This is a genomic window from Methylosinus sp. LW4 (genome assembly GCF_000379125.1).
In the GTDB taxonomy this organism is placed as follows: domain Bacteria; phylum Pseudomonadota; class Alphaproteobacteria; order Rhizobiales; family Beijerinckiaceae; genus Methylosinus.
The window spans coordinates 2312-59982 of record NZ_KB900627.1; the positions used below are offsets into that span (position 1 = coordinate 2312).

35 protein-coding genes (1 of these 35 cut by a window edge) are annotated in these 57671 nt (G+C 64.2%); 11 read left to right on the top strand and 24 right to left on the bottom strand.

Annotated features, from left to right (window positions below):
* From METLW4_RS25475 to METLW4_RS0119930, 9 genes are all read right to left on the bottom strand, one after another.
* On the bottom strand, window positions 1–4934 hold a 4934-nt coding region (locus METLW4_RS25475), incomplete at its 3' end, for a non-ribosomal peptide synthetase (protein ID WP_018267988.1).
* Window positions 4935–4966: 32 nt separating this feature from the next.
* Window positions 4967–6565: an MBL fold metallo-hydrolase gene (locus METLW4_RS0119895; protein ID WP_026191663.1), complete on the bottom strand. Its 1599-nt coding sequence runs from the start codon at window positions 6563–6565 to the stop codon at window positions 4967–4969.
* Window positions 6558–9935, bottom strand: coding sequence for a non-ribosomal peptide synthetase (locus METLW4_RS25480; protein WP_018267990.1), 3378 nt, complete (start codon window positions 9933–9935; stop codon window positions 6558–6560). Before METLW4_RS25480 ends, METLW4_RS0119895 begins: the two co-directional genes overlap by 8 nt.
* Window positions 9936–9982: 47 nt before the next feature.
* On the bottom strand, window positions 9983–18670 hold the full coding sequence (locus METLW4_RS25485) for a non-ribosomal peptide synthetase (protein ID WP_018267991.1): 8688 nt from the start codon (window positions 18668–18670) through the stop codon (window positions 9983–9985).
* A gap of 52 nt (window positions 18671–18722) precedes the next feature.
* Complete coding sequence (locus METLW4_RS0119910) at window positions 18723–19616, bottom strand: cupin-like domain-containing protein (RefSeq protein ID WP_018267992.1); 894 nt, start codon at window positions 19614–19616, stop codon at window positions 18723–18725.
* Window positions 19617–19704: 88 nt separating this feature from the next.
* The gene (locus METLW4_RS0119915; RefSeq protein ID WP_018267993.1) at window positions 19705–19929 is read right to left on the bottom strand and encodes an MbtH family protein; all 225 of its coding nucleotides are present in this window, start codon (window positions 19927–19929) and stop codon (window positions 19705–19707) included.
* A gap of 329 nt (window positions 19930–20258) precedes the next feature.
* Window positions 20259–21500, bottom strand: a complete 1242-nt coding sequence (locus METLW4_RS0119920) for a PepSY-associated TM helix domain-containing protein (RefSeq protein WP_018267994.1) — start codon at window positions 21498–21500, stop codon at window positions 20259–20261.
* Between the two features lie 73 nt (window positions 21501–21573).
* The gene (locus METLW4_RS0119925) at window positions 21574–23790 is read right to left on the bottom strand and encodes a TonB-dependent siderophore receptor (protein ID WP_018267995.1); all 2217 of its coding nucleotides are present in this window, start codon (window positions 23788–23790) and stop codon (window positions 21574–21576) included.
* Between the two features lie 81 nt (window positions 23791–23871).
* On the bottom strand, window positions 23872–24240 hold the full coding sequence (locus METLW4_RS0119930; RefSeq protein WP_018267996.1) for a hypothetical protein: 369 nt from the start codon (window positions 24238–24240) through the stop codon (window positions 23872–23874).
* A 427-nt stretch (window positions 24241–24667) separates the two neighbouring features.
* On the opposite strand from METLW4_RS0119930, the gene METLW4_RS0119935 reads away from it, so the two are divergent.
* Window positions 24668–25345 carry a response regulator transcription factor gene (locus METLW4_RS0119935; protein ID WP_018267997.1) on the top strand — a complete coding sequence of 226 codons (678 nt, stop codon included), beginning with the start codon at window positions 24668–24670 and terminating at the stop codon, window positions 25343–25345.
* On the top strand, window positions 25342–26805 hold the full coding sequence (locus METLW4_RS0119940; protein WP_018267998.1) for a HAMP domain-containing sensor histidine kinase: 1464 nt from the start codon (window positions 25342–25344) through the stop codon (window positions 26803–26805). The genes METLW4_RS0119935 and METLW4_RS0119940 overlap by 4 nt, the downstream gene beginning before the upstream one ends.
* A 9-nt stretch (window positions 26806–26814) precedes the next feature.
* Here METLW4_RS0119940 and METLW4_RS0119945 read toward each other — a convergent pair whose 3' ends face one another.
* A complete protein-coding gene (locus METLW4_RS0119945; protein WP_018267999.1) occupies window positions 26815–27888 on the bottom strand; it encodes an aminotransferase class III-fold pyridoxal phosphate-dependent enzyme in 1074 nt (357 codons plus the stop codon).
* A gap of 190 nt (window positions 27889–28078) precedes the next feature.
* On the opposite strand from METLW4_RS0119945, the gene METLW4_RS25490 reads away from it, so the two are divergent.
* Complete coding sequence (locus METLW4_RS25490; RefSeq protein WP_018268000.1) at window positions 28079–28708, top strand: FecR family protein; 630 nt, start codon at window positions 28079–28081, stop codon at window positions 28706–28708.
* 9 nt (window positions 28709–28717) lie between these two features.
* Here the strand turns inward: METLW4_RS25490 and METLW4_RS25495 are convergent, their stop codons facing one another.
* Both METLW4_RS25495 and METLW4_RS0119965 read right to left on the bottom strand, forming a co-directional pair.
* Window positions 28718–30655 carry a CHASE2 domain-containing protein gene (locus METLW4_RS25495; protein WP_018268001.1) on the bottom strand — a complete coding sequence of 646 codons (1938 nt, stop codon included), beginning with the start codon at window positions 30653–30655 and terminating at the stop codon, window positions 28718–28720.
* A 117-nt stretch (window positions 30656–30772) separates the two neighbouring features.
* Complete coding sequence (locus tag METLW4_RS0119965) at window positions 30773–31288, bottom strand: YchJ family protein (protein ID WP_018268002.1); 516 nt, start codon at window positions 31286–31288, stop codon at window positions 30773–30775.
* A 332-nt stretch (window positions 31289–31620) separates the two neighbouring features.
* On the opposite strand from METLW4_RS0119965, the gene METLW4_RS0119975 reads away from it, so the two are divergent.
* The 3 genes from METLW4_RS0119975 to METLW4_RS0119985 all read left to right on the top strand — a co-directional run bounded on the left by METLW4_RS0119975 (window position 31621) and on the right by METLW4_RS0119985 (window position 35783).
* Entirely contained in the window at window positions 31621–32007 is a 387-nt protein-coding gene (locus tag METLW4_RS0119975) for a TIGR02300 family protein (RefSeq protein ID WP_245258540.1), read from the top strand.
* A gap of 272 nt (window positions 32008–32279) precedes the next feature.
* Window positions 32280–34046 (top strand): DEAD/DEAH box helicase, encoded by a 1767-nt coding sequence (locus tag METLW4_RS0119980; protein ID WP_018268005.1) that lies wholly within the window; start codon window positions 32280–32282, stop codon window positions 34044–34046.
* A 216-nt stretch (window positions 34047–34262) separates the two neighbouring features.
* Window positions 34263–35783, top strand: coding sequence for a diaminobutyrate--2-oxoglutarate transaminase (locus METLW4_RS0119985; RefSeq protein ID WP_018268006.1), 1521 nt, complete (start codon window positions 34263–34265; stop codon window positions 35781–35783).
* Between the two features lie 41 nt (window positions 35784–35824).
* On the opposite strand, the gene METLW4_RS0119990 is transcribed toward METLW4_RS0119985, so the two are convergent.
* From METLW4_RS0119990 to METLW4_RS0120015, 6 genes are all read right to left on the bottom strand, one after another.
* Window positions 35825–36484 (bottom strand): response regulator transcription factor, encoded by a 660-nt coding sequence (locus tag METLW4_RS0119990; protein ID WP_018268007.1) that lies wholly within the window; start codon window positions 36482–36484, stop codon window positions 35825–35827.
* Window positions 36481–37551 carry a sensor histidine kinase gene (locus METLW4_RS0119995; protein ID WP_198290226.1) on the bottom strand — a complete coding sequence of 357 codons (1071 nt, stop codon included), beginning with the start codon at window positions 37549–37551 and terminating at the stop codon, window positions 36481–36483. Before METLW4_RS0119995 ends, METLW4_RS0119990 begins: the two co-directional genes overlap by 4 nt.
* A 110-nt stretch (window positions 37552–37661) precedes the next feature.
* Complete coding sequence (locus METLW4_RS0120000) at window positions 37662–37979, bottom strand: hypothetical protein (RefSeq protein ID WP_018268009.1); 318 nt, start codon at window positions 37977–37979, stop codon at window positions 37662–37664.
* Between the two features lie 32 nt (window positions 37980–38011).
* On the bottom strand, window positions 38012–39547 hold the full coding sequence (locus METLW4_RS0120005) for an efflux transporter outer membrane subunit (RefSeq protein WP_018268010.1): 1536 nt from the start codon (window positions 39545–39547) through the stop codon (window positions 38012–38014).
* A complete protein-coding gene (locus METLW4_RS0120010; RefSeq protein WP_018268011.1) occupies window positions 39544–42651 on the bottom strand; it encodes an efflux RND transporter permease subunit in 3108 nt (1035 codons plus the stop codon). The genes METLW4_RS0120005 and METLW4_RS0120010 overlap by 4 nt, the downstream gene beginning before the upstream one ends.
* The gene (locus METLW4_RS0120015; RefSeq protein WP_026191665.1) at window positions 42644–43789 is read right to left on the bottom strand and encodes an efflux RND transporter periplasmic adaptor subunit; all 1146 of its coding nucleotides are present in this window, start codon (window positions 43787–43789) and stop codon (window positions 42644–42646) included. Before METLW4_RS0120015 ends, METLW4_RS0120010 begins: the two co-directional genes overlap by 8 nt.
* A gap of 660 nt (window positions 43790–44449) precedes the next feature.
* Here METLW4_RS0120015 and METLW4_RS0120020 point away from each other — a divergent pair.
* On the top strand, window positions 44450–44905 hold the full coding sequence (locus tag METLW4_RS0120020) for a (2Fe-2S)-binding protein (protein WP_018268013.1): 456 nt from the start codon (window positions 44450–44452) through the stop codon (window positions 44903–44905).
* Window positions 44906–44916: 11 nt separating this feature from the next.
* Window positions 44917–47094: a xanthine dehydrogenase family protein molybdopterin-binding subunit gene (locus METLW4_RS0120025; protein ID WP_018268014.1), complete on the top strand. Its 2178-nt coding sequence runs from the start codon at window positions 44917–44919 to the stop codon at window positions 47092–47094.
* A 54-nt stretch (window positions 47095–47148) separates the two neighbouring features.
* Here the strand turns inward: METLW4_RS0120025 and METLW4_RS0120030 are convergent, their stop codons facing one another.
* Together METLW4_RS0120030 and METLW4_RS0120035 are read right to left on the bottom strand one after the other, a co-directional pair.
* Window positions 47149–47772, bottom strand: coding sequence for a nucleotidyltransferase family protein (locus tag METLW4_RS0120030; protein ID WP_018268015.1), 624 nt, complete (start codon window positions 47770–47772; stop codon window positions 47149–47151).
* Complete coding sequence (locus METLW4_RS0120035; protein ID WP_018268016.1) at window positions 47769–48761, bottom strand: XdhC family protein; 993 nt, start codon at window positions 48759–48761, stop codon at window positions 47769–47771. Before METLW4_RS0120035 ends, METLW4_RS0120030 begins: the two co-directional genes overlap by 4 nt.
* Window positions 48762–49102: 341 nt before the next feature.
* On the opposite strand from METLW4_RS0120035, the gene METLW4_RS0120040 reads away from it, so the two are divergent.
* On the top strand, window positions 49103–50140 hold the full coding sequence (locus METLW4_RS0120040; RefSeq protein WP_018268017.1) for an aldo/keto reductase: 1038 nt from the start codon (window positions 49103–49105) through the stop codon (window positions 50138–50140).
* A 110-nt stretch (window positions 50141–50250) separates the two neighbouring features.
* Here the strand turns inward: METLW4_RS0120040 and METLW4_RS0120045 are convergent, their stop codons facing one another.
* Both METLW4_RS0120045 and METLW4_RS0120050 read right to left on the bottom strand, forming a co-directional pair.
* The gene (locus METLW4_RS0120045; protein WP_157235506.1) at window positions 50251–51237 is read right to left on the bottom strand and encodes a phosphoribosylaminoimidazolesuccinocarboxamide synthase; all 987 of its coding nucleotides are present in this window, start codon (window positions 51235–51237) and stop codon (window positions 50251–50253) included.
* Window positions 51238–51532: 295 nt separating this feature from the next.
* Window positions 51533–53050, bottom strand: a complete 1518-nt coding sequence (locus tag METLW4_RS0120050) for an MFS transporter (RefSeq protein ID WP_043333286.1) — start codon at window positions 53048–53050, stop codon at window positions 51533–51535.
* 188 nt (window positions 53051–53238) lie between these two features.
* Between METLW4_RS0120050 and METLW4_RS0120060 the strand changes: the two genes are divergently transcribed.
* On the top strand, window positions 53239–54099 hold the full coding sequence (locus METLW4_RS0120060; RefSeq protein WP_026191667.1) for a LysR family transcriptional regulator: 861 nt from the start codon (window positions 53239–53241) through the stop codon (window positions 54097–54099).
* A 113-nt stretch (window positions 54100–54212) separates the two neighbouring features.
* Here METLW4_RS0120060 and pdxR read toward each other — a convergent pair whose 3' ends face one another.
* Window positions 54213–55733: a MocR-like pyridoxine biosynthesis transcription factor PdxR gene (gene pdxR, locus METLW4_RS0120065; protein ID WP_020493761.1), complete on the bottom strand. Its 1521-nt coding sequence runs from the start codon at window positions 55731–55733 to the stop codon at window positions 54213–54215.
* A gap of 233 nt (window positions 55734–55966) precedes the next feature.
* Between pdxR and METLW4_RS25500 the strand changes: the two genes are divergently transcribed.
* Complete coding sequence (locus METLW4_RS25500; RefSeq protein WP_157235509.1) at window positions 55967–56989, top strand: hypothetical protein; 1023 nt, start codon at window positions 55967–55969, stop codon at window positions 56987–56989.
* A gap of 154 nt (window positions 56990–57143) precedes the next feature.
* Here the strand turns inward: METLW4_RS25500 and METLW4_RS0120075 are convergent, their stop codons facing one another.
* Window positions 57144–57671: the 3' portion of a hypothetical protein gene (locus tag METLW4_RS0120075; RefSeq protein WP_157235511.1), read on the bottom strand. Its footprint extends 168 nt past the window's final position; the window shows 528 of its 696 coding nt (coding positions 169–696); the start codon falls outside the window, past its right edge — the gene reads right to left on this strand; the stop codon is at window positions 57144–57146.

The following is a 57671-nucleotide window of genomic DNA, read 5'->3' on the forward strand; positions in this document are numbered from 1 at the left end:
TCTGGATCGAGCGGCAGATAGGCGCCGCCCGCCTTCAACACGCCGAGCAAAGCGACCACCATCTCCAGCGAGCGCTCGACGCAAAGGCCGACGATCGTCTCCGGCCCGACGCCGAGACCGACGAGACGACGCGCCAGCCGGCTCGCTCGCGCGTTCAATTCGCCATAGGTGAGAGCGTCTTCGCCGAAGATCGCGGCCACGGCGTCGGGCGTGCGCTGCGCCTGCGCCTCGAACAGCTCGTGGATGCAAAAGTCATGCGGAAACTCCGCCGATGTGTCGTTCCAATCTAGCAGAAGCTCACGGCGTTCCGCCTCGCTCAGAATATCGAGCGCCCGAATTGGCGTGGCCGGCGCATTTTCGAGAGCGCTCGAGAGACCGTCGAGAACAACGCGCATGTAATCGCAAATTTTTACCGGATCGATGGATTCCAGCGTTTGGACTGTGAGCAGAAAGCCCTCGCCGAAATCGTCGACAGACAGCGTGAGCGGGTAATTCGTGCGCTCGTCCGCAAAGATCAGCTCGGCGTCCTCGAAAGCGGATGAGCGGGCCTCGTCCGACTCGCTGTGACGGTAGTTCAGCAATGCAGAGAACAATGGCGTCGGCGCCGCCACCTTGCTGCATCGCTGCGCCAAAGTGAGCGACGCATGTTCATGCTCCAGCAAGCTTGCCAGCAACATGTGCGCGCTGCGCACACGGTCGACGACGCTTCCGTCCCCGAGCTCGATCCGCATCGGCAGAGTATTGATGAAAAGCCCGAGCCCCAGGCTGTCGCCGCCGCTCATCCGCCCGAGCAGCACCGAGCCGAAGACCACATTCTGACGTCCCGTCAGCTTCCCGAGCATTTGTGCGTAGGCGAGATGGAACAGGCTCGCGGCGCTGACGCCGAGATTTGTGGCGCTGTCCCTCAGTCGCTGCGCGAGGCGAGCGTCGAGCGCGAGCTTCGCCTCGATAATAACGCCATCGCCTTGCATATCGATGAGCCCGAAGGGGGCCGTCGGCTCGCTGACATCGCCCAGCAGTGATGTAAAAAATGCTTCATGCGCCGAAGCGCTCACACCCAAGCGCGCGCGCGCCACGAAATTTCGATAAGGCGTCGGCTTCGACGCCAGATTTGTCCTCCCCGACAGATGAGCCTGCGCCTCCTCCATGAGCAATTGGAGAGTGGCGTGGTCCAAAGCAAGATGATGCGTCAAAAGGAGAAGGAGCCAACGGCTCTTCTCTTCCTCATGCGCGACCACGGCCTGCATCAGCGGCGCAGTACGGACGTCGAGACGGATACGGCGCGGATCGAAGCGCGCGCGCATTTCCACGGCGGACTCGACCTTCACATAGTCGACGCCCAGCGTCGCATGGCGCCATACGACCTGCATCGGCTCTGATAGCCCTTCCCACACGATGGCTGTGCGCAGCACATCGTTTCGTTCGATCATCGCTCGCAGCGCCTCGATGAATCGCATCATCGTCTCATGCGACTGGAAGGCGAGCTGGACCGGCATGAGATAAGGGTCGCCGTCGACGTTCATCAGATGGTGAAACAATATGCCCTCTTGCAGAGGCGCCAATGGATAGATGTCCTGAATATTTGCGGCGCCGCCGGGAACCGATCGAACGATGCGATCGATCTCCGCTCGAGAAAGGCTCGCGAGCGTCACCATTTCCGGCGTAATTTCGTGGCCGTCGCTCGGGATGAGATTTGGCGGAACCGCCACATCGGGCCGAACGCCCGAGGCGCGCGCCAGAGCAGCCGGAGTCGGCGCGATAAAAAGCATTCGAGCGTCGGCGCGCACGCCGTGCCGGCGCAGCTGATCGATGACGCGAATCGCTTTCAGCGAGTGACCGCCGAGCTCGAAGAAATTGTCGTCGACGCCGACGCGCTCGACGCCGAGAACAGTTGCGAAGACGCGGCACAGCGTCTCTTCCGTCGGCGTGCGCGGCGCGACATAATCATGGCGCTCTCGCGCATCTGGATCAGGATCCGGCAGCGCCTTGCGGTCGAGCTTGCCACTGGCCGTCAGCGGCATCGCTTTCAGCTGGATAAGCAGCCGAGGGATCATATAGTCAGGCAGATCTCGTCGTAGCGCAGTTTTCACCGCGCCGATATCCAGCTCTCCGTCACCCGTCACATAAGCCGCCAAACGCCGGTCGCCCGTAGCGTCCGCGCGCGCGAGCGCTACGGCCTCACGCACGAGAGGAAGACGTCGCAGCGCCATCTCGATCTCGCCGAGCTCGATGCGAAAGCCACGGATCTTCACCTGATGATCGATCCGCCCGAGGAATTCGATATTGCTGTCTGCTCGCCAGCGCGCGAGATCGCCTGTACGATACATTCGCTCTCCGGGCGTGCCGAAGGGGTTCGGGACAAAGCGCTCGGCGGTGACGTCCGGTCGGCCGAGATATCCGCGCGCCACCCCGGCGCCGCCGATATAGAGCTCCCCGGAGACGCCCACGGGAACAGGCCCCCGCTCGTCATCCAAAAGGAAGATTTGCGTGTTCGAGATCGGCCGGCCGATCGGCGGATTTCGCCAGTCCTGCTCTTGCAAGCGAATGTAGGTGGAATAAGTCGTGCATTCCGACGGTCCGTAGAGATTGAACACGCCATCGAGATCGCGGCGTCCTAAAGCCTCGGCCAAAGCGGGCGGAAAAGGCTCGCCAGCGAGATTGACGATTCGCACGGACGGCGGCAGCGCGTCGCTCCTCGAGAGTTCCGCCATAGCCGACGGCACCGTATTGATCACATGCGCCGCTTCGCGTCCGTTCAAGCCGGCGATCTCGAGCACGTTTTTCGCGATCACAATGACGCCGCCGAAGCTCAATGGCAAAAACAGCTCGAAGACCGACAGGTCGAAGCACAAGGACGTCGACGCCAGCACCGTGGATGCGCCGGGCCGAATGAAAATGTCCTTCGCCCAATGCAGCATGGCGGCCGTGCTGACATGCGCTATGGCGACGCCCTTGGGTCTTCCCGTGGAGCCCGAAGTGTAGATGACATAGGCGAGATTCTGCGGCGCGGCGCGGCGGCCGAGCGCTTCGGCGCTCTCGCTTTCGAATTGCTCCCGATCCGCATCGAGCTGCAGGATTTGCGTTCCCGCGGGAAGCCGCTCCGCGAGACGCTCCTGCGTCAGCACGAGACGCGGCGACGCATCCGCGATCATGTAGGCGAGACGCTCTGCCGGATAGTCTGGATCGAGCGGCAGATAGGCGCCGCCCGCCTTCAACACGCCGAGCAATGCGACCACCATCTCCAGCGAGCGTTCGACGCAAAGGCCGACGATCGTCTCTGGCCCGACGCCGAGACCGACGAGACGACGCGCCAGCCGGCTCGCCCGCGCGTTCAATTCGCCATAGGTGAGAGCGTCTTCGCCGAAGATCGCGGCCACGGCGTCGGGCGTGCGCTGCGCCTGCGCCTCGAACAGCTCGTGGATGCACAAGTCATGCGGAAACTCCGCCGATGTGTCGTTCCAATCGATCAGCAGCCGCCGACGTTCGGGCCCGCTCAGCATCGGCAGCGTTCCGATGCGAGCGCGCGGATCGGCGACAATCGCTTCCAGCAGATTGCGATAATGATCCGCCATGCGCGCGATCGTCGACCGCTCGAACAGAGCGGCCGCATATTCGATCGATGCGCTCAATGCGCCCTCGCCCTCGGCGACTTCCAATGTGAGATCGAATTTCGACGTTCCGCTGTCCGCCGTAAGACTCTCGATCCGCAGGCCGGCCAAGGAAAACGCCCGCGCCGGCGCATTCTGAGAGACGAACATCGCCTGAAACAAAGGACTGCGGCTCATGTCGCGCGCCGGGCGCAGCTCCTCCACCAGACGTTCGAACGGAAGATCCTGATGCTCTTGCGCGCCCAGCGCCGCCTCGCGCACCCGCTCCAAAAGCGTGACGAAGCTCGGATCGCCAGAGAGGTCCGCGCGCAGAACCAGCGTGTTGACGAAAAAGCCGATCAGCCCCTCGAGCTCCACCCGTCGCCGATTGGCCGTCGGCGCGCCGACGCAAATGTCGCTCTGCCCGCTGTAGCGCGACAACAGAAGCTGAAACGCCGCGAGCAATACCATGAACAGCGTCGCGCCCTGCTCCCGAGCGAGGCTCTTCAGCCGATCCGCGAGCGCCGCCGGGATCACGAAGCGATGCACGCCGCCGGCGGAATCCTGAACCGCCGGACGCGGATGATCTGTCGGTAGCTCCAGAACCATGGACGCATCCGCCAACCTCCGCCGCCAATAGGAGAGCTGCCGCTCCAACCGCTCGCCGCGCAGCCAATCGCGCTGCCAGGCGGCGTAATCGGCATATTGGATGGGAAGCGGCGGGAGCGGCGACGGACGGCCTGCGACGCGCGCCTCATAGAGCGCTGCGAGCTCGCGCATCAGAACGTCGGTCGACCATCCGTCGGACACGATATGATGCAGCGTGAAGGCGACGAGATGCTCGCGCGCCTCTTCGCCGACGCCGAGATCGATGATGAGGACGCGCAGAAGCGGCCCCTGCGTCAGATCGAAGGGCCGACGCGTCTCCCGCTCGATGAGACGAAGCGCCTCGGCGGCGCGCGCATCCGTTTCGAGATCGCGCAGATCGACGAGGGGACAGTCGATCTCCAGCGATGGCGCGACGATCTGAGTCGCTTCGCCATCGACCACGGAAAAGCGCGTCCGCAGCGTCTCGTGCCGCGCCACGATCGCGTTCACCGCCCAGGAAAGGGCCGCAATGTTCAACGAGCCGATAAAGCGAAACGCGCCCGCGTTATTATAGGCGGAGCTATCGGGTTGAATAATATCGAGCAGCCATAGGCGCTGTTGCGCATAGGACAGCGGCTTCCTCGCGCCGCGATATGCCGCGATCGGCCGCTCCTTGTCCGACTCCTCGTTCATTCGAGTCCGCAACAGCTGCAATTTTTCGGGAGACAGGCGCGACAGGCGCTCGATCAGCTCAGCCATTATCGTTCTTCCAGACTCGCGTGTTCAATCGGTCAGATCAGGATTTCGGTTCGGCCGAAGAGAAGCTTCGCGTCGACGCCCATTTCATCGTTCAACGACCGAATATACTTGGCGATCTCCGCCATGTAGACGTCGTCCTCGGCGGGAGTGAGGGCGAGGAGATATCGTACCCATGGCTCGCGCCCGACCGCATAGATGAACGCCTGCCGACAACGCACAGCGCGCGCGAGCTCCAGAGCGGTGTTGGAATTGCACCCATTTGAGCGGCGTCCCTGGCTATGTCGATGATCGGGCTTGTTCGGCAAAATCGGCCCATAGACCCAATTCAACGGCGCGCCGACGCATTCCATTCCGACGAAGAGAGTGTCGATGGGACCCGTCTCGCGAAGCAGATGCGCGTAGATCTCCGAAACCAGGCAATTGGAGTCGGCGGCGAAGAGCAGGCTTCGCGTTCCGAGGCGCAGAAAATAGGCCGTTTTCGCGGAGGGCAGATCATTGTGCTCCCCCAGGAACGGAACCGCGACAATTCGGCCATTGGGAATGGCGAATTCATCGAGGCAATCGACCTCCCGCACATTCGAGAACCCGAGCTGACGCGCCAGCAGCGTCAGCGACAGATCGCCATAAAAAACGCCCGAGCTCCTCGGCGCTACGAGGGTCCCGATCTTGCGTCTCAACCGCAGTAACGTCTCGATGACGAAATGATCGTGGTGCCCATGCGTGATGAGAACATAATCGATCCACTCCGGCAGATCGCCAAAGCTGAAACGTTCCACGTCATGACGCTCTGGACGCGGCGCGATCAGCGGATCGACGAGGATCGAAACCCCTCCGCTCTCCACGAGCACGCAGGCGTGCCCGAAGTATCGAATGCGAATTCGATCGCCGCGCCATGGCGCTCGAATGGCGCCGTCGCTCTCGCGCAAAATGGCTCGCAGCTTCGCGTCCTGCGACGTCGGAGAGTCCAGCAAGGATCTGATCTCGGCGAAGGATTTCGGCTCCTGTTCCAGACGGAACAGCTCGTCGATTTTGGGATCGTCGAAAGCGACGTTCCAATCGAGAGAATCGTCTCCTGGCAATCTCGGCGTGCTCATATAATAGGGACGCTCGAGGTCGGTCTCCTGACGAAACAGGCGTAGCGACTGGGCCTCCTTCTTATAATATCCGCTCTTGTAGAGAAGCCCTTCGAGCGGCCGCACGATCGGTCGATTGTAGTAATCGTAGAGAAGCTCGACATAGCCACGCAGCGGTTCGGGAATCCGTCGATAATAGCCCTCGAGGCTTTCGCCATTCGCTTCGTTGACGAGCCGATTGTGAAACGCGATCAGCGCGCGCGCGAAAGCGAGATTATCCGAAAAATCATCCTTCATCTTAGCCGAGAAGTCGCGAACCTCGGCTAGGCGCGACGTCGGGACGTCGACGAAAGCGCCGCCCAAAAGCTTGGGATTGCGGCAAGAGGTCTCGTGAATTCCAGGATTCGCGAGATAGGAGTCGAGCGTCGTGATCTGGTAGTTCAGAAGATGCAGACTCTGCGTGACCGGAGACATCACATGGGGCCACGCCACCCATCGTCCGACCAAAGGCTCTACACATACGCTCTCCGCGAGAGCGTAGCGGATCTCGTCAGACATGCTGCGATCCTTCCTTTTCGAGCCCATGAGCGACGGCCTGCGCATCAGCGGTGGAGTCGATCTCCGCGAGAAGAAAGCTCAGCGTCTCGTCGATGGCCGCGCCGGCGGTCGCCTCGATCTCCGCGGCGAGCTCGCCGAGAGTCCCTCCCTCGAAAAGCGTCGTGATCGGAATGTCCTTGCCGAACCGCTGCTGCGCGCGCGCGACCACTTGAATCGCAGACAGCGAGTTGCCGCCGAGATCGAAAAAGTTGTCGTTGCGCCCGATCTCCTCGACGCCGAGCACGGCGCGCCAGATATCGGCGAGGAGAAATTCGACAGCGCTGATGGGATCCTTGCTTTCCAGCGTGTGTTCCGTGGCGGCCGTCGCCGGCTCGAACAGCGCCGAACGATCGACTTTTCCATTCGGAAGCCGCGGCAAGGCGGGGAGAGCGACGATGACATCGGGGACCATGAAGGCCGGCAGATTCTGCTCGACATGCCGGCGCAACGCGGCTTCGATCTCTCGCGAATCGTCATTTGCGACGACATAGCCGATCAGCCTGGCGCCGTCCCCCTTCTCCCCGCGCACGACCACGACTGCCTCGGACACATTGGGATGGGACGACAGCACATCCTCGATTTCTCGAGGATCGACGCGATAGCCGCGCAGCTTGATCTGCTCATCGAAGCGTCCGAGAAACTCGAGTCCTCCGTCCCGGCGGCGCTTTACGCGGTCGCCGGTACGGTAGAGTCGTTCGCCGCCGTGGCCGAAGGGGTCTGGGACGAATTTCTCAGCGGTCAATTCCGGCTGGCCATGGTACCCTCGCGTCACGCCCGGACCGCCGATATAGAGCTCGCCGGCAAGGCCCACGGCCGATAGGTCGCCATCCGGCCCGACGACATAAGCTCGGGCGCCGGGAATTGGCTCCCCTATGCTCACGGGGCTCGCCCTGTTCTCATGCTCGGCGATTTCATGAATCGTGCTCCACACGGAGCATTCCGTCGGTCCATATTCATTGAACAGAGCGGCGTGTGGCAGCGTCGCAAAGTGAGCGTCGACGACAGCGCGCTTGCAAGTCTCGCCGGCGACGACGCAGCATCGCAGCGATGCGCAGGCCTGCGGGGTCGCCACTTCCAGCAATGCGGAATAGAATGACGGCAGACATAGGAGATGCGTGACCGACTCTCTCTCGACGAGACGTATGAGCGCGCCCGGATCGCGCCGCACCCTCTCGGACGGGATATGCAGCCGGCCGCCCTGGGACAAGGTCCAGAACAGCCCCGCCAAAGAGCTGTCGAAGGAAATGGACGACAAGAGCAGGAAGCCGGCGACAGGCTCCGCGTAACGCTCCAAGCGCGCGCGCGTCGAGGCGACGGCGTTGCGATGCGTCGCCATCACGCCTTTCGCGCGGCCCGTCGAGCCAGACGTGTAGATGATATAGGCGACGTTTTCAGGCGCGACGTTCGAAATGACAGGATGGTCCGGCATTGAGCCGAGGACATTCTGATCCAGAATTGCGATTGGAACCGCAATCTGGTCGAGATTCGAAGCCAGCTCCCGCGTCGTGAGCAGAGCGCCCGCCCGCGCATCGGATAGAACATAGTCGATCCGGCCGGGCGGATAGGCGGGATCAAGCGGCACGAAGGCGCCGCCCGCCTTAGACACGCCGATGATCGCGGCGACCAGCTCTACCGAGGGTTCGAGAAGCACGCCCACCGGCACGTCGGGGCCGACGCCCAGCCGCTGCAGCCAATGCGCGATCTGATTTGCGCGTACGGCTAATTCGCCATAGGTCATCGTCGCATCGCCCGTCGCCACCGCGACATGATCGGCACGCGCATTTCGGCCGATCCAATGATGAATAAGCTCCGGCGCGACTGTACGAAGCGAAGCGCCTTCGGACATTGCGACGATTTGCGAATATTCTGCCGCGTCCGAGAGACGTAGCGCCGCGATGCGCGTCGTCGGAGACGCCAGCAGATTGTCGACGAGAGTTGTGAAATGCGCCGCCATCCTGGCGATGGTCTCTTCGTCGAAGAGGTCCAAATCATGCTCGAAACGCAGCCGCAGTCCCGGCGCCTCGTTGAAGACATGCAGAACGAGATCGAAGATCGCCGAGTCCGTGCTCACTTCCTCGACGTCGATCGCGAGACCGGATAGCGACAGTCGCTCGATCGGGATATTGTGGTGAACGAACGCCACTTGGAACAGAGGATTGTGACCGAGGCACCGCTTCGTCGCCAATTTTTCGACGAGCATTTCGAATGGCGCATCCTGATTCGATTGGGCGTCGACAGCGGTCTCATGCACACGCGCGAGCAATGTCTCGAAGCTCGGATTGTCGTCGAGCGTCGTGCGCAGAACGAGAGCGTTCGCGAAAAATCCTACGAGCCGCTCGAGTTCGGGATGCGTGCGATATGCGATGGTGGTGCCGACCGCGATGTCCGTCTGGCCGCTGTAATGATAGAGCAGAGTTTTGAAGGCCGACAGCAAGACGACGAACAGCGTCGTGTTCATCCTTCTGGCGAGATTTGTAAGTCCCTCGAGAGCCTCTTGCGACAGCGTCCAGGAATAGCGCGAGCCGCGATTGCCTTGCGTCGACGCGCGCGGCCTGTCGGTCGGCAGCGCCAGCAAATCGGGAAGTCCGGCGAGCCTTTGCGCCCAATGGTCGATTTGCCTTCGGCCCGCCTCGCTCGTCATTAGGCGACGATGCCAGGCGGCAAAGTCGCCATATTGCACGGACAGCGGCGCGAGCGGGTTTGGCGCGCCCCTTATCGCAGCCTCATAGAGCCGCCCGATTTCCTGGATCAGCAGCCCGCTGGACCATCCGTCCCAAATGATGTGATGGATCGTCAGCAGCAAGACATGCCTTTCGATGCCCAAGGTCAGCAAGGTCGCTCGCATCAGCGGCGGCGCATCGAGATCGAAAGGCTTCCGCGCCTCGACGTGTGACAATGCCTGAACTTCTCTATTTTGCGCCTCCTCATCGAGGCGACACAGATCGGTTCGTTCGAAGGGGAATTCTGCATCGCTTGCGTAAAAGAGCCGAGGAACGCCGCAGTCGCTCACGAAACCAGAGCGCAGCACTTCGTGACGACGAATAATTTCTCTCAGGCTCGACTGCAGCGCTGCCGGATCGAGGGCTCCTTCGATGCGCGCCAGTAGCGCTATGTTGAACAATGCCGGATTGGGCGACACTTGGCATTGAAACCAGATGCGCTCTTGGCCGTATGACAGCGGATCGTCGCCGGGCGCCCGAGGAGCGATGCGGTCTCGAGATATCTTCAGTGAAGAACGGCCCCGCAAGCGGAGCTCGAGAAGCTCGCGCTGACCCGGAGAAAGGCGCGCCTTTTTGTTCTGCTGCTCGTTTTCGATCTCGATCGTGTCCATGAGGCGGTCGCTCCGAATGGCTCGTTTCTCGAGGGAGGACTCGCGTCTCAGACGCGAGCTTCCGCCATCTCCTGCGCGCGACGAGACGCTTCGGCGTCGCTCAGCTCTTCGATGTCGGCGAGAATAAGATCTTCCACGCGCTCGGCGAGCTTGGCCACTGTCGAAGCCTCGAACACCACAGGCAAAGGCATTTCGATTCCGAAGGCGGATCGAATGCGCGAACGCAATCGAATCGCGAGAAGAGAATGTCCGCCGAGCTCGAAGAAATTGTCCTCGACGCCGACGCGCGGCGTCTCCAGCGCCTCGGCCCAAATCTCGCACAAGATTTCTTCGGTCGCATTGCGTGGCGCGACATAGGCGCGCGAGACATGGGCGAAGGCGTCGACCTCCGGCAATTTGTCGCGGTCGACCTTGCCATTGGAGATGAGCGGCAGCGCGTCCATGCAGACGAAGGCGCTCGGAACCATGAAGTCCGGCAGCGTCTGCAACACATGCTCACGAAGAGCGCTCGCGTCGAGCTGCGGCGCGACCACATAGGCGATCAGCCCATGCGCGCCCTTGGACAGCCGACGAGCGACGACACACGCTGCTTCAACGAGCGGATGGGTGACGAGACAGGCTTCGATCTCTCCCGGCTCGATCCGATGTCCGCGAATCTTGACCTGATGATCGGCGCGGCCCAGAAATTCAATGACTCCGTTCGGCCGGTAGCGTCCCAGATCGCCGGTTCGATAAAGGATCGAGCCAGATGGTCCGAACGGATCGGGGACGAAGGATTGCGCGGTCAATTCCGGGCGACGGAGATAGCCTCGGCCGACCTGAACGCCGCCGACGCAGATTTCGCCGGCGACGCCCGGCGGCGCCAAATCGAGGCGCCGATTCAAAATATAGATCTGCGTGTTGTCGACAGGCCTGCCGATCGGAACGCTGAGGTCGTCGCCTTCGGGCGCCGCGTCGATCGGATAATAGGATACGTCGTCCGAGCACTCCGCCGGTCCATAGGCGTTCAGAAGATGGATATTCGGAAAGCGCGCCATGAAGCGCCGGCACAGTTCCGGCGTGAAGGCCTCCCCGCAAGGCAGAAGCCAGCGGAGCCGAGCCAGTCGCTCGCCATCCTCCACGACATCGAGCAGCGCCTTGATCATCGACGGCACGGCTTCGAGAATAGTGACGCCGCGACGATCGATCTCTTCGAGCAGCCGTTGAGGATCGCGCGAGATTTCGTCGGGGAATATCTCGACCCGCGCGCCGATTGCGATCGCCGTGAGGAACTGCCAGACGGAAATATCGAAGCATTGCGACGCTGTCTGCGCGATGACGTCATCCGCGGTCAGATTCAGCGCGCGTTCTTTCGTGATCAGATTATTGAACATGCCTCTATGCTCGACCATCACGCCTTTCGGCTTGCCGGTGGAGCCGGAAGTAAAGATGACGAAAGCGAGATTTCGCGGCTCATTGCGGCGCGGCGATCTCGTCGTCGTGGCTTCGCCGCTCGTCATCGGCGCGATCAGAAGCGGCCGTTCGGCCTCATCCAGTGCCTCGCAGAGCGCGCTCGCTCGCTCGAGATGATCGGTCCCGGCCAAGATCCATTCGACCTCGGCTTCCTTCAGCACTTGCAAGATCCGTCCGTCTGGATAGGCGGGATCGAGCGGCAGATAGGCCGCGCCGGCCTTGAAGACGCCGAGCATAGCCGCCAAAAAGCTCAGCCCGCGCGTGTCCCACAAGGCGACGAGGCTGTCTCGTCCGACTCCTGCCTCGACCAATGCGCTCGCGATATGATTCGTGCGTTCATCGAGCGCTCGATAGGTCAGCGTCTCGCCCTCGCAGGCGGCGGCGACGGTGTCTGGATGCCGCGCTGCTTGCGCCTCGAAGCGCTGCACGAGATCGAGCGGCTCGCCATAGTCATGATCCGTGTCATTCCATTCGACGACGGCTCGGCGAAGTTCCGCGGGGGCCAGGAGCTGTACGTCGCCGACCCGCCCGTCGCTCTTTGCGATCAATTCTTCGAGAGCGCGCTGAAAATGCGTCGCCATGCGCCCGATCGTCGAGGCCTCGAACCGCTCGCGATCGTAAGTCAGGCGGAGCGTGAGCGTGTCGCCTGGAATGGCGACGAAGGTGAGCGGATAGTTGGTGTGAACGCGAAGCTGCAGGAGATCGATATCGAGAATGTCCTTTTCCCCGCGCAGGCTGGGGTCGATCGGCGCGTTCTCGAAAGTGAGCAGATGTTGGAACAGGAGCGCGTTGGCGCGTGGGATGGAACTCCAGCTCTGGATCATCGATTGAGAGACGAACTCGTGCTGGCGCATCTCCAAATTGCTGGTCATTATCTTTTTCAGCCAATCGATGATCGGCTGATCCGGCCGGATGCGCACACGCAATGGCAAGCCGTTGATGAACAGGCCCAATGCCGTCTCTGAGCTCGGAAGATCGATCGGACGGCCGGCGACCGTCACGCCGAACGCGACCTCGTCCACATCGGCATATCGGCCGAGCAGCAGCGCGAGCGCGCCCTGGACAAAGGTGTTGACGGTCAAGAGATGCCGGCGCGCGAGCTCTTCGAGCTTTCGTCGATCTTCCGCCGAAAGGGTCACGACGACGTCGTCGACGGAAGCGGCCGCCTCGGCTGTGACCTCTGTCGCCCTGGCGCCCACCAGCGGCGTCGGCTCCGAAAAGCCCTCGAGATAGCGGCGCCAGAAGCTCTCCGCGGACGCCAGGTCCTTGGTTCGCAGCCAGGCGATATAATCGCGGAACTGTCCTGGCGGCTCGACGTCGACGGGCTCTCCCTTCAGCTCGGCGGCATAATGCCGGCGAACGTCGAGCAGCAGCGGAGATGTGCACCAGTCGTCCATGATGATGTGATGGAAGCTGCGCACGCAAATGTGCCGATCGTCTCCTACGCGAATGATCTTTATGCGCATCAGCGGCGCGATCGAGAGATCGAATCCGTCTTCGCGTTCGCGGCTCAGCAATCGATCGATGTAGGACAATTGATCGGCATCGGATAAATGTCGAAGGTCGATGATGTCGACCGGCAAATCGACGCGGCTGTGAACCACCTGATGGGCGCGCGCCTTCACATCCCATTCGAACGACGTGCGTAAGGCGGCGTGCCTTCCGATCACTCGGCGCCAAGCGCTAGCGAAAGCCTCGACGTCGAGCGGCCCTCTTATCTCATAGCGTTCTTGCATATGATAGAGGCCCGTCCCCGTCTGAGACAGGGCGTGAAAGAGCATCCCTTCCTGCATCGGCGTCAACGGATAGAGATCTTCGACATCGCCGTGTCGATGCAGGATGCCGTCGATTTCGTCCGGCTCCAGCTCCGCGAGAGCGAATGGGGCTGCGAATTGCGCGAGCGCGCGTTCGGCCTCGGATTTCGGAGCGGCTTCTGCGCCGAGCGTCAACCCCGGCGCCAGCAGGCGCACGGTCGGATGTTGGAACAATTGACGCGGCGTCAGCTCATATCCGGCTTGCCTCAGCCTGCTCGCAGCCTGAATAGCTCGGATCGAGTCGCCGCCGAGGGCGAAGAAGCCATCGTCGACGCCGACGCGCTCGACGCCGAGCACTTCGGCGAAGACGCGGCACAGCGTCTCTTCCGTCGGCGTGCGCGGCGCGGCATAGTCCCGGCGCGATTGCGCGTCGGGATCGGGCGCCGGCAGCGCCTTGCGGTCCAGCTTGCCGCTCGCCGTCAGCGGCAGCGCATCGAGGCGAACGAATAGCTGCGGAACCATATAATCCGGCAGCTCCCGCCGTAGCGCCGTCTTCACCGCTTCGAAGTCCAGCTCTCCCTCGCCTGTCACATAGGCCGCCAGCCGCTTGTCGCCCGAGCCGTCCGCCCAGGCGACCGCAACCGCATCGCGCACATCCGGCCGTCGCTGCAGCGCAGCCTCTATCTCTCCGAGCTCGATGCGAAAGCCCCGGATCTTCACCTGATGATCGATCCGCCCGAGGAACTCTATGTTCCCGTCCCGACGCCAGCGCACGAGATCGCCGGTGCGATACATGCGCTCCCCTGCGACGAAAGGATTGGCGACGAAACGCTCGGCCGTCAGATCCGCGCGGCCGAGATAGCCGCGCGCCAGCCCGACGCCGCCGATGCACAATTCGCCGGCGACGCCGACCGCGACGGGCTCGAAGCCCGCATCGAGAATATAGAGCCGAATGTTCGAGATCGGGCGGCCGATCGGCACTCTCTCGCCAGAGCCTTTCCGCTTCGGATCGAGCCGCAGAGATTCCAGCTTCGCTCGCTCTGTCGTGTTTTCTTCGCTCGAAAGCGCTGTCGCGTCGTCCGGCGCGCATCGATAAGCGCTGACGTCGATCGAGGCTTCTGTCGGGCCGTAGAGATTGTGAAGCTCCGCCGCCGTCGCGGCGCGAAAGCTCTGCGCCGCCGCAGCGGGAAGCTCCTCGCCGCTGCATATCACGCGGCGCAGCGATCCGAGCGGGGCCATGTCGACGACGCTCATGAATGCGCGCAGCATCGACGGCACGAAATGCAGTGTCGTGACGCTATGGCGCTGGATGAGCTCCGCCAGGCGCGCCGGCTCGCGATGATCGTTTGGCGCGGCGAGCGCGAGACGCGCGCCGGCCTGCAGCGGCCAGAACAGCTCCCATGCCGAAACATCGAAGCCCAATGGCGTCTTCTGCAGGACCGTATCCTCGGCGGTCAGGCCATAGCGCTTCTGCATCCAATCGACGCGGTTGACCACGCCGTGATGCGGCGCGGCGACGCCCTTGGGCTTTCCCGTGGAGCCCGAAGTGTAGATGACATAGGCGAGATTCTGCGGCGCGGCGCGACGGCCGAGCGCCTCGGCGCTCGCGCTTTCGAACTGCTCCCGATCCGCATCGAGCCGCAGGATCGGCGTTCCCGCAGGAAGGCGCTCCGCCAGACGTTCCTGCGTCAGCACGAGACGCGGCGACGCATCCGCGATCATGTAGGCGAGACGCTCCGCCGGATAGTCTGGATCGAGCGGCAGATAGGCGCCGCCCGCCTTCAACACGCCGAGCAAAGCGACCACCATCTCCAGCGAGCGCTCGACACAAAGGCCGACGATCGTCTCCGGCCCGACGCCGAGACCGATGAGATAACGCGCCAGCCGGCTCGCTCGCGCGTTCAATTCGCCATAGGTGAGAGCGTCTTCGCCGAAGATCGCGGCCACGGCGTCTGGCGTGCGCTGCGCCTGCGCCTCGAACAGCTCGTGGATGCACAAATCATGCGGAAACTCCGCCGATGTGTCGTTCCAATCTAGCAGAAGCTCACGGCGTTCCGCCTCTTCCAAGAAGGGAAGATCGCCGATGCGCGCCTGCGGATCGTCCAGAACGCCGGCGAGCAGCGCATGATACCGGCGCGTCAAGCGCTCGATCGTGGTTGCGGTGAACAGCTGCGTCTCGAACTGAAACGACAGCAGCAATTCCTCGCCGACCTCGGCCGCCATCACCGCGAGGTCGAACATTTGCACACGTTCACGCAGGCGCGACGATCGCGCTCTACGCCCGCAAAATGAGAAGGGAGCCCCATCCTCGCCGAGCGCGAGAGCGGCGAAATCCGCCGGCGCTTCCGCTTGCGCCTGTTGGAGAACGAACCAGCTCTGGTAGATCGGCCATTGGCTTTCATTGCGTTCGGGCTGAAGACGTTCGACGATCAGCGGAAATGGGAATTGCTGATGCCGGAGCGCGCCTCGCACCGTCGCATGCGTCCTATGCAGAAGATCGTCGAAGCTGTCTTGTGATTGCGCCCGCACCCGCAGCGCGACTGGATTGACGCAATTTCCGACGAGTCCGACCGTCTCCGAGCCCAAGCGGCCGCTCGTGGGAGCGCCGACGACGAGGTCGGACTGTCCGGTGACGCGATGAAGAAGCGCGAAATAAGCGGCGAGCAGCAGCGAAAACAGACTTACGCCCTCGCGTTTGGCCCGCTCCTTCAGCCTATGTGTCGTCTCTCTGTCGAGCCGCAGCGGCGCCGATCCTCCGACGTAATCGGGAATGGAGGGGCGCGGAAAATCCGTCGGCAATTCGAGCGAAGGCAAGGGGCCGCTAAGCTGGTCGCGCCAATAGCTCCAATCCCTTTCGGCGGCGGACGATGCGAGATAATTCGCTTCACGACGAACGAATGCGCCATATTCCCCGCTCGTGGGCGGAGCAAAGCGGCCTCCCGCCTCCAAGGTGCAATAGGCGGCGTCGAGCTGCGAGATCAGGAGCAGCAACGACCACAAATCGACAGCGATGTGATGTGCGACGAATAGGAGAGTCGAGCCGCCGTCGCCCCGACGATAGAGGATGATCCGAAACGGAGCCTGCGCGTCGAGATCGAACGGACGTTGGGCTTCTCGCGACAGCGCGCCATTCAGCTCGGTCGCCGTCCAGGCCGTCGCATCCTCCAGGCGCAGCCGATCGGCCAGAGCTTCGAGGGGAAGCGCTTCCTGACCGACGCCGTCCGAGCCGGAGCGATAGACGGTGCGAAGCTGCGCATGGCGCTCGACGAGCAATGACAGCGCCCGGCGGAAGCAGTCGAAGTCCAACGTCTCGTCGATATCGAGCGCGAGATGCAGATTATAGGCGCTGCTCGCCGCATCGAGCCGATGGACGGTCCAGATAGCGCGCTGGCTGTAGGATAGAGCCCGTGGGTCTGGCGTGCGCGCCGCCTCGCGCGCCGTCGATGCGTCATCGTCAGCGAGCCCGGCGAGCGCTTCGGCTGCTTCCGCAAAGCTCGCATCCGAGAGCAAAATCCCGATCGGCGTTTCGATTCCGAGCACGGAATCCAGTGAATGCTTCACCTCGATCGCCCGCAGCGACGAAAGTCCGCTTCGAGAAAGCGAGCTGGCGGCGTCGAAATCGCTTTCCGGCGCCCCCAGTGATCGCGCCACTCTGGAAATGAGAAAGCGCGTGAGAAGCGCGGCCTTTTGCGCCGGCGCCAGATAGGAGAGCGCCTCGCGCAGGAACGCCTCGGCCGGCGCCGCTCGCTCCGCCGCGGCCGGCGGCGCAGAGAGATGCGTGCGGGCCAATGTCCGCAGATCTCCTGATAAATAGCGTTGTCGACACTCCGCCCGCCGAAGCTTGCCGCTCGACGTCTTGGGAACCGAGCCGGGCTGCACGAGCAAGATATCGGTCGGCTCGATATCGACCTCATTGGCGACGCAAGCGCTGATCTTGCGAAGCAGCGCGTCGCCGCCGCCATTTTCCAGAGCCGCCAAGAATGATCGATCCGGCTCCGCCACGACAATGAGAGCTTCTCGATCGTCGATGGTCGCAGAGAAGGCCGCCGTGCAGCCGCGTCGCAATCCGTCGATCTGCTCATCGATGACGCATTCTATGTCTTGCGGATGAAAATTTCGGCCGGCGACGATGATCAGATCCTTGAGGCGGCCGGCGACGAAAATCTCGCTCTGCTCCATGAAGCCGAGATCGCCCGTCCGCAGATAGGCGCGCCCATTCCCTCCGGCGATCGTCGCGCCGAAGACGCGCGCCGTATCGTCCGGCCTGTTCCAATAGCCCTGCGCAACGCCTGGTCCCGCGATCCAAATTTCGCCGACTTCACCCGGGGCGCAGAGCTTCGTCGACTCGGGGTCGACGATTTTGACTTCATATCCCGGCCAGCCGTGGCCGCAGCCGACGACGGCCGTGGATTTGGCGCCTTGCGACGGGACGATGCGGCGCGCCTCCAACGCCTGCCGATCCACTTCGATAATCGGTAGCGGCCGGCGATGCGTCGGCGCCGTCGCCACCAGCGTCGCCTCCGCGAGCCCGTAGCAGGGATAGAAGCTGTCACGCCGAAAGCCGGCGCCCGCGAAAGCTCGAGCGAAGCGATCGAACGTGGACGCGCGCACCGGCTCGGCGCCGCTGAACGCAATGCGCCAATGGCTCAAATCGAGATCGCGCTTGTCTTCGTCCTTTATCTTGCGCGCACAAAGATCGAAGGCGAAATTCGGACCGCCGCTCGTATGCGCTCGATAGGCGGAGATCGCCTTCAGCCAACGCAGCGGCTTTTCGAGGAACGCCATGGGCGACATCAGATAGGCGGTCGCGCCGATATAGAGCGGCTGGAGAATATTCCCGATCAGTCCCATGTCGTGATAGAGCGGCAACCATCCGACGAGATCGCAGCGCTCGTCATGTCCGAAGCTCTTCTCGATGAGCGCCTGGTTGCTGATGAGATTGGCGTGCGTGACCATCACGCCGCGGGGATCGCCGGTCGAGCCCGACGTATATTGCAGAAAGGCGATCTGATCCGGCTGCGGCGCATGAGCGCGCCACGCTTCCGCCTGTTCGGAGGAGATCACGTCGGTCGCCGCCCAGGGGCAAGGAATTCGCGCCGATTGCTCGCCGGCCTCGTTCTCGAACCGTTGGCGCAACGCCTCCGTCGTCAAGATCGCGGCCGGTCGCGCGTCGCGGAATATCGATTGCAGCCTTTGCAAATGCCGGCCGGAAGGCGGATAGGCGGGGACGGCGACAACGCCCGCGTAGAGGCAGCCGAAAAAGGCCTCGATATAATCGAGGCCCGGCGGATACAGCAGCAGAGCGCGCTCGCGGGTCAGCCCCAGCGCGGTCAAATGCGTCGCGATCGCACGCGCTCTGCGATCGAGATCGCCATAGCTCAGACGCGCGCCTTCTCTCTCGCCGTCGTCGAGAAAGACATAGCCCGGCTTCGTCCCCTGCTCGGCGGCGCGAATGCGCAACAGATCGACGAGATTGCGGGCGGCGAGAGGAAGGTCGGTCCTGCGGACGCCATCGAGAACGATCGCCATTTTTCGCCGTTTCCTTTGCACTTTCCCGATCGTGACGCGACGCGCCGATCGGTCACGACACGTAGCTGAGATAGGATTTGTAGAAGGGCATGACGCGCTTGGGCGGGACGCCGGCCCACATGCCGAAAGCGATCAGCGCATTGTAGTAGACGTTCTGGAGAGGCATGCCGCGCATCGCCGCCAGCAGGCCCTTCAGAGCGCTGTCTTTCGTGTGCCAATCGACGTTGAAGGACAGGGCGCAATCGAGGCTTCTGACATGATGCAGCGTGCCGGGCGGCATGTAGAGCAGATCGCCGGGACCGACCACGATCTCGACGCCGCGCGCATCGCGGTAGAGCGGATAGCGCTCATGATCGGGATTTTCCACGTCTACGCTGCACCAGCGCCAATTATAAGGATAGCAGCGTTGCAGATCGTCGTGGGGGAATAGGGTGAAGCGCTTCCGACCGGAGATTTGAAAGAACAAATTGTGAGTCAGAAGACAGTCGAAATGCAGTGGCGTGAGGCTCGCCGACGGTCCGAGAAACATCTGCGCGAATTTTGGCCAGTCGGCGCCGTACCACGACGGAAAATAGCTTCGAGGAAAGGCCGCGAGATCGGCGCTCGCGTCACGAAGCACGCTGGTCAAAGGAATGTCGTGCAGATAGAGCGGCCTCGCGCCATCGGGCTCCCCCGCCGCCAGGCGTCTCTCATAGAGCTCCAAGCTGTCGAGATAATCAGCGAGCGGCATATGAGAGATTTTGACGCCGGATGCGGTCCATTCCTTCAGCGGCGTCTTCAAGTCGCCGGCCCGACGACGAAGATGATCGAAGGTCCAATCGGAGAGAGCCGCGCATTCTTTCAGAGCGCCTCTCACGACCACCGGCCGCGCGGGACGAATGTAGAATTTCACGAAATCGTCAGGCGACAGACGATCCAGCTCTGCGACGCCGTAGGGCTTCGACATTCCCGCTCCCGCTCTTTGATTTTTTACGATCGCGCGTCTCGCGAGAGCGCGCCGAAACGCGATCTCGCCGCACGACGATGAGACAGGCTCAGGAGGCAGCCGTCTGAGCTTCGGCCATTTGCCGGCGCAAGCTCAAGGGACGCATGTCCGTCCACACTTCTTTGATGTAGGCGAGACACTCCGCTTTCGGACCCGTTTTGCCAACGGCGCGCCACCCGGCTGGAATGGCCTTGTAATCCGGCCAAATCGAATATTGCTCTTCGTGATTGATCACGACCGTGTAGATCGTGCGATCCTCTTCGTCCCGATCCATGAGCCGGCTCCTCTCGTTGCAGTCTCGCAGAACGCCGAGATCGCATTCTGCTCGTTCCACAAAGCTAGACGGATCGGCCTCGCAAAACACGCCAATGAAAATTTCAGAAACTGCTTCTTGGACCAGCGGGGCTCATCGCCGACCGGCGTCGCTCGCCGAAAGGTCGCGCGAAGCACGTCGAGACGCATCGCCTCGCGGCGAATAGCGCGACCGCGCGTCCGAGGCTTCTCGTCGGATTGGATCACGCTCCCGATCGCAGCGTGCGGAGAGCGCGCGCAGACGCCCGCTCACGATCGCCGAGCCTGCCGATGCGCCGCTCGCGAGGCGCGCTATTCCGAGGACCGGAGCGCGGCGGATTTCGGCGCCTCGGCCGAATCGCGTCGCGCATGAAAGCGACGGGCTCCTCGCTTTTTCCACCAGATATAGACGCCGGTCGCCGACAGCGCCGTGAGCGCGAGGCCGAGCGCGCAAACGAAGAGCCTGTAGGGCAGACCGAATATGCGCGCCATATGCAGCGCGTAGAGCCAGCTCTCGATCGTGTTGCCGACATGCTCGCCCGTGGGCTCGGACGCCTCGATCAAATGGCCGTCGTCGCCGTCGAGCATCACATATGTGCCGCCGCCTTTCGGCGAGCGCTCGAAGAGATCCCGCCCGCCGCGGACCTCGTAAATATAGGCGTTCGCCTCTTCCAGATAGGACAGCGCCAAGGCTTTGCCGATCGCGAAGCCGCGAATGGCCGATTGCTCGGCGATGAGCCGCTCGCCGGTCTCCTGCGCCGCGCGCCAGTCGAGCATGGGCGGCCGGTACGCGCGCTTCGGCAAGGCCAGATAGAGATCGAGCGACGAGTGGAAGTCGAACAGAGACCGCATCACCGGCTCATAGACGAAGGGTCGCAAGTTCATCATCACGCTCGACCAGGCGAAGACGAACAGCGCCGCCCATAGCCAGAGGCCGCCCGCGCGGTGGAGATCGAAATTCAGGCGATAGAAGCCGGCGTTGCGCTTGACGAGCCAAGCCGGCTTCCAGCGCCGCACAAAGGATTTCGTCGTGGGCGGAAAGGTCAGATAGAAGGCCACGAAGCAATCGAGCGTCCAGATCGTCGCGACGATCCCCAATATCAGCTGGCCGGCGACGCCCAGCATGAGACGCCAGTGCAGATCGTAGATGAAGGGCATGAGATTGACGAGGCCTTCGGAGAGATCGGCGCGCCTGCGTCGGCCGAGCTCCGCGCCGGTCCATGGATCCACGAAGAATTCCGTGAAGCCGAGATCATATGGCGCCTGCGTCTGCGGATTCTGCCGCGGGGCGAAGGAGATCGAGACTTGATCGGGCTCCGCATAGGTGACGGAGATCACGCGGCCCTGCGGGACTTGCGCCTCGGCGCGTGACGCCAGCGCCGCGAGTCCGAGCGGCGGCGCATCGATCCGCGGCGTCGCGAAGAGCTGGGGCGCGAAGACGCGCTCCAGCTCCGTGTTGAAGGCGAGCAGGCTGCCGGTCAGGCCGACGACGACGAGAAACGCCGCCATGGCCAGCCCGGCCCAGCGATGCAGGAAAACGAAAAAGCCGCGCAAGCCTCTTCCTCCTCTCTGGAGGGCGGGTCCGACGCTCGGCGCCAAAGGGGCGCCGAGCGTCGGCTAAATGTCGTCAGAACTCGGCGCGAATAGAGGCGAGGAATGTCCTCGGCGCGCCGGGCGCAATGCTGAACCGATCGTAGGAATGCAGATAGTAGGTCGTGTTCAGCAGATTCTTGACATTGAATTGGAGCGACACATTTTTCGCCCAGGGCGCGAGCGAGGCCGGCAGGCGATAAAGGATCAGCGTGTCGACTCTCGCATATCCCGGCAGCTGGAAGTCGTTCTGATTGTCGCCCTGACGTTGTCCGACCGCGAAGACGCCCGCTCCGAGGCTCAAACCCTGAAACTGGCTCGAAGCGTCATATTTCACCCATAGGCTTCCAGAGTGCCGCGGAACATTCTGCAGGCGATTGCCCTCCTGGCCGCCGGTGAGCGGCGTTCCATTCGCGTCGGCGATGATGCGCGCGTCGTCATAGCTGTAATTGCCGATGACGCTCCAATTATCGTCGATGCGGCCGGTGACGTCGAGCTCGACGCCGCGGCTCTCGACGAGGCCCACGGGACGAGAGAATTGCGTGCCCGGGATCGACTGCACGACTCCCGATTTGGTGATGTCGTAATAGGCGAGAGTCGCGACGAGGCGCTTGTCGAGCAGCTCGGCCTTCACGCCCCCTTCCCATTGCAGGCCGCGTTGTGGCGAGAAAGGAAGGCTGCCGGGGCTCGGAATGCCATTGGTCGAGCCGAAGGAGCGCGTGTAGTTCGCATAGAAGGAGAGCCACGGCTGAGGCTGCAGCACGACGCCGAGGCGAGGGCTCCAGGCATGATCGACAGCGTTCTGGAAGCCGGCGCCCGTATCCGAATTATAGAGAGATCGCGCCTGCTGGAAGGAGCTCGAGCTGGAGCCATAACCATAGCTCGCCCAGTCGTGACGCCCGCCGAGCAGGACATGCACGCGATCGTCGAGGAAGGAAATCATGTCCTGGCCATAGATTCCCTTCCAGGATTGACGCTGGTCCCAGTAGAAGTTGTTCGCGGGCTTGATATAGCCGGTGGTCGCATAGGCAGGCGCATAGGCGTTGAGCGGCGTGATGGACGAGCCGTCACAGCAATAGCCGAAGTCGTGATTCTCGTCGTAGCGATAATCGGCTCCGAGCAGAATTTCGTGGCGGAACGGGCCGGTCTCCAGCTTCCCTTTCAGATCGAGATTCGAGTTGAGGACGGCGCGATGGGCGTTGACGTCCCAAATGCTGAAGCCCGTCGCGCCGGTCGGCGCATCGAAGGACGAAATGTCGGTGAGCCTTTGAGCCCATTGCAGGTCGGTATACATGAAACGATTGGTGAGGCTCCAATCCTTGTCGAAGTCGAAGGTCCAGTCATAGCTGACCAGCCCTCTCTCCAGGCGGCTCGGATTCGCGCGCGTCACTGCGGGACTCTGGAGATAGCGGCCGACGGGCAAGGACGCCGGACGGTCTCCGATGGCGGGGAGGACAGTATCCGCGTCCGAGACGAAGCTCGTGTTCTGATATTCGAAGTCGAGATTGAACCGCAATTGCTCGGTCGGACGCCAGCTGAGCGTGGGCGCGACGAACGCGTCCTGATTGGTCACGAAATTGCGAAAAGAATCGGCGTGGTTGAACGAGACGTTCAGCCGATACAGCCAGGTCTTGTCCTCGGTCAGCGGGCCGGTGGCGTCGACGCTGGTGCGCGTGAGGCCCCAGGAACCCGCCTGCTCCTCGATGGAGTAATAGCGGTAATCGAGCGGGCGCTTGGTGATCAGATTGACGGCGCCGCCCGGCTCCAGACGTCCATAGAGCATGGCGGCCGGCCCTTTGAGCACCTCGATCGATTGCAGATTGGCGGTTTGGAGATGCGTGAGGTTCGGCGTGGCGAGATTGTTGCGGAAAATGCTCGAGCTATCGAACCCGCGAATGGTGAAGCCGTCATAGAACGTGTCGCCGCTCGGCTGCACGCCGGAGACATTGCCGACGATGGCGTCCTGGACCGAAATGGCCTGCTGGTCGTCCAGCACCTGCCGCGGAACCACCTGCACCGAAATCGGATTCCGCATCGTGTCGATGCCGTCCTTGGTCGAGCTGGCCGGCTGGCTCGCGGCGGCGTAGCCGGTGAAGCGGTCTCCTGGCCCCTCGGCCGGCAGCGCCGGCCGGCGCTGCGCCGATGAGTCGCCGGCGACATCGATCGTGGGGAGCGCCTCCTGCGCGAGCGCGGCGACGGACGGAAGCATGAGGACCAATGCGGAAACGCCCCGCAAGAGGATCGAGTCTTTCATAGCTGAATTTCTCCTGGCGCGACGACATTGGCCGCGCGAAAGCCGAAAGGAAGGAAGATGCGGCGGAGCCGCTGCTCGGGCTCAGGAGAAAAGGGGCGGCGCGCGGGGCGACCAGGAACTCGCCCAGCCGCTCGGCCGGCCGCTGCGCTTGTCGACCGGGGGCCAGACGCCGCCGCGCGGCGCGTCGAAAGCCGGCGACCCGGCGAGAGAGGCGTGGAGGAGGTCGAACGCCGGCGGCGCCGCATCGCAATTGCGGTCGCAGGCTCCAAAGAACAGGCAACAGAGCGGCTCGTCGTGGCCGGGAGCGCGCCGATGAGCGTCCGACTTCTGCGCGACGCAAGCGACGGAAGGCGTCGATGCGCCGAGCTCCGTCGTCATCGAATGCGGCGACCTGCCGCCGCCGATCGCGGCGAAGGCCTGGAGGGCGAAACAGAGCGCCGCCAAGCTCATGAAAAGCCAACGGAGCCTTTTCGCCAATCCCTTCGGGTGAGTTTCAGCCGCCGTCATGGCGCCGAGCCTCCGCATCTCGATTTGTCGCCGCCGATCGAGTCTACGCCGATCGATTCCGGCAAAATACGTATCGACCCTCCCCTTAGTCTCACATATCGAGCGGCGACGACGAAGATAGGCTCACTGTATCTTCCGAGCAACAGAGTGGCGATCGACCGACAGCGCCCGCCATTGATTTATCGTAAAGTTTTCGTCAGATCGATGCGGCTTCGGCCTCGGCGTCCCGGGCCGGCCGCGAGCTGCAGCGTGACCACAACCGATCGGCTATGCTCACGCTATAGATTCTCTGCTCGGGAGCGAATTCAGATCGATCGCGAGATCAGAAGGCGCTCTTCGAGAAAATTTTCCCCATAAGAAGGGTGAGGTCATGCGTATTCTCCTCGTCGAGGACGAGCCGGAGATGGGGCGTCTGATCGCCTCGCTCGTCGCGGAAGCCCAATTCATCGTCGATCGCAGCGGCTCGCTCGAGGAGACGATCGAAGCCGCGACGCGGGCCGACTATGGCCTCATCCTTCTCGACCGGCGCCTCCCGGACGGCGACGGCTTGTCGATCGTCGCCGATCTGCGCAAGCTGCGGCCCGGCGTGCGGATCATAATGTTGACGGCGCTGGACTCGCTGGACGACACGATCTGCGGGCTCGACGCGGGCGCGGACGACTATCTCTCCAAGCCGTTTCGCGGCCCGGAGCTGATGGCGCGGATCCGGGCCTGCATGAGGCGTCCGGGCGCCGAGCCGCAGCCATCGCTCTCCGTCGCCGGCCTCACGCTCGACCTCGCCAGCCGCGAGGTGACGATCGGCGGCCGCCCTGTCGGCCTGCATCGGCGCGAGCTCGCGCTGCTCGAAGCGCTGATGCGGCGCGCCGATCGCGTCGTGGCGCGCGAAGCCTTGCTGGACGAGGTTTACGGCCTCTACGCCGAGGTCCAGCCGCATACGCTCGACACGCTCGTCTGGCGATTGCGCAAGCGGCTGGAATCGCTGGGCGCCGGCGTCACGATTCATCTCGCGCGCGGCATCGGCTATATGCTGACGGAAGCCGCGCGATGAGCGAAGGCCCTTCGCTGGCGCTGCGGGTGGCGACCTATCTCCTGGCCGCGCAGCTCGTCGCGGTGGGCGGCGGATGGATTTGCGCGCTCGTCCTCGGCCTGTTCGGGCTCGAGGATTTTGCGACCTCCCTCGATGAGATCGCCTATCCGCGCACGCGCGAGATGGTCATGGCTTCTCTCACGCGCGACGCGGACGGGGCGCTGCGAGTGGAGCCCACGCCGGCGCTGCGCGCCGAATTGGCGCGGAACCCGAAATTGAAATATGCGGTGTTCGAGCCTGAGGAGATGCGCCCGGCGCGCGGCTCCGCGCCAGAGCTCGTGACCGCCTTGACGAGCCTGCGCTCCCTTCATCCGAGCTGGGTCCATTTCTCGCTCGATCCGCATCCGCGCAGCCGGCCGACCGGCTATCTGCAATCGCGCGAGACGCCCTATGGCGCGGTGTCGGTCGGCGTTCACGGCTTCGCGTTTCGCTGGCCGGACATATTCGTGTCCATGTACTACGACGCCAAATGGATGAGCGCCTATTTCGGCCCCGCCATTCTCTTTTCCATTGTCACGAGCTGGTTCGCCGTGCGCCACGGACTCGCGCCGCTGCGCGACATGGCCGCCGAAGCCGCGCGGATCGACATGGATTCGCTCGAGCAGCGGCTTCCCGATGCGAAGACGCCCGCGGAGGTCCGGCCGCTGGTCGTCGCCTTCAATCAGGCGTTGGAGCGCCTCGACGCGGGAGCCGCGCGGCTTAGGCGCTTCACCGCCAACGCCGCTCATGAATTGCGCACGCCCGTCGCGATTTTGACCGCGCGCCTCGACGCGCCGAAGCAGCCGAGCTTTCTCGTCGATCTGCAAGGCGACGCGCACCGCATTCGCAACATCGTCGAGCAATTGCTGGCGACGACCCGCCTTTCGGACAGCCCTGCGCGCATGGATGAAACGGTCGATCTCGTGGCTTCGAGCCGGCGCGTGGCGGCCGATGCGCTGCTGCTCGCCGTTCAGAGAGGTCGCCAAATCGAATTCGAGGCGCCCGATTCCGCGGTCCTTGTCCGCGGAAATCGCGCGGCCATCGAATCCGTTCTGTCCAATCTCGTCGACAATGCGCTGCGCGCCGAGCCCGAAGGCGGATCAGTGATCGTCCGTGTCGGCGCCGACGCCGGCGACGGCGCCGTGGTCGCGGTCATCGACCATGGCGAGGGAATCGCCGAAGCGGATCGCGCGCTCATTTTCGAGCCGTTCTGGCGCAAGAGCGAGGCGCCGCCGGGAACGGGCCTCGGCCTGGCGATTGCCAAAGAGGTGATGACGCGCCTCGGCGGCCGAATCATGGTCGGCGACACCGAAGGAGGAGGCGCTACGTTCACGCTCGCTTTTCGGCGGCCGCCGCGAGACCGAGACGGAGCGAATTGCGAGCCTGCGCCCCAAAATTCGAGCGATGGCGAATGGCCGGCGAAAACGCCGCTCCCGCGATGAGGTCGGGCTTCATTCCGTCTCTGGCGCGCAAGCCGCGTCGATGATGGACGCCGCCGCGTCGATTTCCGCTTCCTCGACGATGAGCGGAGGAAATAGGCCGAGGAACGATCCCATGGCGCGGGTGAGGAGCCCGCGCTCGGCCAGCGTCGCGCGCATCGGCTCCGCCTCTCCCGAGCACGCCAAGCCTTGCAGAAGGCCGATGCCGCCAAGCGCCGCAAACGCGCCGCGGCGCTTGTAGAATAGTTCCGTGAGCCGGTCTTCGAGGCGCCAGCCGCGATTCTGCACCCGTTCCAGAAAGCCGGGCGCCGCGAGCGCGCTCATCAAGGCGCGCCCGCTGACGAGCGTCTCGCGATCGACGAGGCGCGGCCGGTCCGGCGCCCCGCGCGCCAATTTTTGCGTGACGACCAGCGCCGCCAATGGCGGGGCGTTTCCTGGGCGATGAAGGGCGACCATCACATCCGGGGTCACGCCCGTCCATTCATGCGCCCACATCATGCCGGAGCGGCCGAAGCCGCTCAAGCTTTCGTCGTAAGCGAGGACGAGCCCATATTCGTCCGCGGTCTCGCGCAGACGCGCGAGCAGCGCTCCCGGAACAATCTCGAAACCCGCTTTCGTCCTCACCGGAGCGACGAGAATTCCCGCCGTTCGATTGTCGATCGCCGCGGCCAATGCGCCCGGATCATCGGTTTGGAGCAGCACGACCTCGCCATCGGCTTCCAAGCCCGGGGGCAGGCCTCCCGCTCCATCCGCGGCTCCGGCGCAGACGATGAGCTGTCGCCGCTTGGGGCGGCTACCGATCCGATGGCGCCGCCGCATCGTCTCGACCGCATAGCGCCAAGCCTCCGCCTCGGACTGAAACAAGAAGACGCGATCGCCGAACGACAGCGGCTCGATTTGAGCGCAGAGAGCGTCGGAGAGCGCGGCCGCCTCCAGAGTCTCGTCCAGCTCCGGCGATCCGGCGAAATCCTCCGGCGAGGCGCCCGAAAAGTCGAGCGCCGCCGCCGCCGCGGACCCCTCGCCGCCGATCGCGGGTTCGATTTGGCCATTGGGCTCGGTGGCCGGATCAGACGATGCGCCGGACATGTTCCGCTGCTCGAAGGCGAGGCGACGCCTCGGGGGGAGGCGCCGCGCACGGCGCCCGGCTCCTGCGCCAAATCGGCAAGCAAGGATGGAGCCAGACGCAGCATTGCCCCCCGAGAGCGCCCGCGGGCCGCAGGCGGGCTTGCGCCGCCAGGGTCGCCGCACCAAAGTGCGGCGAAAGGGAAGCTGCGTCATGTCCAATCGTCACCTTGCTATCGTCGCCGCGGCCGTCGCCTTGTTCGGCTCTCTCGGGCTCGCGCGCGCGGAGCCGGTCGGCTCGGTGGTCGCGGCGCGTGGGGAGGCGGCGCTGGAACGCGCCGACGGGCGTTCGCCGGCGGAGGCGGGCGCCGCCGTCCTGCTGAATGATCGCGCTACGACCGGCGAGGCCTCCCGGCTCGACCTCAGGCTCGGCGCGGCGACCCGGCTGCGGCTCGGCGCCAATGCGTCGCTGAAGGTCGACAAATTCATCGGAAAATTGTCCGCCAGGACCACTCTGGAAGAGGGGGCGGTTGTGATCGACCGCGCCACTGGGGCGGAAAAAAGCTTCGACCTCGAGACGCCCTACGGGCTTTTGTCGGCGCGCGGCACGGTGTTTTTCGCCGGCCCCAGCCGAGGGGTTTTCGGCGTTTTCGTTCAGAAAGGCGCCGTCGACGTCGTCACCCGGTCGGGCTCCGTGCGGCTGACGGCGGGAGAAGGCGTCGATTTCCCGCCGCCTCGCGTGGTCGTCCTTCCCGGACTGCTCGAAGCTGAGCCCTCGGCGCCCGGCCCGGTGACGAAATGGGGGGCGAAGCGCATCGAGGAGGCGCTGGACTCCGTCCGCTGACGCGGCGCGTCATTCGCCGGCGAGCGTGAAGATCATCGTGTCCTCCGGCAGGCCTTTGAGACGCAGCGCGCCGAGCGGGACCAGATCGCGCCGCGCCGCCGCCGCCGCGCCCGGTCCGATGCAAATTTGCGACTCGAGCTGCTTATTCGCCTGCTCCAGCCGCGCCGCGACGATCACCGCGTCGCCATAGGCGGTGTAGTTCAATCGGCGCGCGCCGCCGACGTCGCCGACGATGGCCGGCCCCGTCTCGACGCCGACCCGCGTGCGCCCGAAGCCGGCCTGCGCCGCCAGCGGCTCCCGGCGGAATCTCTCCGAAAATTCGACGATGGCCGCGGCGCAGTCGATGGCGGCGTCGACATGATCGGCGCGCTCCAGCGGCACGTTGAAAAAGGCGTGAATGGCGTCGCCGGCCACGCCGTCGACCATGCCGCCGTGATCGGTGACGATACGCTCCAGCCCGCCGAGATAGACGTCGAGCAGAGAGATGAGGTCGCGCGGCGCGAGACGTTGCGTCATGGGGGTGAAATTTTCGATATCGGTGAAGAGCGCCGTGACGATGCGCATCTCGCCCTCGCGCCGCAGCCGCTCCGGGTGGGCGATAATCTCGCGCACCACATCGGCGGAAAGATATTGCTCGAACTTGCGCGAGATGAACGCCTTCATCCGGCGCGTGCGGGCGAAGGACGCTGCCGCGGCCATATTGCCGGAGAGCAGGACGATGAGCGGAGGGCCGGCGGGATCGAGGACGATATTCTGAAAGATCAGCGCCGAGGCGGCGACGGCGATCCAGAGCGCGGACAAGGCCGACTGCAGGGCGAAGGCCGCCGAGGGGCCGACCCGCGCGGCGACGGCGGCCGCGACGCCGGCGAGGACGAGAGCCGCGCCGATTTCCGCCGAGAGCGCGCGCCCCGGACGCAGCGGGACCATTCCAGCGCGGAGCTGCTCCGCCGCTTCGGCGTGGATCTGAACGCTGGGGGTCAGCGGGCCGAGCGGAGTGGGGCGCAGCGCTCCGGCCTGCGGCGCGCTGGCGCCCACGATGACCAATTGTCCCGTAAAGCGCTCGGGCGCGACGCGCCCTTCGAGAAGCTCGCCGGCGGAGATCGTGCGCTGCGCCCAATGGGCGGGATCGGACCAGCGCAGGCGCAGCGCGCCGCCTTCGCCGAGCGGCATGCTGCGCGCTCCCGTCTCCAGCCGACCGTTCTCGACAGAGAGCATGGCGACATTTTCGGCGACGCGCGTCGCCTCCAGCGCGAGGCCGGGAATGAGCCGATCGCCGACCGAGAATAGCAGCGGCGCCCTGCGCACCACCCCGCCCTCCTCGCCGAACAGCGACGACACGCCGAGACCGAGCGCCGCCGCCGCCAGCGGCTCGTGAGGCGCCAGCGCGCCGGGGATCGGCCGCGCCCACCGCGGGCCGGCCGGCTCCTCGAGCCGCACGAAATTGAATGCGGCCGGCGGCGCGGCGCCGCCCGCCAGCGCAGCCAGAATCGTCTGGCCGCGCTCGAGCGTCTCGCCGAATTCATGATCGGGATCGGGCGCCTGCGCGAGAATCGGCGCGAGCGCTTCGCGCAATTTCGGATCGGACGCGCCCTCGATGCGAGCCCGCAGGGACTGTCGATCCGATCCGTCGAAGAAAATATCGAAAGCGAGCGCCGCGGGACGCCCGTCGAGAATGCGCGCCGCGAGCCGCGCCATATCCGCGCGCGGGAGCGGCCAGCCGCCGGCGCGAGCGACGCTCGCCGCATCGATATCGACGACCAGCACGCCGCCGCGCCCGGCCTCGCGCGGGGCGATCCGCTGAATCGCGTCGATCGCCCGCTCGCGCAGCATGCCCGCGACGCCGTGAAAATCCGCCGCCCAGAGCGCGGCGAAGATCAGCGCGCCGACGCCGCCGACGGCGGCCGGCGCCGTGAGGAGGCGTATGAGCTGACGACGCCGGTCGATCATGAATGCGATACGAGCCTTCGGCGCCGACTGCGGAAGAGAGCGCGCGCCGACGCCTTTTGCTACGGCGCCGGCGAAAAGGTCAATCCAGCGGCGCCGAGCAGGTCGTCGCGGCCGCCCTCACGCCGCCGCGCCACAGCATTTCTTGTATTTTTTGCCCGAGCCGCAAGAGCAAGGGTCATTGCGTCCCGGTCTCGGCTGCCGGATGACCGGCGCGCTCTTGCGGCCCTCGCCCTCGACGAAATACCAGCGCTGATCGGCCTCGTCGAAGCGAAACAGGGATTTTTCGCGATGGGTGAGACGCAGGCCTTCCGAAATATAATGCGCGGTGAATTCCACATGGCCAGTGGCGTCGCCGGGCTGGCCCGCCTCCGTCGCTTCTATGTCGAGGCCGAGCCATTGCGATTTTTTGGACCAGTCGGTCGCCGCCGCGCGGTGGAAGCTCGCCCGCCGCTCGGGCGCGAGAGTGGCCTCCAGATAATCGATGCGGCCGAGAACATAAGCCGTATAGCGCGAGCGCATCAGCGCCTCGGCTGTCGGCGCGGGCTTCGCTCCTTCGACGTAGGGACCGCAGCAAGCGGAGAGAGACGCCGGCTCGGCGTCCTGGGCGCGGCAGGGACAGGGCTGATCGGTCATTCGAGGACGGCTCGTTCGTTTGCGTTGGCGCGTTCCGATCGGCGAAATTCGCGTCCCGAAATTCGCGCTCGAAGAGGGAGTCGAGAGCGCTATTCGATGGTTCGGATAGCGCTCTGGAAGCAGAATCTGCGAGCAGTAAGCAGCCTGTGTCTCGAGGTTCAACTCTTTTTTTCAGCGCCTGCAATCCCGACGCCATAGCGTCACGAAAAGCCGGTCTGTTGCATTTTCGCCCCGACGCCCTATATCTCCCTCATCGAGTTTCGGCCGAACGAACGAGCTTTCCCGCCTTTTGGCGCGTCGGCGTGCGACTTTCCTCCCAGAGCTTCGATCTCATGCGACCGCGACGCCGCGGCCGCCACCAAGAGGAGAAGGCCGTGGCGAAAGCCGAACTTGGCGCGAAGCGCCGATGCCTGAGCTGTGGCGCCGCGTTTTTCGATCTCAATCGCGAGCCGATCGCTTGTCCGAAATGCGACGCGATCTTCCAAGTCGTGGAACTGCCGCGCTCGCTTCCGCGGAGGGGCGCTCCGCCATATCGCTCCGCGCCGAACGGGGCGCGCATCGGCGACCAGCCTTCGGGCGACGAAGTCTCGTCGACGGAGGAAACCGAAACGGAGATCGACGCCGAGGAGGCGGACGAAGAAGAAGCGGAAGCCGACGACAGCGTCCCGCCGCCGATCGACGACGACGATAAGATCGAGGAGATCGACGATCTCCTCTAGAGCGGCGTCCTCGAGCCCCCTCCCCGACCCTCCCCCGCTTTCGCGGGAGAGGGAGCAGATTCGGCGCTTCATCGAAGGCTCGCGCAACGTCACCGCCCCCGCTCCCGCTCCCGCAGATCACTAGCGGGACCCGCGCGAAGCAAATAATAGTGTTCCGATCAAGCTCGTTTCGGCGGCTTCCGCCTCAGACGAGCGGATGGCTCGACGAGACCCGATCGAGCGCGTATCTCTCGCCCACTCTCTGCATCGCCCACCCCCAGGCAAACTGACCCGTGACCTTTCTGAACGCCCGCGCCCCGCTCGCCAAAGCCTTGGCGGAGCGCAATTACAATTCGCCCACGCCGGTCCAGGCCGCGGTTCTGTCCGCCGATGCGCAAGGCGGCGACATTCTCGTTTCCGCTCAGACCGGATCTGGAAAGACGGTCGCCTATGGCCTGGCCATCGCCTCGACGCTTCTGGGAGAGGCCGATCGTCTGCCGGAGCCGCAGGCGCCCCTCGCGCTCGTTGTCGCGCCGACGCGCGAGCTCGCCTTGCAGGTGGAGCGCGAGCTGGGCTGGCTCTACGAGCATGCGGGGGCGCGAATCGTCGCTTGCGTCGGCGGCATGGATGCGCGCCTCGAGCGCCGCAAATTGACCGAGGGCGCCCATATAGTGGTGGGAACGCCCGGACGTCTTCGCGATCACATAGAGCGCGGCGGGCTGGACACGGCTCACATCGTCGCGGCCATTCTCGACGAAGCCGACGAGATGCTCGATCTCGGCTTTCGCGAGGATCTCGAGTTCATTCTCGAGGCCACGCCGCAGGATCGGCGCACGCTGCTCTTCTCCGCCACAATGCCGAAAGGCATCGCCGCTCTGGCCAAGCGCTATCAGCGCGACGCGCGGCGGATCGACGTGGCGCGCGGGGAGCGCGGCCATGGCGACATCGACTATCGCGCGGTTCGCGTCGCGCCGAAGGAGATAGAGCTCGCGACCGTCAATCTCTTGCGCTATTTCGAGGCGCCGACGGCGATCGTGTTCTGCAACACGCGCGAGTCCGTGCGTCATCTGCACGCGACCTTGCTCGAGCGCGGATTTGCGGCCGTGCTGCTCTCGGGCGAGCTCGGCCAGCACGAGCGCAACCATTCCATGCAGGCGCTTCGCGACGGGCGCGCGCGCGTCTGCGTCGCCACCGACGTCGCGGCGCGCGGCATCGATCTGCCAAATCTCGACCTCGTCATTCACGCCGATCTCCCGCATGACGCGGAGGCCCTGCAGCACCGCAGCGGGCGGACCGGCCGCGCCGGGCGCAAAGGCGTCAGCGCGCTGCTGATTCCTTCGGCGCGGCGCCATCGCGCCGAGCGGCTGCTGCGCGACGCCGGCGTTCACGCATTTTGGAGCGGACCGCCCTCCGCCGAGGAGATCGACGAGCTCGATCGCAAGCGCATGATGCGCGATCCACTGCTGGCGGAGCCGCCGAGCGAGGAGGATTTCGAAGCGGCGAAGCTGCTTCTCGCGGAGCGATCGCCCGAGCAGCTCGGCGCCATGCTCGTTCGGCTCTACCGTGCGCGGCTTCCCGCGACCGAGGCCGTCATCGACCCCGGGCAGGAGCCCGCGCGTCGGGAGCCCCGCGAGTCTCGGGAGCCCAGGGAGTCTCGGGAGCCCCGAGAGCCCCGCCCCTCCTCCCGGGCGGCAGGCGCGCGGCCCGCCAAGGAGCCGCGCCCGTCCCGCTTGCCCGGCGGCGCCGTCTGGTTTCGTCTCGACATCGGCCGCGCGAAGAACGCCGATCCGAAATGGCTGCTGCCCATGCTCTGCCGCAAGGGAAATCTCACGCGGCAAGACATTGGCGCGATCCAGATTTTCGAGCATGAGACGCAGGTCGAGATCGCCGAGCCGGCGGCGGCGCAATTCATCGTCGACATGCGGCGGCCCGGCGGCGAGAATATCCGCGTGGATCGCCTGAACGGCTATTCCGAGCCGAGACAGGTCAAGCCGCCGCGCACAGACGCGCCGCCGAAGCACAAGCAGAAGCCGCGTCGGGAAAAGCGGCCGCGAGGCTGACCACGCCTGCGCGCCGCGGGCCGAAATCAGCCGATCATGCAGATGATTTCCTCATTGTCGCGCGGGTGAGCCGCGCCTCGTCGCCAGAGTCCCCGCAAGGGTCGGCGACGGCCGAAAATTGTTTGGCGCTTTCATCGATCCTCGCGCGTCTATGTCAGCAGGAATGCGTACGCCGACGGAATGGTCCGTCGTCGCGAGGCGCCGACGAGGTGCACGATGTCCAAATCGTCAGATGCGTTTGCGAGCAGCCGCGCGCCGTCGATCGCGCCGACCGAGCCGGAATTCGACAGGGAGCCGAATGCGGGCGTGCAGCTCGTCGATCGTCCTGCGGACGACGAATTTCCGAGCCCCGGCGCCGGGGAGCTCGATCCCGCCTATCCGCTCTATGGCGCATTCGGCAATCGCTATCTCACGCGCCAGGCCGATATCGAATCCAATGCGAGAACCTATCCGCGAAGCCTGCCGATCGCGCTCCGAGCGGGGCGCGGCGTCATCGTGGAAGACACGGAAGGCCGCGAATACATAGATTGTCTCGCGGGCGCGGGCGCCTTGGCTCTCGGCCATAATCATCCGATCGTCGTCGAGGCGATCCGCGCGACATTGGCGGAAGAAGCGCCGTTCCAGACGCTCGATCTGCCGACGCCGCTGAAGGACCGCTTTATCCGCGAGCTGTTCGACAGCCTGCCTCCGAGCTTCGCCGAAGAGTTCAAGATACAATTTTGCGGTCCCTCCGGCGCGGATGCGATCGAGGCGGCTCTCAAGCTCGTCAAGACCGCGACCGGGCGACGCGGCATCGCATCCTTCCAAGGCGCCTATCACGGGATGACGCATGCGACGCTCGGCGTCACCGGCGAGCCGACGCCGCGAAGATCCGTCGGCGGCCTCGGCGGCGAGGTGCAATTTCTCCCCTATCCTTCCGATTATCGCTGTCCCTTCGGGCTCGGCGGCGAGGCCGGATGGGCCATGGGCGCGCGCTATATCGAGAATCTGCTCGAGGATCCGAACAGCGGCGTGCTTCCGCCCGCCGGAATGATTCTCGAGGTCGTTCAAGGCGAAGGCGGCGTGAACCCGGCGCCGGACGACTGGCTGCGCAAGATACGCGACATCACCAGGCGCCGCGGCGTGCCTCTCATCATCGATGAGGTGCAGACGGGTCTCGGACGCACCGGGCGCATGTATGCCTGCGAGCATGCCGGCGTGACGCCGGATGTGCTCGTGCTCTCGAAAGCGATCGGCGGCGGGCTTCCGCTATCGGTCGTCGTCTATCATCGCGATCTGGACCTATGGAAGGCCGGCGCGCATGCCGGGACGTTTCGCGGCAATCAGCTCGCCTTCGCCTCCGGCGCCGCGACGATCCGCCATATCATGCGCGAAAGGCTCGATCTCAATGCGGAGACCATGGGCGCGCGTCTTCGCCGCGGCCTGGCGTCGATCGCCGCCGACGCATCCTGCATCGGCGATATTCGCGGGCGCGGGCTCATGATCGGCGTCGAGATCGTCGACGATGGCGCATCGGATGGAGCGACGCGTCCCGCGGCTCCAGAGACCGCGCGAAAAATTCAATATGAGTGCTTGCGTCGCGGCCTCATTCTCGAGCTCGGCGGACGCTTCGCCTCGGTCGTGCGCCTGCTGCCGCCGCTCATTGTGAGCGATAGCGACATTGGCGCAATTCTCGACAGATTCGAGGCGGCGCTGAAGGCCGTCGAGCGAGGCTACGCTTCCGCCGCGAGCCGCTGAGCGCGCGCATCGATGGGGCGGGCGTCGCTTGACGCTCGTCGTCACTTCAATTCGATGACGTCTTCCTCTGATCCATCGATACGATGGTAGAATCGCACGAGGTCGGCGAACGAATCCGCCCGCATTTTTCGCATGACCTGACCACGTCGCATCTTTATCGTCACCTCGCTGAGGCCGAGCTGACCCGCGATCTGCTTGTTCAAGAGTCCCGATACGGCGAGCTTCATCACCTCCTTCTCGCCGTCCGACAGGCTCGCGTAACGCCGACGCAGCTCGGTCTGCACGCGCTCCGCTCGCCTGCGCGCCAAATCGCGCGCGAGGCCATTTTGTATCGCATCGACCAGGTCTTGCTCACGAAACGGCTTGGTCAAGAAATCGACGGCGCCGGCTTTCATCGCTTTGACGGACATCGGCACGTCGCCATGCGCGGTGACGAAAATGATCGACATCCTTATTCCCGACCTCGTCAGCTCCTCCTGAAACTCGAGGCCGCTCACGCCGGGCATGCGCACATCGAGCACGAGACATGACGGCGCATCCGGCCTTTCGCTCTGCGAGAATTCCTTCGGCGACGCGAATGTCGCGGCGCGCAGCCCGATGGAAGCCAGCAGATCCGCGAGAGATTCTCGAATCGACTGGTCGTCATCCACGACATAGACGATCGGCGACTCTGCTTCTTGCGTATCGGCGGCCATATTCATGCGCCCTTCTTCTTCCGTCCCGGCAGGAGGAAATGAAATTCGGCGCCTCCCTCCGCGTTGGCGGCGGCCCAAATCCGACCGCCATGCGCTTCGACGATCGAGCGGCTGATCGCGAGGCCAATGCCGGTTCCATCCGCTTTCGTCGTGTAAAAGGCTTCGAAAATCGTCTCGAGCCGATCCGGCGCGATGCCATGGCCGGAATCGCTGACGATGAGCTCGACGCGCTTTTCGTCCGCGAGCCGCGCCTCTATCGACACGCGCGGCTCCGAGCGCGCTCGCGTGACGGAGTCTATGGCGTTCAGCATGATGTTCAACAGCACCAGCTCGATTTGAACCGCCTCGGCGTAGATTTCGAGCGCGGCGCCCGCGAAAATCACCGTCACCGCGACATTGTTGCGCTGCAGCTCGGCCTCGCTCAGCGCGAGGACCTGATCGACAACGGACATCACATCGATCCAATTCGTATTGAGCTTCGGCAGCTTATAGAGGTTGCGAACACGGGCCACGATCCCGCTGGTGCGATTGGCGTCGCCGATCATCCGCTCCACCGCCTGCCGCGCCTTCGGCAGGTTGGGAGGGTCGCACGCCAACCAGTTCAAGCACGCGTTTCCACTCGCGATGATCCCGGTGAGGGGCTGATTGACCTCATGCGCGATCGAGGCTGTCGTCTCGCTCAAGGAATTGACCCGCGCGAGCCGGATCAGCTGGGCGCGCGCCGCCTGCTCGGCGAGGGTCGCCTCCGCGCTCTTCAACGCGAGATAAGTGGTCGCCGCAATCGCGCTGACGCTCAAAGCGCAATTGACCACGCCCGGCCCATAGGCGCCCGCGTGGCTAAGCATGAAGCTCGCCAATGTCAGAGCGATGCAGCCGAACGAAACGGCGAGCACGCCGCGTTTCGGAAGAAACCCGGTCGCGATCAGGACGACGACGACATAAAGGACAGCGACGGCGATCTCGAAGTCCGTCACCGTATCCCCGACAAAAATCGCAGCCGCCAGAGCGAGCATGGACGCCCAGCGCATGACGGCTCCACGCTTTCCGCGCATGAAGCCTGCTGTCCCGGCCAATCGAGCGATCTCCCTGCTGTGGCGCCGATTTCGCGATCGAGCTTAGATCATCTCGGCCGTGACGTGAACGCCCGATCGCGCGAGGCGTTCGTCCTGCGCCGCAGCTCTGCTCATCGGCACCGGACGATATATTGCCTCGCATAGGTCGGAGGCGCCTCCGGCCAGGATGCGCGTTGCGCGTCGGCGAGCTCGAAGCGGTCGGAGCAGATTTCCGCCGCGAGTCGGCGCACAAAGGCGTCGAGGCGCGCTCGCCGAGCCGATGCGACGTCGAGCAGGAGATCGGAAGCGCTGAGCCGCAAGACATGCGTGTCGGCGCCGATCGTCTCATGCGAAAACCAGATATCGCCGTCGCCGCGCGGAATCGCGGGCTCCGGGGCGCCGGTCACGACCGTGCAGAAGAAGCAGAGACCTCGTAGAACAGCATCCATTGTCGCCTCGATCTGTCGAGCGCCGCCCAGCGTCAGAGCGCCGCCGCGGCCGCGTGCGATTTGGCGTCTCGACGGTTCCACCAGCCGCCGCCCAACGCCTGAAACAGCGCCACCGTGTCGGCGAAGCGCGAGGCCCGCGCGTCGACGAGCGCCGTCGTCGTGTCGAGATAGGCGCGCTGCGCCTCTATCACGATCGGAACATTGACCAAGCCCTGCTCGAGCTGGCGCTGGATCAGCTCGACATTTCGCCTGGCCGAGCTCTCGGCCGCAGTCGCCGCCGCGATCGCCTGGCTGTCCGACCGTAGCGCGGACAAGGCGTCGGCGACGTTCTGGAACGCCGCCAGCACGACGCTGCGATATTGCGCGAAGGAACGGCTGGCGCCCTCCTCCGCGGCGCGCTGCTTATAGGCGAGCGTTCCCGCATCGAAAACCTTCTGCGCCAAATGACTGCCGACCTGCCACATGGCCCCGCTCGGCGACAGATCCGGCGCATTGGACGATGTTCTGCCGATATTCGCCGACAAGGTGATCTGCGGCAGCCGATCGGCGATCGCCGCGCCGATCTGCGCATTCGCTTCGTGAAGCGAGGCTTCCGCCGCCCGAACGTCCGGCCGCTGGCGTATCAGATCGCCGGGAACGCTCAATGGCAGGGCGCGAGGAAGACCGAAGGCGGCGAGCCGAAATGTCGGAGACGGCGGATCGGCGGGAAAGCGGCCGGTGAGAAAAGCGAGGAGATGACGTTGCGTGGCGAGCGACTGCACGAGCGGCGGCAGCGCCAGACGCGATTGCGCGAGCGCCGTCTCCTGCGTCATGACGTCGGACGAGGCGATATGCCCGATCTCGAATTGTCGCCGCAAAATGCTCAAGAGCTTCGTCTGCAAGGCGATGACCCGATTGGTGGCGTCGATCTGTCCGCGCAGCCGCGCCTCTTCGATCGCCGCGAGGGCGACATTGGAGGCGAGCGTCAGATAGACGCCTTCTCTCTGGAACGCTTGCAATTCGACCTCCGCATCCGCGGATTCGATTTGCCGCCGCGTTCCGCCCCAGATGTCCGGCGCGAAGGACACGCTCACCTGCCGCGTGACCACGCTGTATCGCGACGGTCCCGTCGAGGTTTCTCCCGTGCTCGGGTCGACGGTCGGCGCGACGGCGATCTTTTGCCGATTTGCGTCCAGCATCGCGTCCACCGACGGGAACAGCGCGCCCCGTTGCGCGAGCGCATTGGCGCGCGCGACGCGCACGGCGGCTTCGGCGGCGGTCAGATCGGAATTATGCGCGATCGCCTCGCGCACCAGCTGGTTCAAGCCGTCCGAGCGCAGCAGCTCCCACCATTGGGCGGGGACTTCGGCGCCGCTCACGAGCTTCAAACCGTCGAGCGGAGCCGATCCGGCGCGATCGTCATGCGCCGTCGGCAGAAAGCTCGAGACGGAAGGCGCGCTCGGCGGCTGAAAGTCGGGACCGACTGCGCATCCCGACAAGAACATCAGGACCGACGATCCGAGCGAGAGACGGCGCAGGCGCGCGGTCACGATCGTCCAATGCCTGAATTCGAGATTTGAAGGGCTCATTGGACGATGTGCTCGCTTGCTTCCGGCTCCCGCCGCGGCGCGCGCCGAAGCGCCCGCTGCTCGAGGAGAAAATAGAAGACGGGAATGATGAACAGTGTGAGCAATGTCGCCGTCAGAAGGCCGCCGGCGACGACTGTGCCGACCCCGCGCTGCACATCGCTGCCCACGCCTGTCGCGACCGCCGCCGGCAACATGCCGACCGTGGCCACGGTCGCTGTCATCAGCACCGGCCGCAGCCGCTCCTCGGCGCCCGCCGCTACGGCTTCGCGCAGCGGCAGCCCGCTCAGCCGAGCGCGATTGAGATTGGCGACCATCACGACGCCATTCATGATCGCCACGCCGAACAGAGCGATGAAGCCGACGCTCGATGCGACATTCAGCGTCGTGCCGGTCGCATGGATCGCGACGAGTCCTCCCAGCGTCGCGAGCGGCACGATGCCGAGCACGAGCAGCGCCTGGCGGAGAACGCCGAATCCGGGATAGAGCAGAATGATCATCAGGCCGATCACGAGCCCCATCATGGCGATGAGCCGCCGCTCCGCGCGGCGTTGGTTCTCGAATTGGCCGCCCCATTCGACCTGGTATTTGCGAGGATCGAAGCTCACCTTCTTGCTCACGCCGGCTCGCGCGTCCTCGAGCAGGGACGAGAGATCGCGATCGCGGTAATTGAGCTTGACGGTCAGATGCCGACGATTCATCTCGCGCGTGATCGTGCTCTCGCCGGCCTGCAGCGTGATCTTCGCAATTTGCGACAATGGTATGAGAGCGCCGTCGCTCGACGTCAGCGTGAGATCGCCGAGCGCCTCCGGGCTCCCGCGCGCCGCCGCCGAGAAGCGAACCGTGGCGTCGTATCGACGTTCGCCGATGAAGATCTGGCTCACGGGAGCGCCGCCGATTCCCTTTTCGATCAGATCGGCGATGTCGGACACATTGATGCCGTAGCGCGCCGTCGCCTCGCGATCGACCTTGATCGCGATCTGCGGAAGCGGCGGCTCCTGATCGATCGCGACATCGGCGGAGCCCGGAGTCGCTCGGAGGACATCGACGATTTCGCGCGCGATTCTGCGCAGCTCGCCGAAATCGTCGCCATATATCTTGACGACGAGCTGGCTGTGCGCGCCGGAGATCTTGTCATTGACGCCGTCGATCATCGGCTGGCTGAAGCCGACGTCGAATCCGCTCAGCTCCTTATAGCGCGCGGACATGCGTGATATCAGCTGCTGCTTGGTGTCGCCCGACTCCCAAGAGTCATAGGGCCGGAGCCCGACGCTGGCTTCGATATGCGACGGCGTCCAAGGATCGGTGCCGTCGTCATTGCGTCCCAATTGCGTCACGACATAAGACACTTCGGGAAATTCCAGCGTCGCGCGGCGCAGATCGGCCGCCATTTCCGTCGCCTTGCGGAGCGACAGGCCGGCGGGCATCTGAACCTGAAGCCAGATGGAGCCTTCATCGAGCTCCGGCAGAAACTCCCGGCCCACTGTCGCGCCGAGAACGATCACCGCGACGGCTGTGATCGCTGCGCCGCGAAGCGCGATCGTCGGCCGGTCGAGAAGGCGATCGAGCGCGCGCCGATATCGCGACTCGAGCCATGCGATCGCAGGATTGTGAAAGAGCCGCGTCGGCCGCCGATAGGCCACAAAAGCCAATCCGGGAACGATGACGAGAGCGAAGGTCAGCGCGCCGAATTGGGCATAGCCGACCGCGAACACCATCGGAGTGAAGAGCTTCGCCTCGACGCGTTGGAACGCGAACAGCGGCAGATAGGTGACGATGATGACCAGAGTGGCGAAGAAGATCGGCCTCGCGACCTGCGTCGCGGTCTCGCGCATGTCCAGCGCCGTGAGCGGATCGTCGGGCTTCGCCTCGCGGCGTCGCAGGACCGCCTCCGCCATGACGATCGAGGCGTCGACGATAATTCCGAAGTCGATCGCGCCGAGCGACAGAAGATTGGCCGGCACTCTGGTGAGATTCATCAGCGAGAAGGCCGCCAGCATGGCGAAGGGAACCGTCATGCCGACGATCAGCGCGCCGCGCGGGCTGCCCAGAAAGAGGATCAGAATGATGAGAACGAGCCCGATCCCCTCGAACACGGTTCGCGACACTTTCTCGACTGTCGCGTCGACGAGACCGGAACGATCGAGATAGGGCGCGATCCGCACGTCCGAAGCTTCGAGCGTCGCATTCAGCTCGTCGACTTTCGCATGCACCCCTTCGAGAACGCGAGACGGATTTTCGCCGCGAAGCAGCAGGACAATGCCGGAAATAGCGTCATTCCTCTGGTCCTTGCCGAGAATGCCGCGGCGCTCCTGATTGCTCAGCTTCAATTTTCCGAGATCATGGACGAAGATCGGCGATCCGCCACGCTGGGCGACGACGATGTTCCCCATGTCCTCGAGCGTCTGAACGAGACCGACGCCGCGAATGACGTAATCGAGCTCGCCGCGCGTCAGCACGCTTCCGCCGGAATTCGAGCTGTTGGACTCGATCGCGTCAGTGACGTTCTTCAGCGACACATTGAAGCGCATGAGCTGCGCGGGGTCGAGCTCGAGCTGAAATTGCGTCGTGACGCCGCCGAAATTGGAGACGTCCGCCACGCCCGCGACCTGCTTGAGTGCGGGAATGATCGTCCATCGCTGCAGCTCGGAGAGCTCGCGCAGGCCTTTGGTGCTCGATTCGAGCGTGTAGCGATAGATTTCGCCGATCGGCGAGGTCAGAGGATCGAGTCCCGGCGAAACGCCATCGGGCAGAGTGACGTTCTGCAACCGCTCCGAGATGCGTTGGCGCGCCCAATAGTCCTCGACGCCGTCCCTGAAGACGAGCGTGATCAAGGACAGCCCGAATGTGCTCTTGGAGCGCATCATGAGCAGCCCGGGCGTGCCGTTCAATTCTCGCTCGAGCGGAACGGTGATCTGCTGCTCGACCTCCTCCGCCGCGAGCCCGGGCGCCTGTGTGATGACCTGCGACGTCACATCGGCGATATCGGGATAAGCCTCGAGCGCGAGCTGGGTCCAGGAATAATAGCCGAAGATCGCCACGGCGATCGCGACCACCCAGACGAGCAAGCGTCGATTGAGAGCGAGCTCGACCAGGCGATCAATCATCGAGAAGCACTCCGCCTTTCACGATGACGCGATCGCCGACCCGAAGGCCGGATCGAATGACCGCCTGGCCATCTCTCTCGAAGCGAAGGTCGACGGATCGCGCTTCGAACGCCCAGGGCTCGACCTCGACCCAAGCTTGGGTCGTATCGTCCTTCAGCAGAAGAGCGCCGGTGGGAACGACCGGCGCCGCCTCCTTCGGCGAGAAGAAGGTGACGGTGCCGAACATGCCGGGCTTCAGCTTCATGCACGGATTGTCGAAGGCGATGCGGACCTTGGTGCGGCGCGTGTCGGTGTCGAGCGAGTCGCTCACGAAGGAAACCGCTCCATCGAATGTTTCGCCCGGATATGCGGCCAGCGAGACCTCGATCTTCTGCCCCTCCGAGACACGCGTCGTGTCCTTCTCCGGCAAATTTGCCGTGACGAAAATCTGGTTCAGATTCGCGATCGTCAGAAATGACGCGGTGGTGTCGTTCCAATAGGCGCCCGCCGCGACGGAGAGCTCGAGCACGCTTCCTGAAATCGGCGCGCGAACGACGATGATGCGCGACTTGTCGGATGTCTCTGGATCGACGCCGACTTGCCGCAGACGCGCATCGGCGCGGCGAAACTCCGCATTCGCGGTGATGAGATCGGCGTCGGCTTGCTGAATATCCTTGAGCGCGACGCCGCCGCCGACGCCGAGAGAATGGAGCCGCTTCTGGTTCTTGGCGGCGAGATCGAGCAAGACCTTGCCACGATCGTAATCGGCGTAGGCGGTGTAGAGATCGGGAGAATCCATCACGAGGAGAGGCTGTCCGCGCTCCACTCTCTCGCCGAGACGTATCTTCAGCTCGGTCACGCGCCCCGCCAGCGGCGGCAGAACTTTCATGAGCCGCGCGGGATCGGCCTCGACAACGGCCGGGATCATCAGATCATGCGCGATCTCCTTTTGCGCCACCGCGTCGACCGTCAATTGGCGGCGCAGAGGCGATCCTTCCGGGACGCGGATGCGGTCGCCTTCCTTTATGAAGGCCGCCGTTGTCGCCGCGGGGGAGGAAGATGCGGCGCGATGCGTCGCGCGATAGAGGATCGCGCTCGCGCCGATGAGGATCAGCGCGACAGCCGCGCCGGCATAAAGACGAAAGCGCGGTTGCGACACAAAAGCGCGCGCGCCGGGAGAGCGCGAAGCGGGCGGCGCTCGAAATTCTTCCCCATGCATCGAATAGATTCCTTTGAAGCGCCACGCCGTCGCCATAAGAGGCTCCGCGCTACGCCTATTACGCGGCGAGCAGCGTGAGCGCGAGCCGAGCAATCGGATGGCGCGACGATACGAAAGTCTATCGCGCTTCGACTTTGTCGCTCATTGACAAAAAGGAATGGCGGCGCGGACGAAGACGTTCTTTCGGCGAAAAGACGCATTTCGCGCGGCTCTGCAGGAGCTTTCTCGTCGGCGGACGGCTTCTCGGACTCGTTTCCAGCGCGGTTCTGCCGCCGTTTCTTGCTATTCTTCTTGCTGGCTGTGAAAATTTGGCGACATACGTGATCTTCGGCGCGCGCCGCGAGCGTTCGTCGAGCGTTTCTCATCCCTCGGATTTTAGATCGAGGGCGCGACGGCCCAGATCTCACGGCTTCGACGAATGTCGGGGGCGGCGTCCGACGCCCACGCCCCGAATGTTTTACGAAGTGCGCTCCCCGGCAGTTTCCATGTGAGGCGATTTTTCGGTTTTCCGCTCCTGCGCGCGGGGAGCAGGCAGGCCCTTTCCTAAATATGACTGATTTGATAGAAAATGCGAAACGGCCGCCGTTGGAGAGGCATTGCATGACGACCCTTACGTTGACCGTCAATGGGCGTGGCTACGACGTAGACGTCGCGCCGGACACGCCGCTGCTCTGGGCGATCCGCGAGAATGTCGGCCTCACGGGCACCAAATACGGCTGTGGCATCGCGCAATGCGGCGCTTGCACCGTGCATGTGGACGGCGAGGCGGTGCGCGCTTGCAGCGTGCAGGTCGGCGATGTCGTCGGCAAGAAGATCACCACCATAGAGGGGCTCGGCCGGGACGGCGCTCTGCATCGGCTACAAGAGGCGTGGATCGCGCGTGACGTGCCGCAATGCGGCTATTGCCAGAGCGGGCTGCTCATGGCCGCCGCGGCCCTGCTGCGCGAGAAGCCGAATCCGACCGACAAGGACATAGACGAGGCGATCACCAATATCTGCCGCTGCGGCACATTCCAGCAGGCGCGTGAAGCCATTCACGCCGCGGCCCGGGCCTGAAGGGGAAAATCATGACGCGATCTCTTTCGATTGGCCGGCGCGGCTTCATCATCGGCGGGGCCTCGCTCGGCGCGGGGCTGGCGCTCGGTCTCGACATTCCCGGCGCTCCTAAAGGCGCTCTCGCGGCGGAAGGCGCGCCGGAGGTCAACGCCTGGGTGGTGGTGAAGCCGGACGATACTGTCGTCATTCGCATCGCCCGCTCGGAGATGGGCCAGGGCTCGCTCACCGGCCTCGCGCAGCTCGTGGCCGAGGAGCTCGAATGCGACTGGTCCAAGGTCACGACCGAATATCCGACCCCGGGCCAGAGCGTGGCGCGCAATCGCGTCTGGGGCGATTTCTCCACCGGCGGCAGCCGAGGCATCCGCGGATCGCATGATTATGTCCGCAAGGGCGGCGCGACGGCGCGCGAGATGCTGATCCAGGCCGCGGCCGACGAATGGAAGGTCCCCGCAGCGGAGTGCAGAGCGCAAAACAGCATCGTCACTCACGCCGCCTCCGGCCGTTCCACGAGCTTCGGCAAGGTGGCCGCGGCGGCGGCGCTGCTGAAGCCGCCGGCCGACCCGCCGCTGAAGGACCCGAAGGACTGGAAAATCGCCGGCAAGGGCCTGCCGCGGCTGGACACGGCCGACAAGACCAATGGCAAAATGGTCTACGGCATAGATTTGAAGCTGCCGAACATGCTGAATGCGGCGATCGCCGATTGCCCGGTTTTCGGCGGCCGGCTGAAGAGCTTCGACGAAGCGAAGATCGCCGGGCTGCCCGGCGTCGTGAAGGCCGTTCCGGTGGGCGCTACCGCGGTCGCCGTGGTGGCGGACACATGGTGGCGCGCCAAGACGGCGCTGGATGCGCTGCCGATCGTCTGGGACGAGGGGCCGAACGCTTCGGCCTCCAGCGCGGCGACGGCCGCTTGGCTCGCCGAGGGGCTGGACTTCGCAGAGGCCGCCGTGGTCGGTAATCGCAACGGCGACGCGAATGCGGCGATCGCCGGCGCCGCCAAGGTGATTGAGGCGGTCTATTCTTATCCGCATCAAAATCACGCGCAGATGGAGCCGTTGAACGCCACGGCGCTCTATACGCCGCAGCGCTGCGAGGTTTGGACCGGCACGCAGAACGGCGAGGCCGCCTTCGCCGCCGTGGTCGCCGCCTCGGGCCTGCCGCCGGAAAAATGCGAGGTTCACAAGATCATGCTCGGCGGCGGCTTCGGCCGGCGCGGCTTCACCGATTACGTCACCCAGGCGGTGCTTCTCGCCAAGCAGTTTCCCGGCCGGCCGGTGAAGCTCTTGTGGTCGCGCGAGGAGGATATGGCGCATGGCAAATATCATCCGGTGACGCAATGCCGGCTCGTCGGCGGGCTCGACGCGCAGAATAATCTCATCGGCCTGCATATTCGCCTGTCGGGTCAGTCGATTCTGGCGAGCGTGCGGCCCGAGGCGATCAAGGACGGCGTCGATCCGGCGGCTTTCCAAGGGCTCGCGCCGAGTGGCGACGCGCAGATCGGTTATGACGTCCCTCACCTGCTCGTCGAGCATTCGATGCGCAATCCTTCGGTGCCGCCGGGCTTCTGGCGCGGCGTTAACATCAATCATAACGCCATCTATCTCGAGAGCTTCATCGACGAGCTGGCCCATGCCGCCGGCGCCGAGCCTCTGGCCTTCCGCCGCGCGCTGATGAAAAACCACCCCAAGCAGCTCGCCGTGCTCGACGCCGTGGCGGAGCGCATCGGCTGGAGCGCGCCGCCGCCCGCCGGCGTGCATCGGGGGATCGCCTCCTTCATGGGCTATGGCAGCTATGTCGCGGCGGCGACGGAAATCTCCGTGCAGGACGGCGACAAGATCAAGATCCATCGCATCGTCGCGGCGACGGATACGGGCTATGCCGTCAATCCGGCGCAGATCGAGCGGCAGGTCGCGGGCTCCTTCGTCTACGGCCTCTCGGCGCTCTTCTATGGGGCCATTACGGTGAAGAACGGTCGGGTCGAACAGAGCAATTTCGATAATTATGATTCGATGCGCATCAAGGACATGCCGAAAGTGGAGACGATCGTCATGCCGAGCGGCGGCTTTTGGGGCGGCGTCGGCGAGCCGACGATCTGCGTCGCCGCGCCCGCCGTGCTCAACGCGTTTTTCGCAGCGACCGGAAAGCGTATTCGCAGCGTCCCGCTGAAGACCACCAATGTCGCATTTGCATAGAGCGCTCTCCGAGCCGGCCGCATCGGCAGGTTGGCGAGAATGCGATCGAAGAACCTAGATTTTCTCCGATCCGATCGGATCGGAGGATGCGCGCTCACCGCGGCGCAATGCGTCGAGATCGTCTGGCGTATCGACATCGAGAATTACGCCGTCTCCGTCGGCTTCCACCTCCACGACATTCGGGGCCGCCCGCAACAGAGCGCGCGCGCCGATATCGCCGCGCAATTCCAAAATACGCGGGAACAGCGCGCGTCCGATGAGGACCGGATTGCCGCGTCGTCCGCCACGCAGCGGGACGACCGCGGGAGCGTGCGTCTCCTCGAATGTTCCAATCAGAAGATCGAGGACGGCGGAAGAGACATTGGGCATATCGCCGAGCAGGATCAGCGCGCCCTGCGCATCAGGCGCCTGTGCAATTCCCATGCGCAGAGTCGACGCCATGCCTTCGGCATGATCCAAATTATGGACGAGCGTCACGGACCGATCGGCGAGCGCCGCTGAGACGCGCTCGTGGTCCCAGCCCGTGACGACGATGGTCTTGCCGGCGCGCGATCCGAGCGCAGCGTCGACAGCGCGTCGGAGCAGCGGACTTCCGCCAAGGTCCTCGAGCAATTTGTTGCGTTCATCCGCCGCAAAGCGCGCGCCACGACCGGCGGCGAGAATAATCGCCGCGATCATGCGGTCTTCTGCGCTTCGTTGCGCAGCGGCTTGCGCTTGCGTTCGAAGATCAGTTCTCCGAGCACGGAAACGGCGATCTCGGCGGGGCCGAGCGCGCCTATGTCGAGGCCGACCGGCGCCCTTATGCGCGCCAGAGCGTCACGCTTCGCGCCTTTGGCGAAAAGCCTCTCGATCCGCCGCGCATGGGTCACGCGCGATCCGAGCGCGCCGAGGTAATAGCAATCCGAGGCCAGCGCCAGCAGAAGCGCCGAATCGTCGATTTTCGGATCATGGGTCAGCACGACGAGCGCCGTGGAAGCGTCCAGGCCGATCTCCGGCAATGCTTCATCCGGCCAGCGCAAATCCAAATGAACGCCGGGGAAGCGATCCGGCGCGGCGTAGGCGTCCCGCGGGTCGACGATGACCGGCTCGATTCCCGTGAGCCGCGCCATGGGCGCGAGAAATTGCGCGATATGCACCGCCCCGATGACGATGAGGCGCGGCGACGGCTCGCGCCATTCGACGAACCAGCGGCGGCCGTCATGCAACGTCACCCCGCGCATGGCGTAGAGCGGATCGTTCATGCCCGGCAGATTCGGATCGCCGCCGTCGAGAGGGATCGCGATCGCATGAGGTCTTCGCGCGGCAGTCCAGCGATTGGAGATCGCGAGCACATCCGCTGCGGCGGCGCCGACGGCTTGCACCAGCACGGCGATGCGTCCGCCGCAGGAGAGGCCGACGCGCCAAGCGGTTTCGTCGGCGACGCCGAACTCCAAAATGCGCGGCGTCCCATCCGCTATGACGTCGAGCGCCGCGGAGATGACGTCGCCTTCCACGCAGCCCGCCGAGACCGAGCCCCGAAAGCGGCCAGTGTCGTCGACGACGAGATGCGAACCGACCGGCCGCGGAGCGGAGCCGAACGTCTCGATCACCGTCGCGATCGCGACGCCGCGCCCCTCCCGACGCCAGCGTTCCGCCTCCAGCAATATTTCCGCGTCGTCCGAAGCCATTCCCGCTTCCCTCGAAAGCCCGGCGGGCGGGCGCCGATCTCCGACATTATATGCCATATTTGTCGCCGGACGTGTCGGAGTTGCGCCATCTTTGCGGCGCCATACGATCCGCATCGTCGACTCGAGATTTCCAGGCGACCAATGTCACGAGCAAATACGGAACTGCCGTCGGGAGAGACATCGTTTTCGTCACAGTTCCGCTATTGTATGTTTGAGGCGGGCTGGAATTTATTTTTCGATGCGATAGCATGACCGCCCTTCGGTTCGCTTTCGACAGCGCCTCATAGCCACGCATAGTCCTCGAGACGAGCGACCGTGTCGCCAATTCAAAAGGAGCCATCATGGAAGTTCGACGTCTCGGCGCGTCCGGCCTGCGGGTCCCGGCGCTCTCTTTTGGCACCGCGACATTTGGCGGCGCCGGCGATTTTTTCAAAGCCTGGGGCTCCACCGACTCTGCCGGCGCCGCGCGTCTCGTCGATATCTGTCTGGACCACGGCGTCGCAATGTTCGACAGCGCCGATGTCTATTCGGATGGTTTGGCGGAGGAGATCCTCGGCCAGGCGATCGTCGGCAAGCGTAACCGCGTGCTGATCTCGACCAAAGTGACCTTCCCGACCGGCGAGGGAGCCAATGACTTCGGCTCTTCGCGCATCCACCTCATAGAGGCCGTGGACGCCGCGCTCCGGCGCCTTGCCGTCGACCGCATCGATCTGCTCCAATTGCATGGACAGGACTACAACACGCCGGTGGAAGAGACGCTCGCCACCTTGGATCAGCTCGTTCGCGACGGAAAGGTCCGATATGTCGGTGCGTCCAATTTCTCTGGCTGGCACCTAATGAAGTCTCTCGCGGTCGCCGATCGCTACGGCTATCCGCGGCATGTCGCGCATCAGGTTTATTATTCTCTCCTCAATCGCGATTATGAATGGGATTTGCTGGATCTCGGTCGTGACCAAGGCGTCGGCGCCGTCGTCTGGAGCCCGCTCGGATGGGGAAAGCTGACCGGCAAGATCCGCCGCGGTCAGCCCGCCAAGCCCGGCACACGCGCTCACGACATAGCGGACACTGGTCCCCATTTCGATGAGGAACGCCTGTTTCGAATCGTCGACGCGTTGGAGAGGGTCGCGCAGGAGACCGGCAAGACGATCCCGCAGATCGCCTTGAACTGGTTGCTCCAGCGCGACACGGTCGCCAATGTCATCATCGGCGCACGCAATGAGGAGCAGCTCATCGAAAATGTCGGCGCGGTGGGCTGGCGGCTGAATGAAGCGCAAATTGCGGCTCTCGACGCCGCAAGCGATCAGCCGCCTGTCTATCCCGCTTGGCATCAGCGGGGGTTCCCTATGCTGCACGAATCCGGCGGCGCCTCGCGAGGCTGATGAACGTGTTCGCCGTAACGAGACGGCTCCGCGACGCGGTCGGGTCGGCTGCTCGCGTGAGCCTTCCGATATTTCGCCGCGTAGTCTGCCTTGGATCGTCGAGGAAACGATCAGATCTCATGGAATGTCCTCAAAGCCGCCATTACGCGCTCGTGTATCGGCTGCGTGGGCTCGGGCGGCTCGAACGCGCGTCCGGTAATCCGCTGGTGAGCATCGACATAGGTCAGCGCGGTTTTCCAGATCAGCTCTGAGGGTATTGCAGGGACATCATCCTTGTACGGATCGCATCGCGCGGCGACCCAGCTCCGAATTACGTCCTTGTCGAAGCTTTCCGGCGACTGGCCGGCGGCAAGACGCTGCGGATAGGTGGCTGCCTGCCAGTAGCGGCTGGAGTCGGGGGTGTGGATTTCGTCGGCGATGCGTAAGGTTCCCCTGGAATCGACGCCGAACTCGTATTTTGTGTCGGCGAGGATCAGGCCGCGCTCGGCGGCCAACCGTTGGCCACGCGCAAACAGAGCGAGAGCGACTTCACTCATCTGCCGCCACTGGGCTTCGGTCAGCAGCCGGCGCGCGAGGATTTCGTCTGCCGTAAGAGGCTCGTCATGAGCGCCGTCGATTGCCTTGCTCGTTGGCGTGATGATCGGCGTCTCGAGCGCCTGATTGTCGACGAGGCCGTCCGGCAGCCGCTGCCCGTACATCTGGCGGCGACCGGCCCGATACATTGTCAGGATCGAGGTGCTTGTCGTGCCCGCCAAGTAGCCGCGCACGACGATCTCCACCGGGAGAATCTCGAGCCGATGGCCGACGATGATGTTCGGGTCGGGGTAGTCCAGTATATGGTTTGGGCAGATGTCGGCGGTCTGCTCGAAGGCCCAGCGGGCGACGCCATTCAGCACCTGTCCCTTGAACGGGATGTGGCACAGCACCCGGTCGAAGGCCGACAGGCGGTCGGAGGTAACGAGGATGCGCCGCCCGTCCGGCAGGTCGTAATTGTCGCGCACCTTGCCGCGATAGAGGCCGGGCAGGCCAGGGTCGATCGCATTCTGCAGCACCTGATGGGCGCTGGCTTTCAGTTTGGTTTCGTCGATAACTGACATTCTCGTCTCCGAGGAGGTCACGATCCTTGTCCACGATGACCATACGTCACATGAATTCGGCTTCTGAATGTGCTCGATAAGCGGATCGCGCGACCTGGTTTCTGCATCGGATCCGAAGAGATTTCGGATATTCATCGCTTCCTTGTAACGCTCTCGGGAGCATTCGAGAAGGACCCGAAGCGGTCGCCGATGTTTCCCGAAAACGGCGCTTCATCCCGCGGCCATCAGCGATGCAGAGCAGTATCGCCGAGGACATGTTGGACACGTTCCGTTGTGGAAGGCAGAGCCCACAATCTCATGCCGCATCTTCGACGCCTCTCTTCCGCTCGAAGGTGATGAAGCTGAGCGCCGCGAGCACCCAGACGCCGATGGCGCCGTAGAGCATGACGTCTCCGAAGCCGCCGGCCAGCGCGGCAGGACCGATCACCTTTGACGCTCCCATGGCGGACTGATCGATGGCCGAGACATTTCCGGCGACGATCTGCTCGGCGACGCGTCGAAGCTGCGCTGCATCGAATGCTCCAGACGCTGCGCTCAGCCGCTTCTGAACGCCCTCCAGCAAGACGAAGCCCATCAGCGCGATATTGATGGCGAGGGAGATCATCCGGGCGCTCATATCGATGCCGGACGCCATGCCGGCTCTGTCGCTCGATACGGATCCGGTCGTGGTGTTGGTGACCGGCGTGTTGGTGGCTCCGAGGCCGATCCCGGCCAGCAACGCGCCGATCAACGTCGTCGTCAAGGCCGGCGAACCGCCGCTTGTTCCAGTCTTCATGATGAAAAAGCCGAAGCCTATCACGAACAGTCCCGTCGGGATGACGACGCCAGCGCCAAGGCGCAGCGAAAGGCGTTCGGCGAAGGGCGGGACAACGAGCGTCGGCAAGGTGTAGGCGAGAAGCGCCAGACCTGCCGTTAGTCCATCGAGCCCGAGTCCTGCCTGAAACCAGATCGGCAGATAGATCATGAAAGGCCAGAAGCTGAAATTCATGCCTATCGAGCCGAACAGCGCTCCAGAAAAGGGCCGAATTCGGAACACCGAGAAATCGAACATCGGATGCAGCGCGATCTGCTCGACTATGATGAAGGCGATGAGGCTGAGAGCCGCTGTGGCGACGATCGCCAGCGCGAGCGGACTGGCGAGGCCGAGTTCGCTGCCCTGGGTGATGACGTAAGCGACGCAAAAGACGGCCAGTGACAAGGTCGCGACGCCGGCGAGATCCAGCCGCCGGGCCTTCGGGTCTTTCGATTCCCGGACAGCGCGCCAAGCCAGAACGACCGTCGGCGCTGCGATGAAACCGTGGATCAGAAACACCCAGGCCCAGCCCATGAGGGCGGCGATGCCGGCGCCGATCGCCGGGCCGAAGCCGAGGCCAAACCCAGTAACAATGCCCCACCAGCCGAATGCCCGGGCTCGATCGGCAGCGGTGCTGAACTGATGTGAGAGCACTGCGATCCCACAAATCAGCATGGCGCCGCCGCTCGCGCCTTGGAGCGCTCGCCCGACGATGAGGATCGTCATGTCGGGGGCGAGGCCGCATAGGAGGGACGCGCCGCCGAACGCAACGATGGCGACGATGAGGAGACGCTTGCGCCCGAAGCGATCCGCCAAAGCGCCGGCCGCCATCAGGACCGTCGCCACGGCGATGGTGTAGGCGTTCATGGTCCATTGGAGCTGCTGGAAATCGGCGTGAAGGACTTCCTCCAGCGTCGGCAGGATCGCCGGCACGCTCGATATTTCGAAGCCGAACATCGAAGCCGATAGGCAAATGGCGGCCAAGGCGAGGTTGTCTTGCCGCGAGGAAGCAAAGGACATGATCAGACCTTTCAGCGCCGAGATTCTCGGCGTCTCGTGAGCCGCCGCTCACTCACAATGGCCAAGGCCGTGGTGATGCGGCAGTCTCGCGTGCGACGGTTGTCGATGGAGCTGATGGTAGGCGAAACTCGATGATGCAAAAATGATATGATGTGCTATTTCAGAGACAACAAATCTGGATGGTCGAAATGGCGTCCCTCGATGTCGAGTCGGTTCAGGCTTTCGTGGCCATCGCCGATCTGCAAAGTTTCACGCGAGCAGCCGAGGCCCTCGGCACCACACAAGGCGCGATCAGCGTCAAGCTGCGGCGCCTGGAAGAGCGGATCGGCCAACGGCTGATCGAGCGCACGCCGCGCCACGTCCGGCTCTCGGCTCACGGCGCCGTCTTTCTCGACCGTGCTCGCGCCTTTCTCGTCGCGCACGAAGCCGCGCTGTCGGCTCTCGCTTCCACGACCCTGCGCCGCTTCGGGCTCGGCATTGCCGCCCATGTGGCCGGACCGGAGCTTCCGACTCTTCTGGCGCAACTCAACGCACATGATCCGGGTCTGCGCATCGAAGTCCGTCTCGAAAATTCGCGCGCTCTGCTCGACGCTTTCGATCGCGGAGAACTGGACGCCTGCATCATTCGGCGCGAGGACGACAGACGCGATGGCGAGGTCCTCGGCCCCGAACATTTCGGATGGTTCGCCGCGCCGAATTTCGAGCATCGGCAGGGCGAGCCTTTGCGGCTGGCCGCCCTGTCTCCATCCTGTGGAGTGCGCGACGTCGCGACCCGCGCCCTCGACGAGGCGGGCGTCGCTTGGACGGAAGTGTTTCTCGGCGGCGGCTCGTCGGCGGTGGCGGCCGCGGTTTCCGCCGGGCTCGCCCTGGCCATCTTTTCCTGTCGCCTCGCTCCCCCCGGCGCCATCGAAATCGGCGAGCGCTTGGGGTTGCCGCGCCTGCCCTCGTCCGAGATCGTGTTGCACTCGACGCTCACCGATCCCAAATCGCGCGCCGCATTGCGCACACTCGCCGCCGCGTTCCGTGAGCATCGCGCGACGGCCAGATAGCCGGCGCGAGAAAAGCTCGTGCTCGGGCCGGAAAACAGCAGTGTAGGAACGTTCCGGCAGACGTGGCGACTTCGAAATGGCTCGAGGTGGATTCGACAACCGCTCCCGCCAACCTACGCGGAAATTTCCGGGCCAGGCGGGCCGCCATCGTCGCATTGCATTTTCGATGCGACGCCCTCGAGGATTTTCGCGATTTGAATGACGCCCTCCTCCATCGCCGCGCTGTCAAAGGCCGCGAATCCCATGACCAGACCGCTCGGGCCCGCGACTGATTGCCGGTAATCCGAAATCGGCCGCGTCTCTATCCCACCTTGCGCGAGGGCTGCGGCGATGCGGCGATCGTCCACGCGGAACTGCAGCAGGGCGGCGGCGTCGAGCCCGGTCGCAATCTGTGGCATGGCGAGGAGGCCGGATAGACGCGAGCTAGCCAGATGCTCCATCGTCGCCGCGCGTTCGGCATAGAGCGATCGCATCTCCCGGATATGGCGCGCCAGATGCCCGTCCGCGATGAATTCGTGCAACAGGAGCTGCGGCAATAGCGACGCGTGACGACTGCACAAGGACAGCGCGGTCGTGAATGCTTCGACCAGCCTATCGGGAACGATCAGATAAGCGAGCCGCAACGAAGGAAACAGCAGCTTGCTGAAGGTTCCCGCATAGATCACGCGATCGTCGTCGTCCAGGCTCTTGAGCGGAGCGAGCGGGAGACTGCCGTAGCGAAACTCTCCATCGTAATCGTCTTCGATCACGACCGCTTTGGCCGCTCGGGCCCAGCGAAGCAGCTCGAGGCGTCGGTGGAGCGCCATCGGCATGCCGAGAGGCGTGTGATGCGCGGGCGTCACATAGACGAGGCGAGCGTGCGGCGCGGCGCGCACCGCGTTCGCGACATCTAACCCGTCACTGTCGACGGGCACGCCGACGATGTCGGCGCCCGCAGCGGCGAAGATGCGGCGTGCGCCCATATAGCCCGGATCTTCGATCCAGACTTCGTCGCCGGGATCGAGCAGCAGCCGCGCGCAAAGATCGAACCCTTGCTGCGCGCTCGCGAGAATCACCACGTGCTCGGAACGGCAGGTAACGCCCATGGAGCGCCGCAAATGATCAGCGATAGCTCGACGAAGCGGCGCGTATCCCGCCGGGTCGCAGCTCAGCAGGTGCGCGCGCTGAAGCAAACCAGCTCTGCGCGCCGCAATTCGGTTCCAAATCCTCAAGGGAAACGCGGCGACGTCGGGCTGGTTCGGACGGAACGGGCGCGGAGGGAACGGCAGCTCACGCAGCGGAAAAGGCGACTGCGCAAGAAGCTCGCCGCGCCGTGACAGAATGCCCGCGCTCGCTTCCTTCTTCCTCATTGGAGCCGAGCGGGAGCTCACGGGAAGCGCCTCCGCCACGAAGGTCCCTTTGCCGACTTTGCCGACCAAATAACCTTCGGCGGCGAGCTGCGCGAAAGCATTGAGAACGACGCCGCGCGAAACATGATGCTGGCGTGCGAATTCGCGGCTTGCGGGTAGTCTGGTTCCGGGGGAAAGCCGTCCGCTCAGGATCGCGTCGCGAATTTCTCCATAGAGCCAGCGCAGAAGCGGCGTCCCTGCCGATGCTGGCGCGATAGCAAATTCGGTCTCTTCGGCCCGGCGCACGGCGAGCTCCTAAATTGGCCCTGTATTTATGTTCTAAATGGCGCTTTACGCAAGGCCATTGTCCAGATCAGTTTGCGAGGAGCCGCGTCGACGTCAGGCCTCGACGTCGAGGCGCAAAGACATCGGCTTGTTTCGTCCTGGCGATCCAAGACCGGCTTGGACGGAGGAAAACGATGCATGAATCGACGACGAGTCCGCCTTACATTCTTCCGTCGCGGCGACTCGCGAGGCGCGTGGACGATATTCCTGCGGCGCGCTTCGCAGGTCCCGCCGCGGCCCTTCTCTACCCCTTCTGGCTCGACGGCTTTCACTTTTGCGTCGAGCGCATAGGGGCCGCTCGGGGGCTCTATGCCGCCCTCCTGCTTTTGTCGGCTTGCGCGCTGTTGGTGCTCGCCAACGCAACGCCGGCCGTCGCCGCCATTGCCTTCGCTAGCCTCGCGCGCAAGGATTTGACGACAAGGTCGCATCTCCGCGCCGTGCGTGTCGCGCTTCTGGCCGTCGCCGCCGTGCCGATCTATACGTTCGTCGGCGTCATTTTCTACATGGCGGGGCTATCCGGCTCGGACCGATGGGCAGTCTCGATGCTGTGGACCATCATGATCTTTTTGCTCGCGCTTCCGGGTTCCGAGATTGCATCGTCGCAATCTCGACCTGTCGCCTCATGGTTCAAGATCCATCGGCTCCTCGGACTGACGATCGCGATTTTCGTGCTTGGTCACGAGGTCAATCATTTATTGGGGCTGGTAGGGCCGGACGCGCATTTGGCCGCGATGAAGGCGCTGCGTAAGATATATCGCCTTCCTGTCGTCGAACCGGCGATTGCCGGCGCCTTTTTGTCGACGGCGGCGACAGGAGGCTATTTGGCCTGGCGGGCGAGCGCCAAACGAATGGACGGCTTTCGCGCTTTCCAACTCATGTCCGGCGTGTTCCTGTTCTTTTTCATTATCTCGCATCTCAATGCGGTCTTCGTGCTCGCGCGGACCTATCTCGGCGTCGACTCGAATTGGGACTTTGCGACTGGAGCTCCTGCGGGGCTCATCCTGGACCCGTGGAACATCCGACTCGTTCCGCATTATGGATGGGGCGCATTCTTCGCTCTGGGGCATGTGTTCGTCGCGATTCGCTATATGATGCTTCGGCGCGGCGCGTCGAAGGCGAGCGCGGACCGTGTCGCGGTCTGGGGCGCCGTCGCCAGCGGGGTCGTCGCCATCCTGATCCTTCTCGGGATGTGCGGCGTAAGACCAGGTTTCGTCTGAGCGAAGGGCCCCCTCCCCCCGACGACGACGTCCCACAAACTCCGCCTGGGATCCGGGAGCGAGCCGCGCCGCCTATGCGCGGATGTTCACGCCGCCAAAAACCGCAACCGTTTCGGCGGTTGCGTCAAATCGCGGCGCGTCGCTCAGCTCGGGGTCAGAGCCGTTCGCCGATCTCGGGGGCGGCCGCCGGGGCGGCTCCCGACGTGTAGCTTTCGAGCTCGCTCGCGAATCGTTCTGACCGAACGCCGTTCGAATCGTAATATTCTTCGACGGATTTGACCCAGCGTTTGATGCTGGGGACATACCAGAACGCCTTATAGATACGCCCGCTGGCTTTCTTGGCGGGGATCGCGTTCTTCTGCGCGAGCAAGGCGGATTTCTCGCCGCCCTTCACCACGACGGCGTTCGTCACGACGCGCGGGACGAGCTCGGCGGTCCAAGACCCGTTCACTTCGATCTTGAGCGCGCGGAACTCCCCGGCCGGAACGGCGACGGACTCCCAGCCGATCACGCGCGACGGCGAGACGAAATGCTCGCTGCGATGCAGAGGATTGGGGTTCTCCTCCGTATATTCGACACGCCAAGTCTTCCCCACGGAGAGCGGGAAGGACAATGGCTGATTGACGACTTTTTCTTCCCCGTTCACGCTTCGCAGGCGGCTCCAGTCGAAACCGAAGATTTG

What these genes read in the sequence shown, in the direction of transcription:
- METLW4_RS0119990 (WP_018268007.1), bottom strand. Translation starts at nt 36,484, where the DNA reads ATGAATATGGCCGCCGATACGCAAGAAGCAGAGTCGCCGATCGTCTAT.
- METLW4_RS0119930 (WP_018267996.1), bottom strand. Translation starts at nt 24,240, where the DNA reads ATGAGCTTGGCGGCGCTCTGTTTCGCCCTCCAGGCCTTCGCCGCGATC.
- METLW4_RS0119985 (WP_018268006.1), top strand. Translation starts at nt 34,263, where the DNA reads ATGTCCAAATCGTCAGATGCGTTTGCGAGCAGCCGCGCGCCGTCGATC.
- METLW4_RS0119910 (WP_018267992.1), bottom strand. Translation starts at nt 19,616, where the DNA reads ATGTCGAAGCCCTACGGCGTCGCAGAGCTGGATCGTCTGTCGCCTGAC.
- METLW4_RS25485 (WP_018267991.1), bottom strand. Translation starts at nt 18,670, where the DNA reads ATGGCGATCGTTCTCGATGGCGTCCGCAGGACCGACCTTCCTCTCGCC.
- METLW4_RS0120050 (WP_043333286.1), bottom strand. Translation starts at nt 53,050, where the DNA reads ATGTCCTTTGCTTCCTCGCGGCAAGACAACCTCGCCTTGGCCGCCATT.
- METLW4_RS25490 (WP_018268000.1), top strand. Translation starts at nt 28,079, where the DNA reads ATGTCCAATCGTCACCTTGCTATCGTCGCCGCGGCCGTCGCCTTGTTC.
- METLW4_RS0120030 (WP_018268015.1), bottom strand. Translation starts at nt 47,772, where the DNA reads ATGATCGCGGCGATTATTCTCGCCGCCGGTCGTGGCGCGCGCTTTGCG.
- METLW4_RS0120010 (WP_018268011.1), bottom strand. Translation starts at nt 42,651, where the DNA reads ATGATTGATCGCCTGGTCGAGCTCGCTCTCAATCGACGCTTGCTCGTC.
- METLW4_RS0120025 (WP_018268014.1), top strand. Translation starts at nt 44,917, where the DNA reads ATGACGCGATCTCTTTCGATTGGCCGGCGCGGCTTCATCATCGGCGGG.
- METLW4_RS0120060 (WP_026191667.1), top strand. Translation starts at nt 53,239, where the DNA reads ATGGCGTCCCTCGATGTCGAGTCGGTTCAGGCTTTCGTGGCCATCGCC.
- METLW4_RS0119895 (WP_026191663.1), bottom strand. Translation starts at nt 6,565, where the DNA reads ATGTCTGACGAGATCCGCTACGCTCTCGCGGAGAGCGTATGTGTAGAG.
- METLW4_RS0119975 (WP_245258540.1), top strand. Translation starts at nt 31,621, where the DNA reads ATGCGACCGCGACGCCGCGGCCGCCACCAAGAGGAGAAGGCCGTGGCG.
- METLW4_RS25480 (WP_018267990.1), bottom strand. Translation starts at nt 9,935, where the DNA reads ATGGACACGATCGAGATCGAAAACGAGCAGCAGAACAAAAAGGCGCGC.
- METLW4_RS0120035 (WP_018268016.1), bottom strand. Translation starts at nt 48,761, where the DNA reads ATGGCTTCGGACGACGCGGAAATATTGCTGGAGGCGGAACGCTGGCGT.
- METLW4_RS0119945 (WP_018267999.1), bottom strand. Translation starts at nt 27,888, where the DNA reads ATGTCCGGCGCATCGTCTGATCCGGCCACCGAGCCCAATGGCCAAATC.
- METLW4_RS0120005 (WP_018268010.1), bottom strand. Translation starts at nt 39,547, where the DNA reads ATGAGCCCTTCAAATCTCGAATTCAGGCATTGGACGATCGTGACCGCG.
- METLW4_RS0119925 (WP_018267995.1), bottom strand. Translation starts at nt 23,790, where the DNA reads ATGAAAGACTCGATCCTCTTGCGGGGCGTTTCCGCATTGGTCCTCATG.
- METLW4_RS0119915 (WP_018267993.1), bottom strand. Translation starts at nt 19,929, where the DNA reads ATGGATCGGGACGAAGAGGATCGCACGATCTACACGGTCGTGATCAAT.
- METLW4_RS0119935 (WP_018267997.1), top strand. Translation starts at nt 24,668, where the DNA reads ATGCGTATTCTCCTCGTCGAGGACGAGCCGGAGATGGGGCGTCTGATC.
- METLW4_RS0120020 (WP_018268013.1), top strand. Translation starts at nt 44,450, where the DNA reads ATGACGACCCTTACGTTGACCGTCAATGGGCGTGGCTACGACGTAGAC.
- METLW4_RS0120045 (WP_157235506.1), bottom strand. Translation starts at nt 51,237, where the DNA reads ATGTCAGTTATCGACGAAACCAAACTGAAAGCCAGCGCCCATCAGGTG.
- METLW4_RS0119940 (WP_018267998.1), top strand. Translation starts at nt 25,342, where the DNA reads ATGAGCGAAGGCCCTTCGCTGGCGCTGCGGGTGGCGACCTATCTCCTG.
- METLW4_RS0119965 (WP_018268002.1), bottom strand. Translation starts at nt 31,288, where the DNA reads ATGACCGATCAGCCCTGTCCCTGCCGCGCCCAGGACGCCGAGCCGGCG.
- METLW4_RS0120040 (WP_018268017.1), top strand. Translation starts at nt 49,103, where the DNA reads ATGGAAGTTCGACGTCTCGGCGCGTCCGGCCTGCGGGTCCCGGCGCTC.
- METLW4_RS0120000 (WP_018268009.1), bottom strand. Translation starts at nt 37,979, where the DNA reads ATGGATGCTGTTCTACGAGGTCTCTGCTTCTTCTGCACGGTCGTGACC.
- METLW4_RS25495 (WP_018268001.1), bottom strand. Translation starts at nt 30,655, where the DNA reads ATGATCGACCGGCGTCGTCAGCTCATACGCCTCCTCACGGCGCCGGCC.